General features: G+C 73.5%; 49 protein-coding genes (2 of these 49 only partly in view). 16 read left to right on the top strand and 33 right to left on the bottom strand.

Going from position 1 to position 57269, the window contains the following annotated elements; translation table 11 throughout:
* Together ACQPY0_RS28730 and ACQPY0_RS28725 are read left to right on the top strand one after the other, a co-directional pair.
* Positions 1–2758 carry the 3' portion of a tetratricopeptide repeat protein gene (locus tag ACQPY0_RS28730; RefSeq protein ID WP_432994666.1) on the top strand. It extends 266 nt beyond the left edge of the window, so the window shows 2758 of its 3024 coding nt (coding positions 267–3024); its start codon lies beyond the left edge, outside the window; the stop codon is at positions 2756–2758.
* A 27-nt stretch (positions 2759–2785) separates the two neighbouring features.
* Positions 2786–4039: a macro domain-containing protein gene (locus tag ACQPY0_RS28725; protein ID WP_432994664.1), complete on the top strand. Its 1254-nt coding sequence runs from the start codon at positions 2786–2788 to the stop codon at positions 4037–4039.
* 7 nt (positions 4040–4046) lie between these two features.
* Here the strand turns inward: ACQPY0_RS28725 and ACQPY0_RS28720 are convergent, their stop codons facing one another.
* The 3 genes from ACQPY0_RS28720 to ACQPY0_RS28710 all read right to left on the bottom strand — a co-directional run bounded on the left by ACQPY0_RS28720 (position 4047) and on the right by ACQPY0_RS28710 (position 8123).
* The gene (locus ACQPY0_RS28720) at positions 4047–6584 is read right to left on the bottom strand and encodes an MMPL family transporter (RefSeq protein WP_432994662.1); all 2538 of its coding nucleotides are present in this window, start codon (positions 6582–6584) and stop codon (positions 4047–4049) included.
* Positions 6585–6631: 47 nt separating this feature from the next.
* A complete protein-coding gene (locus ACQPY0_RS28715; protein ID WP_432994660.1) occupies positions 6632–7270 on the bottom strand; it encodes a TetR/AcrR family transcriptional regulator in 639 nt (212 codons plus the stop codon).
* Positions 7271–7349: 79 nt separating this feature from the next.
* Complete coding sequence (locus tag ACQPY0_RS28710) at positions 7350–8123, bottom strand: IclR family transcriptional regulator (protein WP_432994658.1); 774 nt, start codon at positions 8121–8123, stop codon at positions 7350–7352.
* Between the two features lie 54 nt (positions 8124–8177).
* Here ACQPY0_RS28710 and ACQPY0_RS28705 point away from each other — a divergent pair, with 54 nt between their 5' ends.
* Positions 8178–8927, top strand: a complete 750-nt coding sequence (locus tag ACQPY0_RS28705) for an SDR family oxidoreductase (protein WP_432994656.1) — start codon at positions 8178–8180, stop codon at positions 8925–8927.
* Positions 8928–9005: 78 nt separating this feature from the next.
* Positions 9006–9563 carry a hypothetical protein gene (locus ACQPY0_RS28700; RefSeq protein WP_432994654.1) on the top strand — a complete coding sequence of 186 codons (558 nt, stop codon included), beginning with the start codon at positions 9006–9008 and terminating at the stop codon, positions 9561–9563.
* Between the two features lie 31 nt (positions 9564–9594).
* On the opposite strand, the gene ACQPY0_RS28695 is transcribed toward ACQPY0_RS28700, so the two are convergent.
* From ACQPY0_RS28695 to ACQPY0_RS28685, 3 genes are read right to left on the bottom strand one after another with little or no spacing between them, the layout of a single operon-like run.
* Entirely contained in the window at positions 9595–12201 is a 2607-nt protein-coding gene (locus ACQPY0_RS28695; RefSeq protein ID WP_432994652.1) for a multicopper oxidase domain-containing protein, read from the bottom strand.
* On the bottom strand, positions 12198–13307 hold the full coding sequence (locus ACQPY0_RS28690) for a hypothetical protein (RefSeq protein ID WP_432994650.1): 1110 nt from the start codon (positions 13305–13307) through the stop codon (positions 12198–12200). Before ACQPY0_RS28690 ends, ACQPY0_RS28695 begins: the two co-directional genes overlap by 4 nt.
* 1 nt (position 13308) lies before the next feature.
* Positions 13309–13998 (bottom strand): helix-turn-helix transcriptional regulator, encoded by a 690-nt coding sequence (locus ACQPY0_RS28685; RefSeq protein WP_432994648.1) that lies wholly within the window; start codon positions 13996–13998, stop codon positions 13309–13311.
* Positions 13999–14054: 56 nt separating this feature from the next.
* Between ACQPY0_RS28685 and ACQPY0_RS28680 the strand changes: the two genes are divergently transcribed.
* From ACQPY0_RS28680 to ACQPY0_RS28670, 3 genes are all read left to right on the top strand, one after another.
* Entirely contained in the window at positions 14055–14618 is a 564-nt protein-coding gene (locus tag ACQPY0_RS28680) for a hemerythrin domain-containing protein (protein ID WP_432994646.1), read from the top strand.
* A 63-nt stretch (positions 14619–14681) separates the two neighbouring features.
* On the top strand, positions 14682–15149 hold the full coding sequence (locus tag ACQPY0_RS28675; protein ID WP_432994644.1) for a hypothetical protein: 468 nt from the start codon (positions 14682–14684) through the stop codon (positions 15147–15149).
* Positions 15150–15380: 231 nt separating this feature from the next.
* Positions 15381–16193, top strand: a complete 813-nt coding sequence (locus tag ACQPY0_RS28670) for a methyltransferase domain-containing protein (RefSeq protein WP_432994642.1) — start codon at positions 15381–15383, stop codon at positions 16191–16193.
* 19 nt (positions 16194–16212) lie between these two features.
* Here ACQPY0_RS28670 and ACQPY0_RS28665 read toward each other — a convergent pair whose 3' ends face one another.
* The gene (locus ACQPY0_RS28665) at positions 16213–17277 is read right to left on the bottom strand and encodes an ABC transporter permease (protein ID WP_432994639.1); all 1065 of its coding nucleotides are present in this window, start codon (positions 17275–17277) and stop codon (positions 16213–16215) included.
* Positions 17274–18200, bottom strand: a complete 927-nt coding sequence (locus ACQPY0_RS28660) for an ABC transporter ATP-binding protein (RefSeq protein ID WP_432994637.1) — start codon at positions 18198–18200, stop codon at positions 17274–17276. Before ACQPY0_RS28660 ends, ACQPY0_RS28665 begins: the two co-directional genes overlap by 4 nt.
* 178 nt (positions 18201–18378) lie before the next feature.
* On the opposite strand from ACQPY0_RS28660, the gene ACQPY0_RS28655 reads away from it, so the two are divergent.
* The 3 genes from ACQPY0_RS28655 to ACQPY0_RS28645 all read left to right on the top strand — a co-directional run bounded on the left by ACQPY0_RS28655 (position 18379) and on the right by ACQPY0_RS28645 (position 21384).
* Positions 18379–19071, top strand: a complete 693-nt coding sequence (locus tag ACQPY0_RS28655; RefSeq protein ID WP_432994635.1) for a hypothetical protein — start codon at positions 18379–18381, stop codon at positions 19069–19071.
* A 10-nt stretch (positions 19072–19081) separates the two neighbouring features.
* On the top strand, positions 19082–20926 hold the full coding sequence (locus ACQPY0_RS28650) for a hypothetical protein (RefSeq protein ID WP_432994633.1): 1845 nt from the start codon (positions 19082–19084) through the stop codon (positions 20924–20926).
* Between the two features lie 248 nt (positions 20927–21174).
* Entirely contained in the window at positions 21175–21384 is a 210-nt protein-coding gene (locus tag ACQPY0_RS28645) for an HAD hydrolase-like protein (protein WP_432994631.1), read from the top strand.
* A 316-nt stretch (positions 21385–21700) separates the two neighbouring features.
* Here ACQPY0_RS28645 and ACQPY0_RS28640 read toward each other — a convergent pair whose 3' ends face one another.
* Entirely contained in the window at positions 21701–22534 is an 834-nt protein-coding gene (locus tag ACQPY0_RS28640) for a hypothetical protein (RefSeq protein WP_432994629.1), read from the bottom strand.
* A 423-nt stretch (positions 22535–22957) separates the two neighbouring features.
* On the opposite strand from ACQPY0_RS28640, the gene ACQPY0_RS28635 reads away from it, so the two are divergent.
* A complete protein-coding gene (locus tag ACQPY0_RS28635; protein ID WP_432994627.1) occupies positions 22958–24217 on the top strand; it encodes a hypothetical protein in 1260 nt (419 codons plus the stop codon).
* 1422 nt (positions 24218–25639) lie between these two features.
* On the opposite strand, the gene ACQPY0_RS28630 is transcribed toward ACQPY0_RS28635, so the two are convergent.
* The 17 genes from ACQPY0_RS28630 to ACQPY0_RS28550 all read right to left on the bottom strand — a co-directional run bounded on the left by ACQPY0_RS28630 (position 25640) and on the right by ACQPY0_RS28550 (position 43848).
* Positions 25640–26734, bottom strand: a complete 1095-nt coding sequence (locus tag ACQPY0_RS28630; protein WP_432995421.1) for an IS630 family transposase — start codon at positions 26732–26734, stop codon at positions 25640–25642.
* Between the two features lie 48 nt (positions 26735–26782).
* Positions 26783–28615, bottom strand: coding sequence for a BTAD domain-containing putative transcriptional regulator (locus ACQPY0_RS28625; RefSeq protein ID WP_432994625.1), 1833 nt, complete (start codon positions 28613–28615; stop codon positions 26783–26785).
* A gap of 218 nt (positions 28616–28833) precedes the next feature.
* Complete coding sequence (locus tag ACQPY0_RS28620; RefSeq protein ID WP_432994623.1) at positions 28834–29439, bottom strand: polysaccharide deacetylase family protein; 606 nt, start codon at positions 29437–29439, stop codon at positions 28834–28836.
* A gap of 14 nt (positions 29440–29453) precedes the next feature.
* Positions 29454–30296 (bottom strand): SAM-dependent methyltransferase, encoded by an 843-nt coding sequence (locus tag ACQPY0_RS28615; RefSeq protein WP_432994621.1) that lies wholly within the window; start codon positions 30294–30296, stop codon positions 29454–29456.
* Positions 30293–31516: a cytochrome P450 gene (locus ACQPY0_RS28610; RefSeq protein ID WP_432994619.1), complete on the bottom strand. Its 1224-nt coding sequence runs from the start codon at positions 31514–31516 to the stop codon at positions 30293–30295. Before ACQPY0_RS28610 ends, ACQPY0_RS28615 begins: the two co-directional genes overlap by 4 nt.
* Entirely contained in the window at positions 31513–32757 is a 1245-nt protein-coding gene (locus ACQPY0_RS28605) for a DUF6365 family protein (protein WP_432994617.1), read from the bottom strand. Before ACQPY0_RS28605 ends, ACQPY0_RS28610 begins: the two co-directional genes overlap by 4 nt.
* On the bottom strand, positions 32754–33452 hold the full coding sequence (locus ACQPY0_RS28600) for a hypothetical protein (RefSeq protein ID WP_432994615.1): 699 nt from the start codon (positions 33450–33452) through the stop codon (positions 32754–32756). The genes ACQPY0_RS28605 and ACQPY0_RS28600 overlap by 4 nt, the downstream gene beginning before the upstream one ends.
* Positions 33449–34381 carry a radical SAM protein gene (locus ACQPY0_RS28595; RefSeq protein WP_432994613.1) on the bottom strand — a complete coding sequence of 311 codons (933 nt, stop codon included), beginning with the start codon at positions 34379–34381 and terminating at the stop codon, positions 33449–33451. The genes ACQPY0_RS28600 and ACQPY0_RS28595 overlap by 4 nt, the downstream gene beginning before the upstream one ends.
* The gene (locus ACQPY0_RS28590) at positions 34378–35715 is read right to left on the bottom strand and encodes a hypothetical protein (protein ID WP_432994611.1); all 1338 of its coding nucleotides are present in this window, start codon (positions 35713–35715) and stop codon (positions 34378–34380) included. Before ACQPY0_RS28590 ends, ACQPY0_RS28595 begins: the two co-directional genes overlap by 4 nt.
* Complete coding sequence (locus tag ACQPY0_RS28585; protein WP_432994609.1) at positions 35712–36902, bottom strand: DUF6365 family protein; 1191 nt, start codon at positions 36900–36902, stop codon at positions 35712–35714. The genes ACQPY0_RS28590 and ACQPY0_RS28585 overlap by 4 nt, the downstream gene beginning before the upstream one ends.
* Positions 36899–38164 (bottom strand): DUF6365 family protein, encoded by a 1266-nt coding sequence (locus tag ACQPY0_RS28580; RefSeq protein ID WP_432994608.1) that lies wholly within the window; start codon positions 38162–38164, stop codon positions 36899–36901. Before ACQPY0_RS28580 ends, ACQPY0_RS28585 begins: the two co-directional genes overlap by 4 nt.
* Positions 38154–38864 carry a hypothetical protein gene (locus tag ACQPY0_RS28575; protein ID WP_432994606.1) on the bottom strand — a complete coding sequence of 237 codons (711 nt, stop codon included), beginning with the start codon at positions 38862–38864 and terminating at the stop codon, positions 38154–38156. Before ACQPY0_RS28575 ends, ACQPY0_RS28580 begins: the two co-directional genes overlap by 11 nt.
* On the bottom strand, positions 38861–39817 hold the full coding sequence (locus tag ACQPY0_RS28570) for a radical SAM protein (protein ID WP_432994604.1): 957 nt from the start codon (positions 39815–39817) through the stop codon (positions 38861–38863). The genes ACQPY0_RS28575 and ACQPY0_RS28570 overlap by 4 nt, the downstream gene beginning before the upstream one ends.
* Before the next feature lie 12 nt (positions 39818–39829).
* Complete coding sequence (locus tag ACQPY0_RS28565) at positions 39830–40177, bottom strand: Os1348 family NHLP clan protein (RefSeq protein ID WP_432994602.1); 348 nt, start codon at positions 40175–40177, stop codon at positions 39830–39832.
* 21 nt (positions 40178–40198) lie between these two features.
* Positions 40199–41944: a B12-binding domain-containing radical SAM protein gene (locus ACQPY0_RS28560; protein WP_432994600.1), complete on the bottom strand. Its 1746-nt coding sequence runs from the start codon at positions 41942–41944 to the stop codon at positions 40199–40201.
* Positions 41945–41947: 3 nt separating this feature from the next.
* Positions 41948–43063, bottom strand: coding sequence for a glycosyltransferase (locus tag ACQPY0_RS28555; protein WP_432994598.1), 1116 nt, complete (start codon positions 43061–43063; stop codon positions 41948–41950).
* Positions 43060–43848 (bottom strand): nucleotidyltransferase family protein, encoded by a 789-nt coding sequence (locus tag ACQPY0_RS28550; RefSeq protein ID WP_432994596.1) that lies wholly within the window; start codon positions 43846–43848, stop codon positions 43060–43062. The genes ACQPY0_RS28555 and ACQPY0_RS28550 overlap by 4 nt, the downstream gene beginning before the upstream one ends.
* 144 nt (positions 43849–43992) lie before the next feature.
* Between ACQPY0_RS28550 and ACQPY0_RS28545 the strand changes: the two genes are divergently transcribed.
* Both ACQPY0_RS28545 and ACQPY0_RS28540 read left to right on the top strand, forming a co-directional pair.
* A complete protein-coding gene (locus ACQPY0_RS28545) occupies positions 43993–44850 on the top strand; it encodes a galactosyltransferase-related protein (protein ID WP_432994594.1) in 858 nt (285 codons plus the stop codon).
* Between the two features lie 94 nt (positions 44851–44944).
* The gene (locus ACQPY0_RS28540) at positions 44945–46486 is read left to right on the top strand and encodes a penicillin-binding transpeptidase domain-containing protein (RefSeq protein WP_432994592.1); all 1542 of its coding nucleotides are present in this window, start codon (positions 44945–44947) and stop codon (positions 46484–46486) included.
* On the opposite strand, the gene ACQPY0_RS28535 is transcribed toward ACQPY0_RS28540, so the two are convergent.
* Positions 46433–47236, bottom strand: coding sequence for a TetR/AcrR family transcriptional regulator (locus tag ACQPY0_RS28535; RefSeq protein WP_432994590.1), 804 nt, complete (start codon positions 47234–47236; stop codon positions 46433–46435). The two genes, ACQPY0_RS28540 and ACQPY0_RS28535, sit on opposite strands and share 54 nt — an antisense overlap.
* An 84-nt stretch (positions 47237–47320) precedes the next feature.
* Between ACQPY0_RS28535 and ACQPY0_RS28530 the strand changes: the two genes are divergently transcribed.
* Together ACQPY0_RS28530 and ACQPY0_RS28525 are read left to right on the top strand one after the other, a co-directional pair.
* Positions 47321–47782, top strand: a complete 462-nt coding sequence (locus ACQPY0_RS28530; RefSeq protein WP_432994588.1) for a VOC family protein — start codon at positions 47321–47323, stop codon at positions 47780–47782.
* Positions 47783–47820: 38 nt separating this feature from the next.
* Positions 47821–48549, top strand: coding sequence for a DUF4240 domain-containing protein (locus tag ACQPY0_RS28525; RefSeq protein WP_432995419.1), 729 nt, complete (start codon positions 47821–47823; stop codon positions 48547–48549).
* Positions 48550–48686: 137 nt separating this feature from the next.
* On the opposite strand, the gene ACQPY0_RS28520 is transcribed toward ACQPY0_RS28525, so the two are convergent.
* Positions 48687–49370, bottom strand: a complete 684-nt coding sequence (locus tag ACQPY0_RS28520; protein ID WP_432994587.1) for a maleylpyruvate isomerase N-terminal domain-containing protein — start codon at positions 49368–49370, stop codon at positions 48687–48689.
* A gap of 48 nt (positions 49371–49418) precedes the next feature.
* A complete protein-coding gene (locus ACQPY0_RS28515) occupies positions 49419–50003 on the bottom strand; it encodes a hypothetical protein (RefSeq protein WP_432994585.1) in 585 nt (194 codons plus the stop codon).
* 62 nt (positions 50004–50065) lie between these two features.
* On the opposite strand from ACQPY0_RS28515, the gene ACQPY0_RS28510 reads away from it, so the two are divergent.
* Positions 50066–50821, top strand: a complete 756-nt coding sequence (locus ACQPY0_RS28510; protein WP_432994583.1) for a sulfite exporter TauE/SafE family protein — start codon at positions 50066–50068, stop codon at positions 50819–50821.
* Between the two features lies 1 nt (position 50822).
* Here ACQPY0_RS28510 and ACQPY0_RS28505 read toward each other — a convergent pair whose 3' ends face one another.
* The 4 genes from ACQPY0_RS28505 to ACQPY0_RS28490 all read right to left on the bottom strand — a co-directional run.
* A complete protein-coding gene (locus ACQPY0_RS28505; protein WP_432994581.1) occupies positions 50823–53645 on the bottom strand; it encodes a hypothetical protein in 2823 nt (940 codons plus the stop codon).
* Positions 53642–56524 (bottom strand): FtsX-like permease family protein, encoded by a 2883-nt coding sequence (locus ACQPY0_RS28500; protein WP_432994579.1) that lies wholly within the window; start codon positions 56522–56524, stop codon positions 53642–53644. Before ACQPY0_RS28500 ends, ACQPY0_RS28505 begins: the two co-directional genes overlap by 4 nt.
* A 120-nt stretch (positions 56525–56644) precedes the next feature.
* Positions 56645–57076: an ATP-binding protein gene (locus ACQPY0_RS28495; RefSeq protein WP_432994577.1), complete on the bottom strand. Its 432-nt coding sequence runs from the start codon at positions 57074–57076 to the stop codon at positions 56645–56647.
* Between the two features lie 187 nt (positions 57077–57263).
* Positions 57264–57269: the 3' portion of a PrsW family intramembrane metalloprotease gene (locus ACQPY0_RS28490; RefSeq protein WP_432994575.1), read on the bottom strand. The gene runs 1164 nt beyond the window's last position; only the last 6 of its 1170 coding nucleotides appear in the window; its start codon lies beyond the right edge, outside the window; its stop codon occupies positions 57264–57266.

The following is a 57269-nucleotide window of genomic DNA, read 5'->3' as shown; positions in this document are numbered from 1 at the left end:
GGACCCGCGCACTGCCGGGGCCGCGAACGCGGAGCACAGCCTCGGCCGGCTGGCCCTCGCCCGCGACGACCTCGACGGCGCGCTCGCCCGCTTCGCCCGCGCCCGCGCGATCCTCGCCGAGCCCGACCACGACCCGGTGTCCCGGGCGACCGTTCTGCTCAGCATCGGCGCCGTGCACGACGCCCGCGACGAGCTCGACGCCGCGGCCGGGCACATCGCCCGGGCCCTGGACATCCTGCGCGAGACCGGCGCGCCGCCGGAGACGCTCGTCGCGGCCCTGAGCAACCTCGCCGTCGTCGACCTGCGCCGTGGCCGGATCGACGAGGCCCGCGAGAACCTGCTCACCGCGCTGGAGGTGACCCGCGCGGCGCGGCGGCCCGCCCCGGGCGCGACGGTGCTGCTCAACCTTGGCCACCTGGAGACGGACGCCGGCGACACCGCCAAGGCCCAGGCGTATCTGCGCGCCGCCCTCGCCGTGCGCGAGGCGATCGCGCCCGGCTCGCCCGCCGTCGGCTCGGTCCACCTGGGCCTGGCCCGGGCCGGACTCGCGGGCGGCGACCTCGACGACGCCGACCGGCACGCCCGCCGGGCCGTGGAGATCTACGCGGCCACCGACCAGACCGCCGCCCACGGCACCTGCCTGGCGACCCTCGCCGAGGTCCGTGGCGCGGCCGGGGACTTCGCCGAGGCGCTCGTGCTGCACCGGCGCGCCCTGGGGCTGCACCGCCGGGTCTCGCCCCGCTCCGAGGCGGTCGCGAACGACCTCAACAACATCGGCCTCGTCTACCACGACACCGGCGACCTGCGCCGCGCCGCCGAGTACTACCGGCAGGCCCTCGCCCTGCAGGAGGACACGGCGCCCGAGTCGACGCCCACGGCCACCATGCGCAACAACCTCGGCGTCGTGCTGCGTGCGCTCGGCGACGACGAGGCGGCGCTCGGGCTGTACCGCCGCGCCGCGGAGTGGGACCGGCGCACCGCCCCGCGCTCGCCCCGCCTGGCCACCGACCTGAACAACATCGCCGCCATCCTCGTCGAGCGCGGCGAGGCGGACCGGGCCCTGCCGATGCTGCGCGAGGCGCTCGACATCGACCTCGCCGGTGCCCCGGACTCCCCCGCCGCGGCGCACTCGATGGCGAACCTCGCCTGGGCGCTGTACCGCACCGGCGACCTCGCCGGGGCGCTGCGCCACGCCCGGCGCGCCGTGGAGATCGACCGGGCCCGCGCGCCGGGGAGCGACCGGCTCGCTGCCGACCTCACCCTGCTCGGCGACCTGCTGGCCGCCGGCGGCGACCAGGACGCGGCGGTGGCGACGCTGACCGAGGCGGTGGCGACCGTCGAGTCAGTGCGCTCCCGCGCCGGCGACCGGGAGACCGCGCTGGTCGACCGGCACGGGACGTACCGCCTGCTGGTCGGCGCCCTCGCCCGGCGCGGCGACGCCGGGGCCGCGTTCGCCTACGACGACCGGGGCAAGGCCCGCACGCTGCGCGAGCGGCTGGGCATCGGTCCGCGGCCGGAAACTGCCCTGCACGCCCGGCAGCGAGAGCTGAGCCGGCGCATCGCGGCCGCCCACCGGGGCCCCGGTGCCGCGCCGTCGCTGCGGGAGGAGTACGACGCGGTCACCGAGGAGCTCGCCGCGCGCGAGGCCGCCGACCCGGCCGCCGCCCCGCCGGTCCCCGGCGAGGTGCTCGCGGCCGTGCAAGCCGTGCTCGCCGACGGTGAGGTCCTCGTCAGCTACGCCCTCGCCGGGGACTCGGTGCTGGCCTGGGCCGTCACCCGCTCCGCGCTGCACGAGCACCGGCTGCCGATCGGCGCCGGGCGCCTGGCCGTCCTCGTCGACGAGGTCACGGCCGGCTACCGGGCCGGCCGCCGCGGGACCCCGCCGCCGGACGCGGTCCGCGAGCTCTCCGCGGCGCTGCTCGTCCCCGTCCCCGACGACGCCCGCCGCCTGACCGTGGTGCCGGACGGCCGGCTCGCGTACCTGCCCTTCGAGCTGCTCACCTGGTGTGGCGGCCCCGTCGCCGCCCGGCTCGTGACCGGCTACGCGCCGTCGGCGACGGTCCTGGCCGAGCTGCGCCGCCGCCCGCCGTCGGCCGCGCCCCGCGCCTTCGCCGGCTTCGGCGATCCGCTGCTCACCGCCGCCGACGGCACCGCGGCGCTGCTGCCGTCCGGCCGCCGCCTGCGCCCCCTGCCCGGCGCGGGCGCGGAGCTCGACACGCTCGCCGTCCTCTTCGGCGCGGACGGCGAGCGGCACGCCGGGGCGGCGGCCACGGAGGCGGCCGTACGCCGTCGTGCGCCCGCGCACCGGCTCGTCCACTTCGCCACCCACGGCCTGCTCGACGACGCCGACCCGCTGTACTCCGGCCTGGTACTCACGCCACCCGGACCCGGCGACGACCCGAGCGCGGGCGGCGACGATCTGCTGCAGGTGTACGAGATGGCCGATCTCGGCCTCGACGCCGACCTCGTGGTGTGCTCCGCCTGCCAGACCGGCCTCGGCACCGTGCGGGCCGGCGAGGGCCCGATCGGCATGGCCCGCGGCCTGCTCTCCGCCGGTGCCCGCTCGGTCGTGCTCAGCCTGTGGCCCGTCCCGGACCTGGCCACCCGCCGGCTCATGGTCGCCCTGTACGAGCACCTGCGCGCCGGTATCGCCCCCGCCGAGGCCCTGCACCGCACCCGCGCGGCGCTGCTGCGCGACGGCAGCCCGCTGGTCTGGGCCGCCTTCGTCCTCGTCGGCGCCGGCGGCGATTCCGGGTGAGCGCTCGGCCGCCCTACATTGGGTGGCATGGGCCAGCGCGCGGCAGCGTTCCCGGCGTCCGTCCGGATGGGGTTTGTGCTCGACGTGACCGGCTACGGCGGCCGCTCCGCGCGGGAGAAGGTCGACGTGCAGCACCGGGTCGCGGCGCTCGTCGACGAGGTGCTGCGCGACCTCGGGCTGTGCATCGACGATACTCATCACCACGGCACCGGCGACGGCATGGTGGTCTTCCTGCCCAGCGACGTCGAGGTGCCCCGGGCGCTCGCCCGCCTGCTGCGCTCGGCGGCGGAGATGCTGGCCGAGGACAACCGGCGCTACCGGGATCGGATGCGGCTGCGGATGGCCGCCGTGATCGGGCCGCTGGGCCCGGCCGCGATCGGATTCTCCGGGGCCGCGATCGTGGAGGCCGGGCGGCTCGTCGACAGCGAGGCGCTGCGCCGTGCGCTCGCCGAGCGGCCCCATGCCGACCTGGCCGTGGTCGTCTCCGAGCAGCTCTACGCGCACGCGCTGGCCGAGCGCCGCGCCGGCCTCAGCACCGAGGAGTTCCAGCCGGTCGAGGTGCACGCGAAGGAGTTCCGGGGCAGGGCCTGGCTGTGGAACGGCCCGGCCGCGCCCGGGCCGGCGGCCGAGCCCGTGTTCCGCGCTCTGCGGCCGGACGGCTGCGTCCTCGGCGTGCGCCCCGGGCGGATCATGCGCGTGCGCGACGTGGACATCTGGGTCAACAGCGAGAACACCGAGATGGAGATGCCCCGGTTCAACGAGTTCTCGATTTCGGCGATCATCCGGTACAACGGCGCCCGCCGCGACGCCGGCGGCCACGTCGTCGAGGACGTCATCGCCGACGAGCTGGCCCGGGCCGTCGGCGCTCACCGGCCGGTCGCGCCGGGGACGGCCTTCGTGACCGGCCCCGGCGCGCTCGCCGACAGCAACGCGGTCCGGTGGATCATCCACGTGGCCGCCGTGCACGGCGAGCCCGGCGCCGGGTTCCGCCAGATCCGCCACGTCGGCGCGTGTGTGGCCAGCGCCCTCGCCCACGCGGAGCGCCTCGCCGCCGACGACGAGGCCGTCCGGACGATCATCTTCCCGATGCTGGGCACCGGGCAGGCCGGCGGGTCGGTCGCCGCGACGGCGGTCGAGCTCGTCGCGGCGGCCGTGGACCACCTCGCGGCCACGCCGTCGACGCGGCTGCGGGGCGTGTACTTCCTGGGCTACACCGAGCAGGAGAAGACCGCCCTGACCGACGCCCTCGCCGCGCATCCGGCCCTGCGGCCCGCCCCGTGAGCCGGCGCTACAAGACGGCTTCCACCGGTACCGGTGCCGCGTGGCCGTCGATCGGGTGGGTGCGTTCGAGCTTGGCGCCCTCGACGTCGACGTCGGGCAGGATGCGGTCCAGCCACTTCGGCAGCCACCAGGCCGCCCGGCCCAGCAGGTGCATCGCGGCCGGGATGAGCAGCATCCGCACGACGAACGCGTCGATCAGCACGCCGAAGGCGAGGCCGAAGCCGATCGGCCGGATCGTGGCGGAGTCGGCGAAGATGAAGCCGGCGAACACGGAGATCATGATGATCGCCGCGGCGGTGACGACGGCCCGGCCCGCGTGCAGGCCCCGGCGCACCGCGAGCCGGGCGGGGGCGCCGTGGGCGTACGCCTCGCGCATGCCGGACACCAGGAACAGCTGGTAGTCCATGGCGAGGCCGAACAGGATGCCGATCTCGATGATGGGCAGGAAGCTCAGGATCGGCGCGGGGTCGTGCACTGCGAAGACCGGGCCGAGCCAGCCGAACTGGTAGATGGCGGTCAGCCCGCCGAACGCGGCGAAGAGGGAGAGCACGAACCCGGCGGTCGCGGTCACGGGGACGAGGATCGACCGGAACACGAGGATCAGGATGATCAGCGACAGGCCGACGACGAGCGTGAGGTAGATCGGCAGCGCGTCGGCGAGCTTCTGGGAGACGTCGATGTTGCCGCTGGCGTTGCCGGCCACGCCCAGCTGCACCGGGCCGGCGTCGACCGTCAGCGGTGACAGGCCGCGTAGGTCGCGTACGAGCTGGGCGGTCGACTCGCTCGACGGGCCTTCCTTCGGGACGACCTGGAACGCCACGACGGTGGAGTCCTGTGAGGCGCCGATCGGTGCCACGCCGACCACGTCGTGCTGCGCGGCGAGCCTCGTGCCGATCGCGGCCTGGGCGGCGGTGAGGTCGGCGCCGGCGAGCGCCCGCGGCAGGTCGGCGACGACGAGCAGCGGACCGTTGACGCCCGCGCCGAACTCCCGCTCGACCGTCTTGTAGGCCTGGTACTGCGGCGAGTCGGGAGCCTCCGCGGAGCCGGTGGGCAGCCCGAGACGCATCGACAGCGCCGGAATGGCGAGCACGGCGAGCACGGCCACACCGCCCAGCAGGGTGAACACGGCCCGCAGCGTCGACATGGGCGCCTGCGGCAGCGGTACCGCCCGGGGCCGCCCGGACGCCTCGCCGAGCGCCCGGCGCTCCGGGCGGCTGAGGATGCGCATCCCGACCAGCGACAGCAGCGCCGGGGTGAACGTGATCGCGATGAGCACGGCGACCGCGACGCAGACGGCGCCGACGGTGCCCATGAGCCCGAGGAACGGGATGCCGGTGACGTTGAGCGCGAGCAGCGCGACGAGCACGGTCGAGCCCGCGAAGACGACCGCGTTGCCGGAGGTGCCGTTGGCCAGCCCGATGGACTCCGCCATCGCCACGCCCTGCTTGAGCTGCCGGCGGTGCCGGTTGAGGATGAACAGCGCGTAGTCGATGCCGACGGCGAGCCCGAGCATGAGGCCGAGCACGGGCGTCACCGAGATCATGTCCACGGCGTCGGAGAGCGACAGGGCGGCGAGCACCCCGACGCCGACGCCGAGCAGCGCCCCGATGATGGGCAGGGCGGCACCGGTGATCGTGCCGAGCATCACGAACAGCGCGATCGCGGCGATGATGAGACCGGCGGCCTCACCCGGGCCGGCGACGTTCGGCACGCTCTGGGCGATGTCGTTGGACACGTCGACCCGCACGCCGTCGATGTGCGCGTCGGACGCCTGCTGCACGATCGCCTGCTTGAGCGCCGGGTCGACCGCGTACGTCGAGACGGTGAACTGCACGGCCCCGATCGCGGCGGAGCCGTCCTTCGACACGGTGCGGATCTGCGCGGCCAGGCCGAGCAACTGGGCGCCGAGGTCGAGCTGACGGGTCTCGGCGGCCAGCTTCGCGCGGTTGTCGTCGAGGGTCTTCTGGTTGGTCTGCAGCGCCTGCCGCTGGGCGTCGAGCTGTTGCTGCTGAGCGTTGAGCTGGGCCAGGGTCGACGGCGAGGACGCCGCCTGGGCCTTGGCCGCGTCGAGGCGCTGCTGGGCGGCATCGAGTTGCTGCCGGCCGGCGTCCAGCTGCGCCTGCCCGTCGTCGAGCTGCTGCTTGGCCTGCGCGAGCTGGGTCCGGCCGTCGGTGATCTTCTGCTGCTGCCCGGCGCGCTCGGCGTCCGTCTGGAACGGATCCGTGGTGCCGCGCACACCCTCCCGGCCGCCGATCTCCTTGAGCAGCCCGGCGACCTGGGACTTCTGCTGGTCGGTGAAGGCCCCGCCGCCGGTGGTGGCGAACACGATGGTGCCGGTGCCACCGCTGGCCTGCGGAAACTTCGCGGCGAGCTCGTCGGCCACTTTGCTGGTGGGTGTGCCGGGGATGGTGATCGCCCCGGACAGCGAACCGTGGAACAGTGCGTAGGCGCCCCCGGCGATCCCGATCACCACGACCCAGGTGGCGATCACGAGCCAGTGGCGCCGGGCGCAGAAGTGTCCGAGCCGGTAGAGCAGTTCGGCCATGCCGCGACGTTTCCTTCCAGATGGGTTTTCACTCGGGCGGGTTGCGCTCAGGCGGGCAGGTACCCGTTGCGAATGTTGTCCAGAAGCCGGGTGAGCAGGTCGTCCCACACCGCGCGAGCCGCCTCGTCGAGCACCCCGGAGGTCAGCGCGATCCACCGGCCCACGATCACGACGATGCCGCTCGTCAGGGAGCTCACCATCAGCTCGACGTCGAGCGGATCGGCGGCGTCGTAGCGGCGCGTCACCTCGGCCGCGAGGGCGCCGGCGATGCGCCGGAACGCGGTGTGCGTCAGCACCTGGGAGCGGCCGTCGTCCGGTCCGGGCACGCCGACGATCGCGATGATGGCGACGACCGCGCCGACGAGGTCGGCGGCGCGCAGGGTCCGGGCCAGCTCGTCGAACATCGAGGCCCGGCTGCCGTCGCCGACCGGCGCGGCGGCGACCTGGGCCAGGAAGTCGTCGACGAGGACCGACAGGACCTCGGTGCCGAGCGTGAGCAGCACGTCGTCGAGCGAGGCGAAGTGGTTGAACACGGTCCGCCGGGCGACGTCGGCCCGCTCGGCCAGCTCGTCCACCGAGAAGTGCGCCCCGCCCCGCTCGTCGATCAGGCTCCGCGCGGCGCCCAGGATCGCGGCCCGATGGCGGGCCTTGAGCGCCTCGCGGCGACCGGTCGACTGATCACTCACTGCTATTACACTAAGTGCAACGATGCACGTGGTGCAAATTGATCCGGTTCAGTATTCTCCGGCCCCGGATCGTCCGCTGCTACGCCGTCGCCACCGGTCCCGGGCTCTGATCCGGGCGCAGCCGCGCCTCGATGAGCTGTGTCACGACCCGCAGGGCGTGCGCGGCCCGCGTCGCCTCGAACGAGTCCGCGGGCCCGGCCAGCGTCGCCGCGGCCAGCGACCGGCCGGAGGCGCGGATCGGCACGGCGACGCCGCTCATGCCGGTCTGGAACTCGCCGCGATCGATCGCGTACCCGCGCCGCCGGGTCGCCCGCAGGTCGGCCACCAGACGCGACCGGTCGGTGAGGGTGTCCGGGGTGCGGGCGGTCAGCGGCAGCCGGTCGAGGAGCGCGTCGGTGACCTCCGGCGGGCCGAACGCGAGCAGCGCCTTGCCGGCCCCGGTGCAGTGCGGCGGGAAGCGCCCTGCGACGCGGGTGTCCAGGCGCGGCCGGCGGTGCGAATCGACCTTCAGCAGGTAGGTCACCGCGTCGCCGTCCAGCACCGCGAGCTGCGCCGTCCAGCCCAGGGCCGCGTGCAGGTCGACCAGGTAGGGCCCGGCGGTGTCCAGCAGCGTGACGCCGGCCTGCCCGGCCAGGGTGCCGAGCTCGAAGAGCCGCAGGCCCAGCCGCAGCCCGCCGGGGCCCTCGGCGAGCAGTCGCTGCCCGAGCAGCGTCGCGACGATCCGGTTGACCGTCGCCGGGGGCAGCCCCGTCGCGCCGGCCAGCTCCCGGCGGCTGATCGCGCCCGCCGCGCCGACGGCGTCCAGCAGCGCCAGGACCCGTCCGATCATCGTCGACGGCGACTCGTGACTCACTCAGTGATTCTGCCGCTCGCCAGGCCGGGGCCGCGGCCCGTACGGTCACCCGCCATGCAGATGTCGGCCGTATACGTCATCACCGGTGGCACCCGCGGGATCGGGGCGGGGGTGGCCCGCCGCCTCGCCGCAGTGCCCGGGCGGGCGCTCATCCTGGCGTACCGCGGCAATCACGAACGCGCTCAGCAGCTGGTCGCCGAGCTCGACCGGCCGGACAGCCCGGTCCGCGCGCACCCCTGCGACGTCGGCGACCCGGCCCAGGTCGCCGCGCTGTTCAAGGCCGCCGACGCCCTGGGCCCGCTGGCCGGCCTGGTCAACAGCGCCGGCGTCCTGGAGCGGCAGTGCACCTTCGAGCAGATCGACGCCGATCGCTGGGGCCGAATCCTGGGCGTCAACGTCATCGGCCTGGCCATGTGCTGCCGCGAGGCGGTGACCCGGATGCGCGACAGCCACCTGCCGGACCGGGCGATCGTGAACGTCTCCTCGAAGGCCGCGGACCTCGGCGCGCCCGGCGAATACGTCGACTACGCCGCCAGCAAGGCCGCCGTGGACACGCTGACCCGGGGGCTGGCGCTGGAGGTGGCGCGCTACGGCATCCGGGTCACCAGCGTGCGCCCGGGGATCATCGACACCGAGATCCACGCCGCCGGCGGCGAGCCGGGCCGTGCCCAGCGACTCGGCCCCGACCAGCCCCTGGGCCGGGCCGGCACCGTGGCCGACGTCGCGGGCGCGGTGGCGTGGCTGCTCTCGCCGGACGCCGCCTTCGTCACCGGCACCACCCTCGACGTCACCGGCGGCCGCTGACGCGCTGCGGCAGGTTGTGGGCTTGCCGGGCGGCAAACCCGGTGTCGTGGCATCCGCTGATGGACCATGCTTGGCGACATGGCTGACACCGTGCGGGTATGGCGCAGCACGGCGCTGTCCCAGGCCATCGACAAGATCGAGGCAGAACTCGACCTGGCCTGGGCGCGCCTGCTCGGCGAGTTGGACGTCGCCGGCGGTTCGCCGGACGAGACGGCGCTGAGCTGGCTCGTGGTCGACCAGCCCGACGAGCACGACTGGCACGTCGTCGATGCCGCCCTCGACCGCCTGCCGTGTGCGGAGTGCGGGTCCACCCTGACCCGGGGACCGGTCACCTGTCAGCGGTGCACCTACTACCACGCGGTGCGCTTCGCGGCCCGGGAAGCGGACCGGCCGAACGTGCCGGCCGGCAACGAGCACGCCATCCGCGTCTCCTTCGCCGTTGCCCGCTGCCGCGAGCGGTACAGCGCGCGGGCGAGGGTCGGCTACGAGCTGGCCCTGCCCACCCTCGTCGCCGGTGACCTGCCCACCACGAGACAAGCCCAGGCAGCCAAAGCGTTGATCAACAAACTGACGCCCGAGGAGTGCGACCAGGTCGCAACCCTCGCAGAGGTCGAAGCACTCGCACGTACTCGCTGACGAGCCGGCGCAGCGGCGGCGTTCGCGTCGCTCATCGGCCGGCGACCGCGATGATGCCGCGCGCGCCGCGGTCGGCGTCGGCCATGAGGTGCGTGACGAACGGGTACCGGCCGGGCTCCGGGAACACGGTCTCGACGAAGCCGCCCGCCGCCGGGCCGAGCGTCAGGACCTGGGCGCCGCCCGGCTCGGCCGGGCGCAGCTGGTAGCGGCCCTCGGCGTAGACCGTGTCGAACTGGGCGCCGACGACGTGGAACGAGCTGTCGCGGTTCGGCCCGGCGTCGAGGACCCAGATCCGGACCCGGTCGCCGGCGCGCGCGGTCAGCGGGCGATGGACGTACTGGGCGGCATAGCCGTTGAACATCACGGCGTCCGGGTGCTCGGCCTGCATCCTGCCGAGGTCGCCGCCGAGGTAGAGCTCGGACTGGACGAGCACGTACTCGTGGTCCACCGGGGCCAGGTCCGGCGGGTCGATGATGACGGCGCCGTACATGCCGTTGCCGATGTGCAGCAGCATCGGCATGGTCGAGCAGTGGTACATCCAGATCCCGGCCTTGGTGGCGGTGAACCGGTAGGTCAGGCTCTGCCCCGGCTCGATCGGGCGCATCGGCACGTCCGGGGCCAGCGCCCCGGCGTGGAAGTCGATGCCGTGATCGACGATGCCGTCGTTGACCAGGGTGATCTCGAAGGTGTCCCCGATCCGCCCGCGCAGCACCGGCCCGGGCACGGTCCCGTTGTACGTCCACATCGTCTGCGACACGCCCGGAGCGACCTCGAGCCGTACCTCCTGAACGTGCAGGGCGAGCGTGTGCACCCGGCCAGTCCCGGTGATCGGGGCCGCCGCGTCGCGGGCGTGGAAGCCGGGTCCCGGATCGGCCATGGTGTCGACGGTCTGCGATGGCGCGGCCGGCGCCGGCGGCGCCCCCGCGGTGTGGCCGTCGTGCCCGGTCGTGGTCGAGATGACGAGGGTCATGCCGGCCTGCCGGTGGCCGGGCAGCGAACACCACCCCTCGACCGGCCCGCCGATGACGCCGGCGTCGAGACGGACGGTGCGGCCCGGGCCGACCGCGCCGGTCTTGGGGCCGGTGGCGAGGATCAGGTCGTGGCGCCGGTCGTCCGCGTTCGTCAGTTCGATGACGAGCCGGTCGCCGGCCGGGACGGTGATCGTCGCGGGCCGGAACCGCATGTCGTCGACGGTCACCGCGACCGTCGTCGTGTGCCCGGTCGGGGTGACCGGGGTGCTCGTGGCCGCGGGTCGGCCGCCGGTCACGTGCTGTGCCGCGGCTCCGGTCAGCACCGCGAGGACGACGAGGGCGATGCCGGTGGCGATGGCGCCCAGCGGACGGTCGCTGCGTTCGGGCACGGTGGCCAACCTCCGATCGGACAGGGCAACCTCGGACCGGGCGACATCGGGGCGGGCGACATCGGACCGGGCGATGCGGTCGGACAGGAGCATGCGGGCGGCCGGAAGCAGGAACTGCACCAGCGCGGCGAGCAGCAGCAGGGACGTGGTGATCCGGACGTACGGGCCGACCGGCAGCAGGAACACCACGAGCGCGGCGTTGGTCATGGCCAGCCGCTGCGGCCAGTGCCGCTCCAGCGCGGCGGTGCGCCGGCGCACCGGGGCCGGGCCGCCGCCCAGCGCCATCGGCAGCAGGTAGGCGAGGGCGCCGAGAAGGATCTGCGCGACCGAGCCGATGAGCAGCGGCGTCAGTACGGCGCCGAACCGGTCGGCGGCCGCGTCCGGGCTGCCGGCCGTCAGGAGGGTCGCCGCGTCGACGGCGAGCGAAACGAGCAGCCATCCGGCCCCGGCCGCGATCGACCAGCCGGCGAAGGACTCCGGCGGCTTGCGCCACGCGGCCCGGGCGGCGGGGCCGGCGGTCATGAGCAGGGCCAGGGCGAATCCGGCCAGCCCGGCGCCGCAGACCAGCGGCCACCAGGCCAGCACCCCGGCCGCGAGCAATGCCGTCGCGGTGAGCGCGACGGGCAGCGCGGCGCGGACGGCAGCGACCGCCGCCGGGTCCATCCGGGTGCGCAGGATCGTCGGCCACAGCGTGAGCACCGTGCCGAGGACGGTGAGCATGACCCAGCCGAGCAGGTTGACATGGGCGTGCAGGAGCAGCACCCGCGGCCGGGCGTCGTCGTCGGCCACCAGCATCCAGGCGCCGGCCGGGATGCCGGTGAGCAACGCGACGGCGGCGCCCAGGTAGTAGCGGACGGTCACCGCGAAGCGGGCCGGCAGCGCCGTGCGCAGCCGGGCGGCCAGCCAGCCGAGGTGTGCGGCGACAGCGGCGAACACCGCGACGGCACCGCCGACGCCCAGCCGCGGCCGGTCGGCTCCGCCGCCGGCGAGGACCGCGACCACTCCGGCGTTGAGCAGCAGCAGCCGGAGGGACTCGGCCCGGCGGTGCGCCGGCGCGGGCAGCCGCAGCACGGCGGCGGTGAAGTGGGCACTCCAGATCACGATCGCGTTGGTCGCGGCGCCGAGCAGCAGCAGGTGGATGGCGAGCCAGCGCCAGGTGGGCACCAGGGGATGTACGAGGGCCAGGACGACCAGCGCGGCGAGGTAGGCGGCGGGCAGCAGGCCGGCGCGCCGGTGCCAGCGGGCCCGCCCGGTGGGCGCCGGCGCGAGGGCGCTCATGAGCGCGCCCGGCCGCGGCGATGCGACAGGGCGACCGCGCAGCCGAGGAACGTCAGCACCGACCCGACGTTGGCCAGGCCGGCCCATCGCCACACCGGTTCGCTCCCGGCGGCGTCGCCCACCGCGATGCGCAGCAGCACGGAGGTGTGCAGCAGCACGAGCGGCAGGTACAGCACCGGCCGGTACGGCAGGGGGCGGCGCAGCACCGCGGGCAGGATCACCGGGGCGTGCACGAAGATCATGGAGAGCGTGAAGCCGAGGAAGACGGCGTGCAGGACGGCGTCGTAGCGGGCGCCGGCCCCGGCCGGGCCCGCGCCGGCCCAGAGCAGCCCGGCCAGGGCCAGCCAGGCGTAGCCCGCGAGCAGTCCGGCGGCCGCGTACCGGGGCAGGCCCGTGCCGCGAACAGTGCGCCGGGCGACGTCGAAGGTCGCCAGCCACGCGGTGACCGCCAGCAGCGCCAGCCCGAAGACCTGGGTGCCCGCCTCCGGCCACAGGGTGGCGCCGGTGGCCCCGGCGATGAGGGCGGCCAGCGCGGCCAGGAACCACCGCTCGGCGACGGGCGAGGCGAGCCCGACGCGGGCGAGTTCCAGGCGCTCCCCGGCGATGGTGGCGACCACGAAGGCGACCATCCAGGGCACGATGCCGGCGATCGGATCGCCCGCGAGCCAGAGCAGCGTCGCGGCGTACCAGCTGAAGGCGCCGGCGGCCTGGGCGAGCAGCGCCACCGAAGGCTGGCGGGCCCAGAGCCGGCGGTAGATGCCCAGCAGCCCCACCGCCGCGGCCATCAGCAGCAGCTTGCCGGGCAGTCCCGGCCCGGCGACGAGCAGGATGAGCCCGCCCGCGGCGCAGCAGCCGGGAGCCAGCAGGGCGACGCGACGGCCGGCCGCCACCGCCCGCTCCAGGGCGACGAGGGTGCCCACGAACCCGAAGACCATGACGGGGCCGTGCACCTGCTCGACCGGCACCGGCGGTGCCGGGACCGCCAGGCCGATGAGCAGCAGCGCGCCGTAGAGGCCGCCGCCGAGGGCGAGCCCGGCGCCGGCGAGCACCGGCAGCCGCCGGCGCAGCGAGTGCGCCGCGAGGCGTTCGGAGCCGGCGGTGACCACCTCATGCCTGCCGCGGCGGCAGGCGCACGACGCAGGCGTGCGGCGCGCCGAAGGGCTCCAGCGACGCCCGGTCCCCCGCGACGCCGCGGCTTTCGAGCACACCCTGGACCACGCCGGCGTGCAGGCCGCACATGGCGTCCGGGTGCTGCCCGACCAGTTCCAGGAACGGGCACGTGTGCAGGTGCACCTCGAGGGTGGCCGCATCGGGTCCGCCCGGCCGCGGCTCGGGGCTGAAGCCGAGCGCGCCGAGGACGGCGGTCACCGCCTCGGCCGGGTCGCCGCCCGGGGGGAGGTTCGCCGCCAGCTGGCGCCCCCAGTCCCGGCCGACCCGGCCCGCGGTGCTGCGGCCGCGGCCGTCGGGCGGCAGGTGTTCCAGCAGCGCCGCCGCGAGCCCCCGGTACGGCGCCGGCGCCGGATCGGCCGCGCTCGCCCGGTAACGCCAGGCCGGCCGCCCGGGCAGGCCGTCGCTCGCCCGCGCCTTGACCAGCAGCCCGGCCTCCACCAGGCGCTCCAGGTGCGCGCGCGTGGTGGACAGGTGCTGGCCGGTGTGGGCGGCCACGTCGGCGGCGGTGAGCCCGGTCGCCGCGTCGCGGACCAGCCGCAGGATCGACACCCGGCTCGCCGACCCGAGCGCCCGGTGCTGTGGCGTGTCGATCGTCTCGCCGCGCGGGCCTTCCCCGAGGGTTTCCACGGTGTTAGACGTTATAACGTCAGATAGCAGCAAAACCAGGAGAACGGGAGCGCGCCATGTCACATTCCGACCGAGCCGCCGCGGGGGCCATCGTCCGCCACCACGACGAGCTGGCCGCCGCCCTGAACGGGCACGTCGCCGAGCTGATCGTGGCCGCGGAGATCGGCGGCCTCCGGCAGGCGTTCACCGCGCGCGACACCCTCGCCGGCTGGGTGCGCACCGAGCTGCTGCCGCACGCCTCCGCCGAGGAGCAGGCCCTCTACCCCGCCGCGGCCCGGCAGCCGGGCGCCGGGCTGCTCGTCGACGGCATGGTGGCCGAGCACCGGGCGATCGTCGCGCTGGTCACGGAGCTTGAGGCCACCTCGTCGCCGGTGGCGGCGGCCGCCGCCGGTCGCGGGCTGCGCGCGGTGTTCGAGACCCATCTGGCCAAGGAGAACGACCTGATCCTGCCGCTGCTGGTGGACGCCGACGGCGTCGACCTCGCCGCCCTCCTCGTGGGCCTGCACGAGCTGATCGGCGCCGATGCCGACACGCCCGCCGAGGGGTGCGGCTGCCACGGCTGCGGCTGCGGCACCGACGCGCCCGGCGCGGTCACGGTGGAGCTGCGACGGGACCTGTGACCCGGCCGGGCCCGGGACGTCGGGCCCTGCCGCGCGGCCGCCCGCACCGCGACCCTGAAACGTATGATCTCGGTTCTTTTCGCCTTCACCGCGGCCGTGCTGCTGATCGCCGGCCCCACCATGATCGTGCAAGGGCTGGCCGGCCGGCGGACCGTCGCGCGGGAGCTGGCCCAGCAGCGGATCAGCTTCCCCGGCGCCGACGGCCTGCCGGACGGCCTGCACCGCTACGCCGGCACGGCGGTGCACACCGGCGCGCAGGCCCGGGCGTTCTCGGACCTCATCGCCGGCAACCTGGCCCAGGCGACGGGCGGGCGCACCTACGCCGAGATCGTCGAGGAGTGGATGGCCGGCGGCCGGACCGACGACCGGCTCGCCGGCCTGCGGCAGACCGCGTTCATGGGCCAGAGCCTGCGCGGCGCGCTGCTCGGGGCCTACCAGGCCTGGCAGATCACGCTGCTGGTGATCGGCGTGGGCGCCGTGTTCACCGCCCTCGGCGCGGCCTTCCTGGCCCTCGCCGTGCGCGGCGCGTGAGGTTCCGGCGTGTCCGATCCGGTAGACGCGCGTCACACCCGGGCGCGTCGAGGCACTCCCCGGCGTCTATGCAAAGCCCCTGGTGACGGGCGGACACCGCTCCGGCGCTGCGATCGCGGCGGACGCGCCGGACCCTGCGCGGCAAGGGCGCCGCGGCCCGCGCGCCGGGCCGGTCGCTACGCTTCGCGGCGGATCGGGACAACCCGACAAACCGCGCAATTGGGAGGCGTCATGAGCACGACCACGGCCGGGCACGACACATCGCAGTACTCGTTCAGCAACGCGGCCCACGAAGGCGACGAGCAGCTGGGGCTGCTGGCCGCGATCCTCGACGAGAACTCGACCGGCGTGCTCGGCCGCACCGGCATCACCGCCGGCTGGCGCTGCCTGGACATCGGCTCCGGCGCCGGCACGCTCACCCACTGGATGGCCGGACGGGTCGGCCCCGGCGGCCACGTCACCAGCCTCGACCTCGACCCGCGGCACGTCCCCGCGGCCGCGAACGTCACCGTCCGGCAGGGCGACGTGCGCACCGCCGAGCTGCCCGCCGACCACTACGACCTCATCCACGCCCGCCTGCTCCTGCTGCACCTGAGCGACCGGGACGCCGTGATCCGCCGGCTGGTCGCCGCGCTGCGCCCGGGCGGCCTGCTGGTGACCTCCGACTGGGACACCACCCGGCGCGACGTCGTGCTCCACGCCCCCGGCGAGGCCGCGGCCGCGTTCGAGGCCTTCCAGGACGCCCTGCTCGGCATCCTGGAAGACAACGGCGCCGACCTCGGCTGGGCGCGCCGGGCCGCGCTGTCGCTGCGCGCCGCCGGCCTGGCCGACGTGCGGACCGAGGTGCACAACCGGCTGTGGCCCGGCGGCACGGCCGCCAACCTGCTGCACGCCAGCAACTCCCACCAGCTGCGCGACGCGCTGCTCGCCCGCGGGGTCAGCGCGCAGCAGCTGGACCTGGTCCGCACGGCGATGCGCGACCCGCAGACGCTGGTCTACTGCTACCCGACCTACACCAGCATCGGCCGCCGGCCCGGCGGTTGACCGCCCCGGGCGCGGCGGGTCAGACGTCGTCCCAGCGGAACAGGCGCACAGCCACCACCGTGACCACCGCGGCGAAGCCGAGCAGCAGGCCGAACTGGGGCACGACGCTCCAGGCCGGCTCGCCGTGGCTGAGCACCGCGGTCATGCTGTCGTTGAGGTAGCGCAGCGGCAGCGCGCGGGACACGGTCTGCAGCCAGTTCGGGGCCAGGGTGAGCGAGAAGAACGAGCCGGACAGGAACGCCATCGGGATGACCAGGAGGTTGGCGACCGCCCCGGCCGCGTCGACCGAGCGCAGGCGAGCCCCGGCAAGCAGCCCGATGGCCAGGAACGCCAGCGTGCCGGCCAGGACCAGCGGGATGGTGGCCCACCAGTCGTGCTGCAGCGGCAGGCCGAAGAACAGCGCCGCGACCGCGATGAACAGGGCCGTCTGGACCAGCGCGATGCCGACGCTGACCAGCAGGCGGGCGCCGACCACCGAGCCCATGCTGATCGGGCAGAGGGTGAGCCGGCGCAGGAACCGGCGCTGGCGCCAGCCGACCAGGGTGGAGGCGGCGGTGAAGGTGGCGCCGGTGGCGATGGCCCAGCCGAGCAGGCCGGGCGTGATGGTCTGGATGGGCTTGACCGAGGTGGTGTCGACCGAGACGTTCTCGTAGCCGAACGCCGGCGGCGTGTTCGAGCCGGCGAGGTTGGCCGACTGCACCAGGGACTGCATCACGCCGCGGACCGTGCCGGCGGCGGCCTGGTCGCTGGTCGAGTAGTGCACGACGACGGTGTTGCCGCGCTGCTCGACGGCGGCGGCCGCCTCACCCTTGCGGACCTTGGCCAGGGCCGTGTCGAGGTCGGTGCCGCGCTTGACGTCGAGGACCTTGTCGATCTGGGCGTGGGCGTCGGCGGTCATCGAGTCCAGCACGGCGACCTCGCCGATCTGGATGACCGAGGCGCGGGCGGTGCCGCCGTCGCCGCCGAAGAGGCCGCCCATGATGAACAGGAACACGAGCGGGAACGCGACGGTGAAGAAGAGGCCGGCCTTGTCGCGGCTGAAGCCCAGCGCGATGGCCTTGGATATGGTGAGCACGTCCTTCACGCGCGGTACTCCCGTCCGGTCAGCGACAGGAACACGTCCTCCAGGGTCGTGCCGCGCACGCTCAGCCCGCGCAGGGCGTCCCGCGCGGCCAGCTCGGCCAGCACGGCGGCGGGCTCGGTGGTCCGGATGGTCAGCGTCCCCGTCGTCGGCGTCTCCTCCTCGGCGTCGACTACAGCCTCGGGGAACAGCTTGCGGGCCTGCTCGGCGGCGAGCGCCGCGGCGGGCATGCTGATGCGGGTCACGCCGCCGAGGTCGCGGATGAGCGTGGCCGGCGGGTCGGCGCGCAGCACCCGGCCGGTGTCCATGATGGCGACCCGGTGGCACAGCTCCTCGGCCTCGTCCATGTAGTGCGTGGTGAGCACGACGGTGCAGCCGTCGCGCTCGTTGAGCCCGCGCAGGACGTCCCAGAGGTTGCGGCGCGCCTGCGGGTCGAGCCCCGCGGTCGGCTCGTCGAGGAACAGCAGCTCCGGCGCGTGCACGATGGCGCAGCCGATGGACAGCCGCTGCGCCTGGCCGCCGGAGAGCCGCTCGGTGAGCGTGTCGGCCTTGTCGGTCAGGCCCAGCATCTCCAGCACCTCGTCGGCGCGGGAGGCGGGCAGCTTGTACAGCGCGGCGAAGGTGCGGATCTGCTCACGGGCGGTGAGCCGCTCGAAGAACGTCAGGCCCTGGATCTGCACCCCGATGCGGCGCAGCATGCCGCGCGTGCGCGGGGTGGGCGGCTGCCCGAGGACCTCGACGCGGCCCGAGTCCGGCCGGCGCAGGCCTTCGACGATCTCCAGGGTGGTGGTCTTCCCGGCGCCGTTGGGCCCCAGGATGCCGAAGAACTCGCCCCGGGCCACCGTCAGCGAGACGCCGTCGACGGCCTGGGTCGGCCCGTAGGCCTTTCGGATGTCCTCGGCGACGATCGCTGCCTGCATCGGCATTCCACGCTCCCAGCGGTTGTCGGGGACAACTGCGCCGGCGGCAGAGGTTCGCCGGTGGGTGTACCGTACCTGCCCGCGCGGCCCGCCGATACGCACCGCAGACGGGCCGCAGACCGGCCGCAGCAGTGCCGCAACCGTCCGCCCTTACGGTTGCCGCAGGCTACGTCGAGGAGGGCACATGCGCCTGTTCAACGACGGCGACGAGCGGTTGTTCCACGCGGTGACGGTGGCCGTGCGCCTCGGCCGGTCGGCGAAGCTCGTCAAGGCGCTGGCGGCCGACTACGACGAGTACTGGGACGACCCGGAGGCCGGCTTCAAGTACGCGCTGGCCCTGGTCGCGGCGATGCAGGCCGGCGGCACCGAGCAGCGCAACCACGACCGTTACGCCAAGAGCCTGGAAGCCCTCGACGACGTCCTCGACGGCATGCCGGAGCACTGGCCGGCCCGCTACTGCCGAGTCCGCCACCGCGTCCTCGTGCGCACCGGATACGGCCGCTATCAGGAGTACGCCGGCGACGACCGCGACAAGGTCGCCGAGGACCTCGCGTCGCTGCTGCACGGCCAGCAGCAGGATCAGCCCTGGCAGCCGTACTTCACCGCCGCCGCCATGCTCGCCGCCCAGTTCCACGCCGGCCAGGGCGACCAGGCGCAGGCCGCGGCGCTCATCGACGACGCCGCCGGGCGCCCCCGCGCGCCGATCCCCTATCCGGCGCTCGGCGCGATCCTCGTCGACCCGTTCCTGACCCTGTTCCACGGCTCGGCCCCGCCGCCGCAGCGCGCCACGGTCGGCGCCGTGATGGCCGCCCTGTTCCCGGCCAACCCGGCGGTCCAGGCCACGATCCGGGGCACCGGCACGGCCGTCCCGGCGTGAGCCCGACGCCGTGACGACGCTCGATCACTCGCCCGCCCCCGTCCTGGCGCCACGGCCGGATTCCCTGGAGCAGAAGCGGTTTCGCCGGTACCTGCTGGGCCTGTCCGGCACCACGGCGGCGCTGCTGGCCGCGGGTGGGCTGGCGCTGGCCGCCGCCGGGCTGCTGCGCTGGGCGCCCCTGGTGCTGCTGGTGGCGTTCCCGCTCGCCGTGCGGATCGCCGACGGCCTGAGCCGCATGTGCCTGATGACGCTGCTGCGGGCGGTGCCCGAGCCGCCGCACCTGGCCGGGCCGAAGCTCGCCCCGGCGATGGCCGCCACCGCCGTGGTGTATCCGGCCATTGTGGACGGTCAGGCCGACGTCGACGCGCTCGTGGAGTGTGTCCGCGCCAACCGGGACGTCACCGGCCGCGGCCCGGCGATGCACCTGGCCCTGGTCGACCTGGCCGACAGCCCGCACGAGCACGACCCCGGCGACGCGGCGCTGGCCGCGGCGATCCGGGCCGGGCTCGCCGGGCTCGGGCCGGGCCCCGCGCCGGTCGCGGTGCTGTTCCGGCGCCGGCTGTGGAACCCGCGCGAGGGGCACTGGATGGCCTGGGAACGCAAGCGGGGCAAGCTGGAGGAGTTCGTCGCGCTCATCGACGGGCGGACGGACACCACGTTCGCCGTGGACACCGCCGAGGACCGGGCGGTGGTGGAGCGGCTGGGCGCGGTGCGGTACGTGCTGACGATCGACCTCGGCGACCGGCTGCAGCCACGGGCGGCGCGGCGGCTGGTGGCCACGGTGGCCCACCCGGACAACGCGGCGGTGGTCGACCCGGCCCGCGGGATCGTCGTGTCCGGCTTCGGCATCGCGCGCCCGATCAACGTCCCGGCCCGCCCGAGCACCTGGTTCGAGTGGGCGACGTACCCGTACCGTATCCCCGAGGGCATCCCGTCGGCGCGCCAGGCGGCGTTCGGCTCCGACGAGTTCTACGGCCAGGGGGTGCTGGACACGCACGCGTACCGCGCCGTGCTGGCCGGCCGCATCCCGCCCGACTCGGTGCTCAGTCACGACCGGCTGGAGGGCCTGCACCTGCGCGCGGCCGCGGTCACCGACGCCCGGCTCGTCGAGGCGCACGTCGGCGACTACCTGTTCTTCCGCGCGCGGGAGCACCGGTGGGTGCGCGGCGACACCCACGTGCTGCCGTGGATTCTCGGCCGCCGGGGCCTGACCCGGCTGCCGGGCGCCGAGCGGCTGTGCATGGCCCGCGATCTGCTCAGCCACCTGTATTCGGCCGCGCTCACCGCCCTGTTCGCGCTGGCCTGGCTGGCCGCGCCGGCCGGGCAGTCCGGCTGGTGGACGCTCGCACTGCTGGCGCTGAGCGCGCACCCGATCGTGTTCACGTCGCTGATGCCGCAGCTGCTCGCGGTGCGCGGGGTGCTGACCGGGCCGGGTGAGCACAGCGTGCGACGGATCGCCGGGGCGTGGCGGCGCGGCCTGCGCCCGTCCGGTCGCCTCGCCGTCGCCGAGACCGCCCGGTGGCTCATCGCGCTGGCGGTGCTGGCCGACATGGCGCTGGTGGCGCTCGACGCGGTGATCCGGGCGTCGTACCGCACGACGGTCAGCCACCGCCGCGTGCTGCAGTGGACCAGCGCGACCCGGGCCGGCCGGGTGGCGCCGGGCCTGGGCACGCGGCTGCGGCGGCTGTGGCCGGCCAGCACGCTGGCGCTCGGGCTGGGCCTGGTCGCGGGATGGCTGGATCCGGTGCGGCTGCGGTGGGCCGGGCCGCTGCTGGTGCTGTGGCTGGCGATCCCGGTGCTGGCGTACCGGCTCAGCCAACCGGCGCCGCGGCTGCCCGATGTATCGATGACGTGAGAGCCGACTCGACGCAGACCCGCTACTACGCGACGACACTGCGGTTGTGATCAAGGGATTGTTGCTCGACTTCTACGGCACTGTCGTTGAAGAGGACGACGAGGTAGTGGCGTCGATCTGCGCCCGCGCCGCTGCCAGTGCGTCCGGGGTGGTGACCCCTGACCAGATCGGCGGCGCGTGGTGGCAGGCGTTCCAAGCCGCGATGGTGGCCTCCCCGTTCCGGGTACGCGTACAAGCCGTCGCCGCGGATGTTCCGGCGCGGCCTGGCGCTGCTGGGGATGCGGGCCGAGGAGGTCCTGCATGTCGGAGACTCACTGACAGCAGACGTTGCCGGTGCTCAGGCCGCCGGTATAGCCGCGATCTGGGTAAACCGGCGCGGGCGACCGGCGCCGGATGGTCTGGACGCCACCGATGTGATCGGCAATCTCGCCGACCTCACAGCACGGCTACCACGCTGACGCTGAGACGCTTGACCGGGAGACTGTGGTTGATCGGCCGACGCATCTACCTACCCGCCTCCCGGACGGAGGACCGCCCTCGCTGCACCGCGGCCGGGGTGCGACAACAGGTGACGTTCGCGACCAAGCCTCACCAGGCTCTAGATCTAGACCTGATCACCGGTGCCGTGACCACGGCCCGATCGCTCTGACTATCGCCGAGACCCGTCGCGAAGTGTCACACCAAGCACCGTCGCGCGCTCCCGCATCTGCCGTTCATCGGCAAGGGCACGCGCATCGCGGCTCCGGACGTCGTCGAACCCCGCTAGGTTGCTGTTCAGACCTTGCAATGCAGCCGGACGATGATGACGTCGTCGGGCAGCTGCTCCAAGTAGGCGACCATCTCCGCGCGGGTCCATGGTTCGCTCCGGTCGGCGCGGTGCGGACACGTGTCGAGGCTTGCACAGGCTCCATGCACCGGTGGATAGTTCCGCTCGGTCCACCAGCCGTCGAGCGTGAGCAGCTCGGACCTCCGCAGTGCATCCTCGCCCTGCTGGGCAACATACTCCTCGCGGGTCAGTGCGAACCACGGCAGCATGTCCGGCAGCTCGCGGACCACGCCTGCGGCGAAGAACGGCGCGGCGCGGAGTCGTTGGATCAGCGGCTGCGCATGGTACTGCTGCATCGCTTGCGTCAAGTTATGGTTCGGCACCAAAGGGTAGTCCTCGGGGTTTCCGCCGACGGGCATGTACCGAACATGGTTCTCCGGCAGCGTCCTGAAATGTTCCAGCGGCAGGACGGCCGGCATTTCGCCGCGGAGCTGGTGGAACAGGTCCCAGAGCCGCCCGGCTGCGATCTCCGCTTCGGCGACAGGGCCCGCCAGGTCGAGCAGTCCTCTCGGGCCGCCCGCACACATACCGGCCAGGCTGGGCTGGGGACCATGCTCCCAATGGGGCTGATCGTGGATGAGGCGCGGATCGTGCTCCATACCCGGCAGAACCCGGAACCCGGAGCCGTCGGAGCCACCCCGGATGGACCACCGTTCCCACTGGTCCCGCTCCGGGGCGAAGCCCCGGTACGCCTCGAACGGCGCCATCACACGGTCGAGCGCGGCGACGACGTCCGCCGCCGAGTCTGGCGGTAGGCACACGACGATGCTCAGACCGGCCAACCCTCATCCCTCCGTTTCGACCCACGAGCGCAAGCACCGGCGTGCCGGCGAACAACGATCCGGCGCCTGCGGTTGCGCCGGCCCCGGCGGCAAGGACGACGAGGTCCAGCACACGGCGAGCAGCGTGCATCGCCATGAACTGGTATGTCGAGTGGTTAATCGTTGGTCGACATTACGAGCGCGGCCAACGGCAAGGGCGGGCGCTGCCACGAACAGCAGCGGTTCAGCGATCCCCGCGGCCGCTCATCAGGCGGAGACGCGGACCGGGCGCCCCCGCCAGACGGGGGGACCGGCTCGACGACAGCGTCGCCGTCAAAGACGTGCGATGATGAGGCGGGTCCGACTGTCCCATGCGAGTAACGGTGCGGACATCCGAATCGACACACGCTGCGCCGGGCCTTGGCGTCGGCCGGTGGAACCGCGATGATCACCGGCGTGAGAGCACCGGAACACCGCGACCTGCCGGGCAGCGGCGAGACCGTCCCTACCATGCAGGACCTGGTGACGTTCGCCATGAACCGGTCCTCCAGCGCCGACCGGGCGACGGCACTGGCCGGCCTTGTGCCGTTCCTGACCGAAGATCAGCTGACCTTGGTGCTGGACGCCGGGCTCCAGTTCGAAGACGAGCTCGACCGGTGCAGGGTCATGGATGCCGTCGTGCCACGGGCGACACCGGCGCAACTGCCCCGGATCCTGGCCGGCGCACTGCGCCTCCGAGAGCCCGGCACCCGGACGGTCAGGCTGGCCTCGCTGATCCCACACCTGCCGGAGGCCGACCGCGACGTGGCGGTCGAGGCCGCCACCGCAGCCGCCGAACGCGCGCACCCGATGTCGCTCATCATGTCCAACGCAGTGGTGACCCTCGCACCCTGGTGCACCCCGACGCAGCTGGAGCGGATCGTCGCCGCAGCTGTCGCCGTCGGCGACGAGGCGCTCCGGCCGCACCTGCTCACGCGGGTCGCGGAATTCCTGTCGGGGCGGCTGCTGGACGAGACCGTCAGGACGATCTGCGCCATCGCGGACGGCAACCTCCGAGCCGTCACGTTGACGGGCCTTGCCCCGGCGGTGACCGGCGAGCACCTCGCCGCGGTGGAGGACGCAGCCCACGCGATCGAGCACGGCAGCGCCCACGCGCGGGCCCTGGCCGGCGTCGCCCCGCACCTGCCCGGACCACGACGTCAGGCGGCGATCACCGCCGCACTCGCCGCTGCCGCTGGACAAGGATCAACTCGGGGACCTGGTCGACTTTGTCGACGCCTACGTTCAAGCGCAGGGCTGCGACCACACCAGGCGCTTCGCCGAGCGGTGGGCGACCGAGCATCAGGTGTCCGTGGACCGGCTCGCCCAAGGACTGGAAGAGTTCGGTGGATTCTGCGACTGCGAGGTCGTCATGAACTGCGACCCCGACCAGGTGCTCGACCCGTAGCCGACTCGCCGGCGGCTGACGCTCCTCGTGCGGCACCGGTTGTTGATCATCGCTCATCACGACGGACCGTGGCAGGTGATCGAGGTTCGAAGTTTCGCTCATCGGCACGACAGGAAGTCCTGGCATCACCGTGCCGATTACTCGCTGTGATGTGCGCCGGCTGGCCGCCGCTCACCAACGGCGGCATGTGCGTGCACCATTTGACATTATGGCCAGCCGTGCGGGGCAGCGGGTCCGGCTGGATTCTGGGAAAATGAATACATGGGGCAGCTGCAATTGTTTAGCAAGTCTGAATTGGCTGCCATGCGTGACCGGACCAGGTCGCGTCGTTATTCCGCGGCGAATGAGGAGTTCCGTCAGGAGCATGCCCGGCATCGCGCGTGGGGCCTCGCCCAGCGACACGCCGAGAAGCTCCGCCGAATACGCGCGAGCACCCCGCCAGGAAGTGTGGCCGCCGACGGCCGGGAAGGCTCAGTGAACGAACCGGCCCTGGCCACGCCACCGGCCAAGGCCACCGCCACCGCCACGGCTTCGGCGCCACGCACGGCCACGGCCTCGGCACCGCGCACGACCCGGCATAGCCAAGCCACAACCCCGGCACCGCGCACGGCCACGGCACGGCCGCCAGCCACGACAACGACCTCGGCGCGGCGGCCGGACACGGCCGCGACGCGGCCGCCCGTGGCCCCAGCCACGACCTCGGCACCGCCACCGGCCACGACCACGGCCACAGCGCGGCCGACTGAAGCCCCAGCCAGGGCCTCCACACCACCACCGGCCACGACCACGGCCACAGCGCGGCCGACTGAAGCCCCAGCCAGGGCCTCCACACCACCACCGGCCACGGCCACGGCCACGGCGCGGCCGACTGAAGCCCCAGCCAGGGCCTCCACACCACCACCGGCCACGGCCACGGCCACGGCGCGGCCGACTGAAGCCCCAGCCAGGGCCTCCACACCACCACCGGCCACGGCCACGGCCACGGCGCGGCCGACTGAAGCCCCAGCCAGGGCCTCCACACCACCACCGGCCACGGCCACGGCCACGGCGCGGCCGACTGAAGCCCCAGCCAGGGCCTCCGCACTGCCGGCCAAAGACAGGGCCTCGGCGCCGCCACCGGGCGAAGCGCCGCCACCGGGCGAAGCGCCCGCGCGGTCCGGGCAACCCCGCGACCGAGACCGGCCCGGACGACCACGCCACAGTGCCGCACCCGACGCATGGCACCGACCAACCCAGCGCCGCCACGGAGCGTCGGCCCGCACCCACCGCGTCAGCGCCATCCCACCGGCCCGTCGGCACAGCGCCGACACACCAGCGAGAATCCGCGCCGGCCCGCCGACACGGCACCACGAAGAAATACCGGCAAGCACTCCAGAGCTGTTCCCGGGAAATGCCACGCACCCAATCCGTCAAACCCTATCCCAACGGACCACCGACCAGAAATTCCGAGCGCCATAATAATGACGACGACGCACGAAACGGCACGAGCGCGCACCGGCCAGACGTAAGTCCCGACTGCGGGCACGGGCTGATGTGACCCATCATTTGAGGGGGTCGAGCGTTGAAGTCTGTCTGATGGTCGATGCCGCCTTCCGTCGCTGGCCCCTTGACCAATTCGGCAACCGCCTAACGCAATGGCGTTGTCACTGCCGTACTAGTGTCGCGTGATCCTGGTGTCGTTACCTCGTGTTGTTGTTGACGAGTTGTTTGGCGCTGGTCTGGACCCAGCGGACCTTGGCGAGGATCTCGTCGGCGGTGGCGGTCCAGATGAAAGGTTTGGCGTCGGTGTTCCAGTGCTGCACGTAGTCGCGGATGCGCACGATGAGGGCGTTGACCGAGGTGAACGTGCCGCGGCGGATGGACTGGCGGGTGATCAACCCGAACCAGATTTCGATCATGTTCAACCAGCTGCTGCCGGTCGGGGTGAAGTGGAACGTGACGTTCGGGTTCGCGGCCAGCCAGGCCTGGACGTCGGGGGTGTTGTGGGTGGACAGGTTGTCCAGGACCACGTGGATCTCTTTGCCGGCGTGGGGTTTCACGGCTTTACGCAAGAACGCCAGGAACCGGGCGCCGTCGCGGACCGGCTGGCAGTCGGCGACAACCTGGCCGGTGGCAACGTCCAGGGCAGCGAAGAGCCTGGCGATGCCGTGGCGTTTGTAGTCGTGGGTGCGTTGCTCGGTGACCCCGAAGTCCATAGGCAGCAACGGTTGGGTGCGATCGAGGGCCTGGACTTGGGTCTTTTCGTCGATCGAGAGCACGACCGCACCGCCGGGCGGGTCGAGGTACAAGCCGACGATGTCGGCGACCTTCTCGGCGAACCGCGGGTCTTTGGACAGTTTGAAGGTGCCCTGCCGGTGTGGCTTGAGATCGTTGTCCCGCCACAGTTTCGCCACGTAGTGCCAGGACACCGACACGCCCTCGGTGCGTTTCAGGTATGCGGCCAGCTGCCGGCTCGACCAGTGCGACAGACCCGTCTCCACCGGCGGCGTGGCCCTGGTCAACGCCAGGATCCGAGCTCGGACGGCGGCCGGGACCTGCTCGCGAGGCGCGGCGTGGGATCCGTCTTCCAGGCCGGCCAGTCCGTTGCCTGCGTACCTGTCGACCCAACGGTCCACAGTGGGCAGTGACACCCCGGCCAGTGCCGCAACATCCTTGCGGCGCTTGCCCTCCGCCATCCACAGCACGATCCGCGCCCTGGTCGCCACCACCGCCGGCACGTCCCGGCTGTTGATCACCGTCCGCAGCTCTGCGATCTGGGTCTCGGTCAGCATCACACCAGGATCAACGATCGACCGACATAACGCAACCAGAATCACGCGACACTAGGCGGCGGAGCCCGACGAGGGTTCGTCCTGATTGGACACCAGGCTGCGGGCGTAGCGGCGCAGCAGGTCGGGCATGGAGTACTTCTCGGGGCCGTGCTCGCGGGCCAGGTTCGCGTTGACCAGGTGGTGCAGGGCGCGCCGGGCCGCGTCCAGGGTGGTGCCGGCGAGCCGGGCGGCGGTGTCGGCCGGTAAGGAGGCCTGACCGGCCGAGCCGAGTAACCGGAACATTCGCGCCGCGTCCGGGGGTAACGCCGCGTAGGAGCGTCCGAACGCAGCCGGCACTCCGGCGTCCTCGTCGCCGAGGACCTGCAGCATGTCCATCAGCCCGGCCCCGGCCATGGCGTCGACCTGGGCGGCCACGTCGTTGCCGCGGTCGGCGACGAGCGTCGCGGCGATCCGGATGGCCAGCGGCAGCCGGCCGCACAGGCGCACCAGCGTGTGGACCGCGGCCGCGTCCTGCGGTGTGGCGCCCAGGGTGCGCATGGCCAGCTCCACCGCCTCGGGCGGCTCCATCGGCTCCAGCTCGATGCGGGTGGCGCCGTTGCGGGCGACCAGGCCGACCAGGCGGTCCCGGCTGGTCACCACGATCCCGCAGGTCGCACTGCCCGGCAGCAGCTCGCGGACCAGGTCGGGGCCGGGGGCGTCGTCGAGCAGCACGAGCATGCGCCGCCCGGCGAGCAGGGAGCGGTACAACGCCGCCGCGTCCTGTGCCCGGGGCGGCACCTGCTCGGCGGGGATGCCCAGCCCGGACAGCAGCGCGGCGAGCGCCTCCTCCTGCGACAGCGGCCCGTCCTTGCCGTGCCCGCGCAGGTCGACGTAGAGCTGGCCGTCCGGGTACACCGCGGCGCAGGTGTGCGCCCAGTGCGTGACCAGCGCCGTCTTGCCGACGCCGGCCATGCCGGTCACCAGCACCGGGGGCGGGGCGGACGCCGGGACGCGGCCGGGGGCCAGGGCGTTGCCGAGCCGGGTGAGGTACGACTCCCGGCCCAGGAACCGCGGCACGTCCGCGGGGAGCTGGCGGGGCCGGGCGGGTGCCGCGACGGCCGGGGCCGGCGGAGCGGGGCGGGCGGGCGTGGCCGGCGCGGTGGCCGGGTCGGCGCGCAGGATGCTCACGTGCAGCCGCTGCAGGCCCGGCGACGGCTCCAGCCCGAGCTCCTCGGCGAGCCGGACGCGGTAGCCGGCGTAGAGGCGCAGCGCGTCGGCGGTGCGCCCGGCCTGGTGCAGGGCGAGCATGAGCTGGCCGACGAGGCGCTGGCGGTGCGGGTAGCGCGTGGAGAGCTCGGTCAGGTCGTCGATGAGCCGGTCCTGGTGGCCGAGGCGCAGTTCCGCGTCGAGGCGCTCCTCCAGCGCGGCGAGCCGCGACTCGTCGAGGCCGCCGCACAGCTCCTCGCGGATCTCGTCGTCGGCCACGTCGGCCAGCGCCGGTCCGCGCCACAGGGCGAGCGCGTCGCGCAGGATCCCCACGCGCTCGGCGTCTTCGCCGCTGTGCCGGGCCCGCTCGACCTCGGCGCGGAAGCGGTGCACGTCGACGCGCTGCGGGTCGCAGGTCAGCAGGTAGCCCTCGCCGCAGCGGGTCAGCCGCAGGTCTCCGGCCGTGCTGTGCCGCTCGTGCAGGATGCTGCGTAACCGGCTGATGTGGGTCTGCACGATCCGCCGCGCGGTGGCGGGCGGGCGGTCCTGCCACAGGAGGTGCATCAGCCGCCCGACCGGGACGAGCTGGTTGGCCTCCAGTAACAGCACCGCGAGAATCAATCGTTGTTTGCGGTCGCCGAGGTCCACCGGATCGCCGGCGGCGAACGCCTGAACTGGCCCCAGCACACGGAATTCCATCGGCCCTCCGGTGGCCCGGCGCACGACGGCCCCCGCCCGTCCCGGCGCGTGACGATCTCTGATGGATTCGAACAACCTGAATGTATCGCGAGAGATCGCGCCGACCCAAGAGAGATCAGTGAAGAATTTTCATTCTCGCAACATCGGCCACATCCGATTGATTGCAACTTCGCGGGGAGGCTGTGAGAATCGGCGAATATAGACGTCAGATTATATTATCAACCACCGAGCCGGACCGGCCGTAGCCCGCGGATGGCCGCCGCCTGAACGATGAGCGGCGTCGCCGCGACCGTCTGGGACCGGTCGCCGCCGCCGTCGTGCAGCAGCACCACAGCGCCCCGGCGCAGCCCCGCCCCCACGCCCCGCACGATCGCGTCGGTGCCCGGGGACGTCCAGTCCGCCGCGTGCACGCTCCAGAACGCCGGGATCAGCCCGCAGTCGCGGATCCGGGCCAGCACCTCGGCGTTCACCGCGCCGAACGGCGGCCGCACGAACCGCGGCTGCGCGCCGGTCACACCGGCGATCAGCCCCGCGGTCCGCTCGATCTCGGCGCTGACCCGGGGCGGGTCCTGCTCGGTCATCGCGGTGTGCCCCCACGCGTGCACCTCGACGCCGCAGCCGAGCGCGACCGCCCGCCGCAGCAGCGCCTCCCGGCCCTCGATCTTGTCGCCGATCACGAAGAACGTCGCCGCCGCGCCCAGCGCCTCCAGGTGGTCGAGGATCGCGCCGGTCCACGGCTCCTCCGGCCCGTCGTCGTAGGTCAGCGCGAACGCGCCCGAGCGTGGCCCGCCGAGGTCACCGAGGCGGGTGATGGGCGTGTCCACGGCGGACTCCGGGCTCAGGCCCGGGTCGCGGTGACAAAACCGCCCGCGACGCCCCCACGCCCGTAGCGGGCCTGAACCCGCTCCGCCGGGTGAGCCTCGATCCGCCAGCCCTTCCCGGCCAGGAACGCCCCGGCGTCGGGCTGGCCGTCCCGCCACAAGGCCGCGTACTGCGCGACCCCCGGTAAGCGCGCCGCCGAGGCCCGTAAGGCGGTGGCGCCCACGGACTCGTACTCGAACGCGGCCACGCTCCCGGGCGCCGACAGGGCGTCCACGGTGGCGAGCACGTGCTCGGTCTCGGCCGGCGTCAGGTAGATGAGCAGGCCCTCGAGCAGCCACGCGGTGGGGCGGGCCGAATCCAGGCCGGCCGCGCTCAGCGCCTCGCCCCACGGGCCGCGCAGGTCGGCGGCGACGGGGCGGTGCGCGCAGCGGGGCACGGCGCGGTACCGCCGCAGCACCTTGCGCTTGAACGCGAGCACCTCCGGCAGGTCCAGCTCGAACAGGTTCGTGCCCGCCGGCCAGTCCAGCCGGTGGGCGCGGGTGTCCAGCCCGGCGGCGAGCAGCACCACCTGGCCGACGCCCCCGGCGGCCACGGCGAGCAGGTGATCGTCGAAGAACCGGGTCCGCAGCACGACCCGGGACCAGAACTCGGCGCCGGTGGCCGAGACGCCGCCGACGAGGGCGGCGGTGCCGCGCTGGGACGGGATGAACGGGCCCTGGGCGGCGGCCAGGAACGCCCCGGCGTACGGGTCGTCGAAGAGCCGGTCACGGCGGCGGCTCTCCATCGCCCGGACCACGGCCACTCCCAGTGCCGTGCGGCCCACGCCGGTCGGCGCGTTGCCCTGGGTGCCGGCGCTCACCAGGTCACCGGAAGAGCCTCGAGGCCGCCGGTGATCTGCTCGCCGTGCGAGCGCAGCTGCGCGGGCTCGACGGCCAGGCGCAGGTCCGGGAAGCGCGGCAGCAGCTGGGTGAACAGGGCGAGCATCTCCAGGCGGGCCAGCGGCGCGCCCGGGCAGTAGTGGCGGCCGTGGCCGAAGGTGAGGTGCGGGTTGGCCGGGCGGTCGATGTCGAAGTCGTACGCGCCGGCGAACACGCCGCCGTCGTGGTTGGCGGCGCCGGTGTCGAGCAGGACCAGCTCGCCGGCGCGCACCCGGGTGCCGGCCACGTCCAGGTCGGCGCGGGCGTAGGTGGGGATGCCGTTGCCGCCGCCGGTGTTGACGCCCACGTTGCCGATACGCAGGCACTCCTCGACCGCGGCCGGCAGCCGGGACGGGTCCTCCAGCAGCGCTTGGCGCTGCTTGGGGTGGGTGAGCAGCAGCAGGGCACCGTACCCGATCGCGACGACCGTGGTGTGGTGGCCGGTGAACATCAGCGAGGCCCCGATGTGGGCGATGATCGAGGGGTTCAGCCGGTACGGCGCCGCCCGCAGCCGGGCCAGCAACCCGTCCGGGTCCGCGCGGCGCTCGGCGACCAGCGCCCGCAGGTGCTCGGTCAGCTCGGCCAGGCCGGTGGCGGAGCGCTGCTCGTCGCCGGCCGAGGCGATCGCCTCGGACAGTTCCATGCACCGGGGCAGGTCCGGCAGCGGCACGCCGAGCAGGCGGCAGATCACCATCGTCGGCAGCGGCACCGCCACCCGGCTCACCAGGTCGGCCGGGCGCGGCGCGGCCTCGAGCTCGTCGAGCAGGCCGGTCACCATCTCGTCGACCCACGGCCGCACCTCGCGCAGCTGCGGCGGGGAGATGACGGTGCGCAGCACCTCCTTGAACCAGGCCCGGTCGGCGTCCTCGCGGGCGAAGTTCTCCCGCGGGCGGCCGCCGAACAGCGCCGAGGCGGTCAGCCGGGCGGCCCGGTCCGGGCGCGGGTGCGTGCGGGCCAGCCCCTCGCCGCCGTAGAGCTCCCGCACCTGCTCGTAGCCGGTCACCAGCCACGCCTCGTCGCCGGTGCGGGTGCGCACCCGGTGGATCGGGCCGCTGTCCTGCAGCGCGCACAGCTGCGGGGCGGGCTGCAGCGGATACGGCTGCGCGAACGGCATCTCCGGCAGCGAGACCGGGCAGCGCGGGCCCTCGGCGTCCTCGGTCACGATCCCCCTCCAGGAAGGTCCAGCTTGGCCGCGTCCAGGGCGTCCCCGGGCGGGGTCAGCCCGGCGAGGCTGCGCAGCAGCACCGCCTGACGATCGGCGAGCCGGGTGCGTACGGTCGCGTCGTCGAGCAGCTCGTGCATCGCGCGCAGCACCTTGCCGCGCTCGAACACCCCGGCGGTCAGGAAGCAGTCCACGTACGGGTTGTCGGCCAGTACCGGGGACAGGAAGGTGTGCCAGCCCCACGGGAAGACGCGGTACGGGTACGCGATGCCCAGCCCCGGCGCGCTGTGCTCCAGCCAGGCGAGCCCCGCCGGCAGCGATCCGGTGCCGCGCAGCCGGGCGAGGTCCAGGATCTTGCGGTTGTTCAGCAGGAGCGAGGGCACCCCGGCCAGCACGGCCTGGGTCAGCGTCACCGACACCGCGTTGCCGGTGACGAACAGGTCGGCGGCGGTGAGGCGGGCGTGGAACTGCGGCGGCGAGAGCTTCGGCACGTACTCGTACTCGATGCGCTCGGCGACCGGGAAGTCCCAGCGGGCCGGGCCGACGTGCACGACCCGCAGCGGGCGTCCGAGCGCGGCGAGGTGGTCGTGGAGGATCCGCGGCATGGCCCGCATCAGCTGCGCCATGCCGGGCGAGCGGACCACGTTGACGTACTCCCACCGGGAATTGGTGATGAACACCGTCGGCGGGCCGGTGCGCCGCGGTGTCACGAGCATCGGTGCCTCGCCGCCGCACACCATCCGGGTCACGATGACCCCCGGCTCCGAGGGCGCCGGCCGGTTCAGCGGGCTGTTGCGGATGAGCAGGTCGCAGGCCTCCAGCAGGCGCGGGAAGCGGGTGTGGTGGCCGCCGTAGAAGTCCACCACGTAGTCGGCGGCCGGGTAGTCGTACTGGTCGAAGCTGGCCAGGGCGATGTCGTAGCGCTGCCGCAGCAGGCTCATGCTCAGCCCGGACCAGGCCGTGGAGTAGTCCAGCGTGAACGCGTCGGCCGCCACGAGCAGGTCCGGCCGCAACGCCGCGACGAGCTCGTCGAACACCTTGAGGTTGCGCTGCGGGTCCTGGCTCGGCAGCGGGTACACCGTCAGCCCCATCCCCCGCACGTAGGACGCGACGGAGGCGGCGGTGACGAACCCGATCTCGAAGCGGTCGGCGGGCAGCTGCCGGGCGAAGTCGGCGGCGATGCTCACGTCACCGTTGGACAGGTGGCCCAGGCCCAGGAAGAGCAGGCGGCGCCGGCTCATCGCGGCACCGCCTCGCGGCGCAGCACCGCGGCGACGGCAGGCTGGTCGCCGTAGACGGCGCCGAGCACCTCGCCCAGCGCCGTACGCAGCTGCGCGCCGGTGCCCGCCTGCGCGTGGAGCGTGGCGAGGGGCTCGCACAGCACCGCGCCGAGCGCGACCAGCCGCACCGGCTCGCGCGGGGCGGCGGCGAGCGCGCCGAGCAGGCCGGGCCGGCCGGGAGTCGGTGGCGCGGCGGCCAGCTCGTCGAGGACCGCGGCGAGGGCGTGGGCGCTGATGAAGTACGGCTGCGGCGGCAGTGTCGCCTGGTGGGCGATGAGCCGGTCGACGTCCTCGCGGGCCGAGTCCAGGTCGCCGGCGATCTGCACCGCGTAGGCGCCGTAGCTGCTCGGGATCAGCGTGCGCAGCCGGGCCCGGCTGTAGCGGGCCAGCCAGTGCTCCGGCTCCAGGTCGAGGACGTCGGTGAGCGCCTCGACGGTGGCCGTGAACCGGGCGTGCGCGGCGAACTCGATGCCGATGCTAGGCAGCACCGCCATCAGCGCGAGGGCGTGCCGGCCGGCCGCCTGCGGGTCCGCGGGCGCGGCCCGGACCGCGTCGGCCAGCCGGTCCAGCAGCTTGGCGGCGCGCCCGAGCTTGCCGGCGGCGCTGGCCAGCCCGTACAGCTCGTCGTCGGCCGGGGTGATCAGGCGCACGGTCACACCGTCGCGATCGGACTGTTCCGCGCGGCGGCCTCGGGGGTGACGGGGTGGAACTCGTCCCAGCCGATGAACTCCGCGTACTCCTTGTAGACGCCGCCGCAGGAGTCGTTGTGCGCGCAGCCGCCGCACCGCTCGTCCTTGACCCGCGAGTTGGCGTCCATGTAGTGCTCGTAGTCGTCGAAGACGAACGTGCGGTACAGCATCTTGAACTGGTTCTGCGTCCAGTCGATCATGTGCTGCTCGTAGCCGGGGATCGAGCAGTACGGGAAGCCCTCCAGGGTGACCACCCGGTCCCGGGCCACCGCGCGGTCCACCGCCTCGAACACGTAGGGCTGGATCTCGTCGTAGCGCGGGGTCACGTCCCAGAAGTTGCGCAGCGCGGTGCCGGCCGTGTGCAGCGCGGAGAGGTTGACGTGGTCGGCGCCGAGGTCGAGGCACAGGTCCACGATCTCGGGCAGCTCGGTGTAGTTGTCCTTGCACACCACCGAGTTGGTGCGGATCTTCGCGCCGAGCTCCTTGACGTTGCGCATGCCCTTGACCGCCTGCTCGAACGAGCCCAGCGACTTGCTGATCCGGTCCTGGGTGAGGCCGGTGGCGCCGTGCATCGACACGATGAACAGGCTCACGCCCTTGTCCACCACGGTCTGCGCGTACTTCAGGTGCGCGAGCTTGCGCCCGTTGGTCTGCAGCAGCACGGTCGGGTAGCCCAGTTCCCGGATCTCGTCGAGGATCTCCAGGAAGTCGCGGCGGATGGTCGCCTCGCCGCCGTGGATGTTGACCGCCTCGAAGCCCTTGTCGGCGTTGTCCTTGAGGAACCGCGACACCCGCTTGCGCGAGATCGAGTCGTCCTTGACGAACGGCGAGTCCACGATGCAGAAGGAGCACTTGCTGTTGCAGATGTCGGTGAGGTGCACGCTCAGGGCCTTCATGGCATTGCCTCGCAATCGCTTCCGGGCCGGTCGGGCCGCTCCAGCTGTTCCAGCCGCGCCAGCAGCGCGGTGAGGTCGTCGCCCACCGAGCCGAGGCGGTCGCGGGTCGCGACCCGGCTCGCCTCGTCGGGGACCAGCAGCCGGGTCTGCCCGTCGACGGCGATCTGGCCGAAGGCGAGCAGCCCCTCCAAGAGGCGGCGGTACTCCGGCAGCGCCGCCGCGCCGGGTTCGCCGGCCGCGCCCGCGCGCAGCGCCGCGAGCAGGTTGCCGACCTGTTCACCGGCACCGGCCAGGTCGGTGCCCACGACGCTGCGGAAGCCCATCAGCGCGAGGTCGGCCATCCCGGCCGGCAGGTGGCCCAGCGAGCGGATCTGCCAGGTGAGGTAGTCGGCGACCCGCTCCGTGAGGGTGACCGCCTCGGCCAGCAGCGCCGGATCCGCGCTCACGGCCGCGGCGGCGATGGAGACGGGGGCGGGCTCGTCGCCCTCGTCGGCCCACATCCGCACGGTGCGGCGCTTCTGGACCGGCACCTTGCCGCCGTCCGGCCCGATGAGCGTGGCGACGATCATCTCGGTCATCTCGGCGCACAGCAGGTCCCCGGTCAGCGTGTCGACCTGCAGCGTGACCCAGTACGAGGAGCGCCCGCGCTGGCGCACCGGACCGGACTTCACGTCCAGCACGCAGTCCAGGCACCGGGTCTGATAGACGCTCGACTCGCGGCCGGCGAAGCGGCCGGTGCCCAGGTGCTCGGCGCTGATGTGCGCGTTGCGGAAGACCGCGGTCGCGCCGGGGTCGGAGAACTGCAGCTCGGCCCAGCTGCCGGAGATGCGCTCCAGCTCGGCCCGGCCGCCGACCTCGCGCAACCCGGCGGTGGTGATGAGGTGCGTGCACATCATCTCGAAGGTGACGACGTCCCAGCTGAGCATGAGCAGCAGGTCGACCGCCGGGGACTTGGGCAGCGCCGGGTAGCTCACGTCGAGGGTGACCGGGCTGTCGCCGCCGGGGCCGACGGCGTGCTCCGGGCCGGCGTCGGCGTGCAGGAGCATCGAGGTGAAGCCCTGGCCGCGGGCGAACGTCCACTCGCGCGGTTCGGTGGCGGTCTTCGGGTCGCCGGTGCGCGCCGAGACGCGCTCCCACTCGTACCGCACCGGGACCACGGTCGGCACCCCGCCACCGAGGATCGTGCGGTGCAGGGTGGCGGTCATCTCGTGCCACTTGTAGGGGGTGCCGCGCGGGGTCAGGAAGTCGTTGCGCATGCTCGCGTGGAAGCGCCGCCGCACCGCCGGGTCGATGACGCGGCGGCCCTGCAGGCGGGGCTCGAGCGTGGCGGTCATCGGGTCACCACCGTGCGCAGCGTGTCGCCGAGCGCGGGCAGGGTCGAAAGCTGCTCGCGGTACCGCTGCTGCCGTTGTTTGAGCTCTTCGGTGGCGGGCGGATCGTCCAGCAGGCTCATGAGCGCCGACAGCACGGCCGGGCGGTCGAAGAGGCCGGCGGTGACGAAGCAGGCGGCATAGGGGTTGCCGGACAAGAGCGGCTCCAGGAGGGCGTGCCAGCCGAGCGGGGCGACCCGGAACGGGTGGGCGGTCCGCAGTAACGGGGCGCAGGCCGCGAGCCAGCCGGGCATCCCGTCGGCGCGCAGGGTCTCGCCGTTGTCGAGCAGCAGCGCCGGTACCCCGCCGAGCACCGCCTGCGCGAGCGTCTGCGACAGCGCGTTGGTGGTCAGGAACAGGTCGGCGGCGGCCAGCCGGGCCTGGAACATCTGGTACGGCATCTTGCCGAAGTGCTGGTACTCGACGTGCTCCGCGGCCGGGAACCGCCACGGTCGGGGGCCGACGTGGATGACCCGCAGCGGCCGGCCCAGCGCGGCGAGGTGGCTGTGCAGGACCCGCGGCAGCGCGTCGATGAGCTGCGCCACCGGCAGCGAGCGCAGGCGGTTGCGGTACTCCCACGGCGAGTTGACGAGGAACACCAGCGGGCGGCCGTCGGCGTCGGCCGGTCCTGCCGAGCGCGGGCCGCCGTCGCGCAGCCCGCCCGGGTGCAGCGCGACCGGCGCGGCGCCGGCGATGCGGTGCGGGGGGCCGGGCTGAATGACGAGGTCGCAGTCGTCGAGCAGGCTCGGCAGCGTGACCCGGGCGCCGCCGTAGAGGTCCGCGGTGTATCCGGCCGCCTGCCAGCCGATCCGGTCGATGCCGGCGACCGGGCGGCCGTAGCGCTCCCGCAGGCCGGCGACGCTCAGCCCGGACCAGGTGCGCGACTGCTGCAGGGCGAACGGGTCGGCGACGACCAGGCAGTCGGGGGCGAAGCCGGCCACGATCCGGTCGACGATCGCCAGGTTGGCCGCAGGCGTGCCGCCGGACAGCGGCAGGGTCGGCATGCCCAGGTCGTGCAGCTGCGACACGGCCTCGGCGGCGGCGACGAAGCCGACCTGGAACTTCGAGCGCGGCAGCGCGCGGGCCAGGTCCGCGGCGATCGTCGCGTCGCCCCGGGAGAGCCGGCTGGGCGCCAGGAACAGGACCTTCATGAGCCGGTCACCCGGCGCAGGACGGTGTCGACCTCGGGCAGCTTGCGCAGCGCGGTCAGGTACGTCTCGCGGGCCTCGGCCAGCCGGTCGCGCTGCGGGCCGTCCGTGAGCATCGGCACGATCGTGGCCAACGCCGCCTCCTCGTCGAACATCTCGGCCTGCGCGACCATGTCGCTGAACGGGTTGCCGTCCAACAGCGAACGCAGGAACTGGAACCAGCCGACCGGGAACATCCGGCACGGGTAGAGGTAGTCGACGCGCTCGACCACGCGCTGCGCGGACTCGCTGAGCACCGGCGGGTCGGGCAGCTCCCAGCGCAGCTTCCCGCTGCGCTTGTGCAGCGAGTTCATCAGCGCCACCGACGGGATTCCGCCCAGCGCCAGCCGGTGCAGGCTGACCGAGACGATGTTGTTGGAGATGTGCAGGTCGACGGCCTGGATCAGGCGGCGGAACCGCTCCGGCGGCAGCGGCCCGAGCGGGTGGAAGCCGTCCGGGACGCGGTCGTGGAAGACCAGCTGCGGGCCTACGGCGAGCACGTCGGCGTGGTCGAGCAGCCGCAGCAGCAGCTCCTCCAGCATCCGGTGGCTCGCCTCGACGAACGCGGTCACCCGCGGGTAGGCGGCGTGCATGCGCTGCCAGGTCGCGCCGGTCACCAGCACCACCGGCCGGTCGCGGTGCAGGCCGAGATCGCGGCGTACGGCGGCCCGCTCGGTGGTGGGCACGTCGGCCATGTCGGCCAGCAGCGGGTACGGGTGCACGTCCGGGTCGACCTCGTCGAGCGGGTTGTTCAGCGGGCAGGGCCGCAGCCGGAACGACAGCCCGTCGAGCGTGATGTCGCCCTCGTACTTGGCCTTGAACCCGTACGTGTCCAGCCAGGCGCCCTCGCGGCCCCACGAGAAGTCGTCGAAGGTGCCGATCGGGCACTCGAAGACCTGCAGGTCGCTCCGGCTCAGGCCGTAGTGGCGGTCGCAGAAGTCGAAGTTCATGAAGTCGGCCAGCACCACCAGGGCCGGGCGGTGCACGTGCTGGATGTCGGCCAGCTGGATCCGGTTGATCTTCCCGGCGCCGGGGACCATCACCTGGTGCTCCAGGCCCGCCTCGGCGATGAGGCGGCGGTGGGTGGGCGGGATGAGGAACAGCGGCTTGAACCCGGTGCCGTCCATCCGCCGGGCGAACTCGGTGGCGATCGCGAGCTCGCCGTAGGCCCAGAAGCTGGTGACGATGAACAGGACGGTCCGGTCGGTCGTGGCTCTAGTGCTCACGGGCGAACTCCTTGACCCGTAACACGGCGGGCTGCGCCGGGAAGAGCGTGTCCATGAGCGCCGCGGCGGTGTCCCGCTCCGGCAGGCCGGGTTTGCTGTGGTACCACACGAAGCCCTCGCACAGCAGCCCACCCAGCGACGGGAAGCCGACCTCCCTGGCGTCCGCCTTGGCCGCCGCCGACCGGATCAGCTCCGGTATCCGGTCCAGCTGCCCGGTCTCGCCGGACTCCCACGCCAGCCGGGCGGCGAGCAGGTACGTGCAGGCGAACCACGGCCGCCACTCGACCGCGTCCTGGCGGCCGACCAGCTCGGCCGCGTCCTCGGCCGCGCGCGTGCGCTCGGCGATGACGTAACCGCGGTGCTCGGTGGCGTCGGCGGGCAGCAGCGCGCGGGTGTGGATGCGCAGGTACCGCCCCAGCCAGTGGCCCGGCTCGTGGTACAGCAGGTCGCTGAGCGTCTCCACGATCTCGGTGTAGCTGAGCTGCCCGCGCAGGTCCTCCCGGCCGGACTGCAGCAGCGCGAGCAGGGCCAGCGCGTAGGGGAAGCCGGCCCGCGGGTCGTCCCACTCCTGCTCGTACCGCTCGCGCAGCCGGCCGACGATCTTCTCGGCGCGGCCGAGCCGGGCGGCCACCATGACGGTGCCGAACAGCCCCTCGTCGGCGGCGGTGGGCGGGGTCAGCTGCTGGATGCCGGCGGTCATCGCGGCGCCGCCCGCATCGGCCCGGCGGCCGGGTTGGTGCTCGTGTCGCGGTCGGGCCGCTCGGTCACCGGGTGGAACTCGTCCCAGCCGATCATCTCCGCGTACTCCTTGTAGACGCCGCCGCAGACGGAGTCGAAGACACAGCCGCCGCACCGCGCGTCCTTGACGCGGGTGAAGTCGTCCATGTGCTCCTCGTAGTCGTCCATGACGAAGCTGCGGTACAGCACCTTGTAGCGGTTGTGCTCCCAGTCCACGAGGTGCTGTTCGTAGCCGGGAACCGTGCAGTACGGGAAGCCCTCCATGAACAGCGGCGCCCCGCGGCGCACGGCCCGCGCGCACGCCTCCAGCACGTACGGCCGGATGTCGGCGTAGCGCGGGGTCACCTCCCAGAAGTTGCGCAGCGCGGTGCCGTCGGTGTGCAGCGCCGAGATCGTGATCTGGTCGGCCCCGAGGTCCAGGCACAGGTCGATGATCTCGGGCAGCTCGGTGTAGTTGTCCTGGCACACCACCGAGTTGGTGCGCACGGTGGCGCCGAGCGCCTTGACGTTGCGGATGCCCGCGACGGCCTGCTCGAACGAGCCGATCGACCGCGCGATGCGGTCCTGGGTCACCGCGGTGGCGCCGTGCATGGACACGATGAAGAGACTCACGCCCTTGTCCACCACGCTGCGGGCGAACTCCATCCGGGCGAGCTTGCGCGCGTTGGTCATCAGATGGACGGTCGGGTAGCCCTTGTCCCGGATCTCGTCGAGGATCTCCAGGAAGTCCCGGCGGATCGTCGCCTCGCCGCCGTGCAGGCTCACGCCCTCGTACCCCTGCCCGGCGTGCTCGCTGAGGAAGCGCGACACCCGCCGCCGCATGACCGTGTCCCGCTCCATGTGGGGCGAGTCGACGATGCAGAATGAGCACTTGCTGTTGCAGATGTCGGTGAGGTGGATGCTGAGTGCCTTCATCGCGACCGGCCCCTAGTCGTCGAGGTCTTCCTCGTCGTAGATCTCGTAGCCCTGCTGGACCATCGCCGCGTCCTCGGGCGTGTACACGGCCGAGTCGACGGCGAAGAACTCCTCGAGGTTCTCCGGGGTGAGCTTGGCCAGGTCCTCCTCGTCGAGGCTGCGCAGCAGCAACAGCTGCACCTCGGTCAGGTCGTAACCCTCCAGCGCGGTGTCCGGGTCGTCCAGCAGCTGCCGGGCGAACCCGGGGTCGGCGACGGCGCGCTCCAGGACCTCCTTGACCTGGCTCTGGGCCGCGGCCGCGGGGTCGGCGGCGGCGGGCTCGCCGGCCTCGGCCGCGCTCGGGATCTCTGCGGTGGTCATTGCTGCTCCTCTTCCCCGCGGTCAGGCCACGGCCATGGTCTCGTTGCTGAGCCGGGCGGGGGCCCGGCCGGGTCGGTCCTGGCGCAGGCTCAGCAGGCGCCAGGCGTCGCTGAAGTCGGTGCTCTGGATCTCGTTGAGCTTGGCGATCTTCGGCACGATCACGCCGGCGAGCTCCTCGGCACTGCGCCCGTCGATCTCGTCGAACTCGTACACCCGGAAGTTCTGCGGCTTGTAGGAGAACTCGAGGTCGTCGGCGAGCCAGCGGTAGTTGGCGTCCAGCAGCCGCTGGAACGCGTCGGGGAACTTGCGCAGCCGCATGCCGTAGGCCTCGGGCCGGGCGCCCATCTGCGACTTGGGCGCCACGAAGTAGCGGTTGACGTTGAAGTAGTTGATGTACTCGGCGTTGCGCTCCAGGAAGTCGGTCGTCTCGGCGAAGGTCTCCTCGTCCTCGTGCGGCAGCCCGGTGATGATCTCCAGGTCGGCCCAGATCCCGATCTCCTTGCACCAGCGCAGCACGCGCTCGGCCTCGGCCAGCTTCACCCGCTTGTCGATGATCTTGAGCATCTTGGTGCTCGCGGTCTCCAGGCCGAAGGTGAGCTTGCGGCAGCCGGAGTCGGCCAGCAGCGCCAGCCGCTCGTAGGTCAGGCCGTTGAACCGGGCGCAGTCCGACCAGTTCAGCTCCACCCCGTGCAGCACCACCCGGCTCGCGAACTCCTCGACGAACCCGTTGACGAGGTTGAAGTAGTTGTTGAACAGGAAGAAGTAGGGGGTGTCGTACTTCTTCGACAGCCCCTCCATGTCGGCGATGATGTCGTCGACGGTGGCGTGGACGAGCTTGACCCGCTCCAGGCTCTCGGTGCAGAACGCGCACGAGTACGGGCAGTTGTAGTTGAACACGTACGGCATCACCAGCCGGCCGCGCACCCCGTTGCCGTCCTGGGCCGCGTTGGCGTCGTTGGCCAGCCAGGACAGGTACGCCGGGAACTGGTACAGCTGCATCCGGTTCCACATCTCGTCGGCCTGCTGCTTGCGCGGGCTCGCCTCGGGCCGGTGCCGCACGTAGTTGTTGTAGTCCGCCAGGCGCAGCCCGTCGAAGTCCGGCGCCAGGATCCGGTGGGCCGCGTCCGGCGCCCGCACCACCGTGTCGCCGAACATCCGGGCCACCCCGGGCCGCGCCATCGGCAGCAGCTGCCGCCCGGAGCCGCCGCCGAGCGCGGCGATGAGATCGAGGAAGACGTCCTCGCCGGGCCCGGTGACCGCGGCGTGGAAGTGCGTGATGCACGCGTCCCACCAGCTGGCGAACGCGTCGTGGAACTGCATGAGGTAGTCGAGGTTGTTGCCGCCGAGCACGACCGGCTTACCGTAGCGGTGCTTGATGTGCCCGCCCACCACCGCCGCCGACATGATCTCCAGGAACGAGAAGTCGCCGCCGGCCGAGATGCCGACCACGTCGGCGGACTCGATGTCCTTGCCGGAAAGCAGCCGGCTCACGAACCCGTCGAGGAACTCGTTCGGCCCGCCGTTGACATAGTCGACGACCGTGCGCTCCTCGAAGAACGGGCGCAGGTCGGCCTTGGTGAACTCGCCGGCCTGGTACATCCGCCACAGGTCGGAGTTCAGGTCGTGCAGGTCCACGTCGTAGCCGTGCGCGCGCAGGCTCGCCGTGACGATGCCGGTGCCGAACGGCGGCAGGTTCATCCGGGTGAACATGGGCTGCTCGCCGGGGGCGACCAGGAAAAGTACGCGGGTGGGGCGGGCAGCGAGCATGGCTCAACCTTCCGAGGCCGGCATCGAGGTGACGAGTGCGCTTGCGGTGGCCGCCGGTGCTGCGGCCCGCAGCTCGGCGGCGAGTTCGGCGGCGGCCTTGCGGAACCGGGGCTCCTCGACGACCGCGCGCACGGCGTCGCGCAGCCCGGCCGCGGTCACCGTCTCCGCGTCGAGGGCCAGGCCGAGCCCGAGGTCGGCGCAGCGCCCGGCGATGTAGGGCTGGTCGCCGGAGAGGGGCACCAGCACCATCGGCAGGCCGCGCACGAGCGCCTTGGACACGGTGCCCCAGCCCCCGTGGGTGACCACCGCGGCGGCGGCGTCGAACAGGGCGTCGTGCGGTGCCGCCCCCAGGAACCGCACGTTGGCCGGCGGCGTGCCCTGCGGTTGCCGGGTCACCAGCCCGGTGACGTCGAGCCCGCCGAGCGCCGCGACGGCCGCGGCCAGGTAGCGCTCCTGCACGAAGCTGCGGGCGCCCAGCGACTCCAGCGTGTGCGTGCTCGCCGCGACCACCACCACCGGCGGCCCGTCCGGCTCCCGCCGCGGCCCGGGCTCGGCGACGAGCGGTCCGACGAGCGCGACCTCCGCCGGCAGCTCGGGGTGGCCGGCCACGGCGTCCGTCGTGGGGATCAGATGCAGCGTCGCCGAGGTGAGCCCCAGCAGGTTGCGCCCGCCGGCCGGCAGCCCCAGCGCCGTGCGGGTGCTCGCCGGGTCGAAGGCGGCGACGGTATGAGCGGCGATGAAGGTGCGGTAGGCCGAAAGCGTCGGCACCGGGCAGCAGGACAGCGACACGAACGGAAGGTTCCTGAGCTCGGCGGCCAGCGCCCCGCCCGGCATCATCACGTCGGCGACGATCAGCTCGGCCCCGCAGGCCGCGGCCAGGTCGGCCACGTCGCGGGCCATCCCGGCCACGTCGCCGAGGAACAGATGACGGTACAGCGTGTTGCTGTCACCGCTCGCGTAGAGCTGCGGCGGCACCGGCCGGCCCAGCCCCCAGCGCGTCTGCGGTGACTCGGCGAACACGGTGACCTCGTGGCCGTCGACGCGCAGCCGGTCGCCGAGCACCGCCATCGGCTCGGCGTGCCCGGCCGGCGGGAACGGCACGAGCAGGACGCGGCTCATGTCGGCTGCGGGGTCAGCTCGGCGCCGGTCTCCAGCCGGGCGCGGGTGCGCATGACGCCCTCCGGGGTGCCGATGTCGTGGTACTCCCCCTCGTCGAACGACAGCGCCCGCACCCGCAGCCCCGCGGTCATCGCGGCCACGAACACGTCGCTGAGCAGCAGCTCGCCGCGGCCGGCACGCAGTCTGTCGGCCACGTACGCGCGCATCAGCTCGGTGAAGACCGGCGACCACACCGCGATGCCCCAGGTGTTGGCGACCGGCGGCTTGGCCGGCTTGTCCACCACCGCGAGCACCCGGTGCGAGCCCGGCTCGATGACGACCGGCGCCAGCGCCTGCGCGGTGGCCGTGGGAAACACCCCGAGGCTCAGCTCGGCGCCGGTGGCCTCGTGGAAGTCGAACAGCCGGGCGAAGCAGTCCTCGGGCGCCAGGATCGTGTCCGGCATGCCCATGCACACGGTACGGTCGGTCATGAACGGCGCCGCCAGATCCAGCGCGTGCGGCATGCCCAGCATGGTCTCCTGGCACAGGTAGGCCAGCTCCATGTCGAGCTGCGAGCCGGAGCCGAGGTAGCGGAAGACCTCCCACTTGGCCGGCGACAGCACGAGGAACGCGCTGCGCACGCCGCCGCCGCGCATCGCGGTCAGCACGTGCTCGACGGCCGCCTTGGGCAGCATCCGCCCGTCGACGGCGCGATACCCGACCTGGATGAGCTCCTTGGGCGCCCGGTAGGGCGACAACCGCGACCCGAGTCCGGCCGCGGGCACGATTCCAAGCCGTCCGGCCATTGGGCACCCCATCACGGTGGTTCGCAACCTGAACCGCAATATAGAAATGCGTTGCTGCGCTCAGGCTGCGGCCTTGTTGTGGTCACGCTTCGCCGCTGCTGCGCCACCTTCCACGAGCGTCGATGGCTGCCTAGGATCGCGGGCATGCCCGAGCCAGCGGTGTCGGTGATCCTGCCCCTGTTCGGCGACCACGGCGCGGTCGCCGACCTCCCGGCGGTCTGCCGCGCCTGGTTCGGCCAGGACCTCCCGTGCGAGATCGTGGTCGGCATCGCCCCCGGCACCGTGGTGCCGCCGCTGCCGCCGGGCCCGGTCCGGCTGGTGGCGGCCCCGCCCGGCACGACGTCTCCCGGCATCCTGCGCAACGTGGCCGTCGCCGCGTCGCGGGCCCCGCTGCTGTACCTGGGCGACGCGGACATCGCGCCGCTGGGGCCCGACTACCTCTCGCGGGCCGTGGCCGTCAGCGCCGGCCGGGTGCTGATCCAGCCGTGGATGTACCGCCTCGTCAACCCCGCGGCGCTGCTGGATTCCGCCGCCGGCCCGCTGCCCCCGCCGCCCCGGGGCCGCTTCTGCCACGTCACCCTCGGCCCCAACGGCCTCACCCGGACGGGCCCGGAGCAGTTCCGCTGGCTCAATCCGGAGATCGCGGTCGTCACCCCGCCGCCGGGCCACGGATGGCGCAACGCGGACGGCTCGGCGTGGCAGGCGTTCCCGTTCCACTGGGGCGGCTTCCTGCTGCCCCGCGGGGTGTTCGACGCGGCGGGCGGTTACTGCGCGCGGTACCTCGGCTGGGGCTGCGAGGACGACGACCTGATCGCCAAGCTCGAGTCGCGGGGCGAGGTGCTACGCGCCTGGCGCGTCGCCAAGACCCTGACCTGCCTGCACCTGGAGCACCCCCGCACGTCGGAGAACAACGGCCTCAAGGCCAACCAGGCCATCCTGCACGAACGCCTCGCCGCCGGCGGAGCCGCCATGATCGCCGAGGACCTCCGCCTGGCGTCCTGACCCTCGTTCGGGAGGTCCCCCATTCGGGTCAGCGGCCGGCGGGATTGATCGGTATGCTCGAACTCCTCACGGTGACCGAGCGGCGGGGGCGGCAATGGTCGGCGAATCAGGGAGCGAATCGAGCATCGGGTCGGCGCGTGGACCCCGGCTGGGTGGCCGGCGTTCGGCGCTGGCGGCGGCGGTCGTCCTGGTGGTCGCCGCCGTGGCGGGTGTCGTGCTCTGGCGCTCCCGGGACGCGGCCCTGCCCGAAGCGTCGGCGTCGCCGCAGCCGCGCGCCTCGGAGTTGTATGCGGCCGACGACACGACGCTGATCGCGCGGTTCGACTCCGATGACCCCCGCGAGAGCTGCCTGCGGGTGCCGGTCAACGACTGGGGATACTTCTGCGACCACGTGGTCACCTGGTGGCAGGCGCAGGCCGCCTTCGGCGCCGACGAGGCGCAGCGGCTCGATCGTCTGCGGCATGGTGGATACCGCATCGGCGGTTCGCTCGACCCACGGCTGCAGGCCGGCGCGAAGCAGCGGGTCGACCAGGTCCGCCCGGTCAGCGCCCCGGAGGTGTTCACGCTGGCCGCGATCGAACCCGGCACCGGCCTGATCAGGACGATGGCCGTGAACCGCAACTTCCGCCGCCCGCCGTCGCCGAGCCCGGCCGCCTCCGACCGGCCGGTCTGGCCATACGCCGGTCCGGACCTGGTGGACCCGCTCGTCGCCGGCGACGCGAACACGCCCGGCGACGCGGCCGGTGCGCCCTTCATGATGTTCACGCTGGCCGCGGCGTTGGAGGGCGGCCTGACGCTGGACCACACGATCGACACCACGCGGGTGTACGAGTCGAATTACATGATCGACCCGCAGAGCCCGGTGGCCTGCCACGGCGGGCACTGGTGCCCCGCCAACGCCGGCGACTCGGCGTACCTGTCGGGGCGCCGCACCATGTGGGACGCGTTCGGCCATGCGGTGGTGACGTACTTCGTGGCGCTCGAGGAGCGGATCGGCGCGGACAAGGCGGTCGCCATGGCTCAGCGCCTGGGCATCACCTTCCGCAGCCCGGTGGACCGGCAGCTGAGCGAGCCGCCGAACAGCAGGTCGTGGGGCGCGTTCACCCTCGGCGTCTCGTCGACCACCGCCCTGGACCTGGCCAACGCGTACGCCACCCTGGCCGCCGACGGCACCCGCTGCGACCCGCTCCCCGTCGCCCGGGTCCTCGACGCCGCCGGCCGGCCGGCTCCCGGCGTCGGGCCGCGCTGCGAGCCGGTGCTCCGCCCTGAGGTGGCCCGCGCCGCCATCGACGCGGGCCGCTGCCCGCTGGGCGACCGCTCCGCGTTCGGCGACCGCTGCGGCGCCGGCACGGTTCCGGCCACGACCGTGCGCGACACCGTGGGCCGCCCGGTGTCCGGCCAGTCCGGCCAGACCGGCGACCGCCGCACCTTCTCCGTGGTGGTCGCCGGGCCACAACTGGTCACCGGGGGCATGATCGCGACCGCGCCGGGGGTGAACGGCGGCGGGGTCCAGATCGACTCCGGCGTGCCGGAGGGCGCGATCCAGGTGGTCGCCGGGGTCGAGCACGACGGCCTGGCCCCGCTACCGACCCGCGACTTCACCGCCCCGCCGAGGGAACTCGCCTTCGCCGCCTGACAGCACGAATGATTCGATGCCGTCGAGCACGCGTTGGAGGCCGAACTCGAACGCGTGCTCTGGGTCGTGGACGCCCTTGTAGTGTTCGGTCGCGGAGGTTCCGACCCGCACGGCGACGTGGTAGCGCTCCCGATCGAGCACCCGGTCCAGCAGGGGCGCGAGGGTGGCCCACCATTCGTCGTCGCTCTGCCCGGTCCGCTCGGGCATCGTTGTCCATGCCAGGAGGTTCGCGGTCGCGTCTCGGACATAGCCCAGGACGAGGGCGAGGATGGAGTCCATCTCGACGTCGGTCAGCCCGATCCCCTCGATGGTTCGCAGTTCGGCGTCGTATTTCCCGATCACGCCCGGCCCTTGAGGTGGCCGCCCGGGAAAGATCCTCAGGAGCCAGGGGTGCCGCTCGAACATCGCGCGGTTGAACCGGGCGACCTGCTCCAGACGCGAACGCCAGTCGCCGTGGCACTCCTCGCCGTAGCGAACCTCGGCACTGACTCGGTCGATCATCAGGTCGAGCAGCTCCTCCTTGCCGGACACGTGCCGATACAGCGACATGGTTCCGACACCGAGCCGGTCCGCGACGCTTCGCATCGATAGTCCGTCCATGCCGTCGGCGTCGGCGACCTCGATCGCGGCTGCCGTGATCTGCTCGACGCTGAGGCCGGCCCGGCGGCCCAGACCGGAGTGTTCGCGGAGGTTCCACAGCAGCTCGAAGGTCCGCACGGGGTTCCTCCGGTTCGAGGGGGCATCGGCCATGGACATCTCCCTTGTTTGCGTATAGCGTACCCAAAGTAGTTTGCGTACGACATACCCAAACTGATGACACGAGGGGAGCGCGACATGGTCGCCGCAGCATTCCGGGTAGGTCTGCGGGTTGCCGACGTCGAGGCGGCCGCGAGCTTCTATCGGGGGTTCGGCTTCGACGAGGTGGGATCCGTTCCCGACGCCGAAGGCCGGCCGGTGATGACGATCCTCGACCGCGGGGGCGTGCACCTCATCGTCGACGCCCTGGTGGGCATGCCGTTTCCCGACAGCGAACGGGAGCGCCGGACCCAGGCGGGGCCACGGGGTCTCGGTGTGGCCATCGGCTTGGGGGTGGATGACCTTGACGCCAGCTACGCGTACTGCCGCACGTCTGGATGCACCATCACCACCGAACCGATGGACGAGGCGTGGGGTGACCGCGTGTTCGAATGCGTTGATCCCTTCGGGTACGTCTGGGAGTTCTCCCAGCCGATCGCGGATGGCCAACCCGCCGACGGCTTCGCGGCCGTACAGGAAAACTGGTTCGGCGCGAAGTGACCCACCACGTGTCGGACGGATCCGACGAAGCGGTGCGGATGAGCCCCGTCAGATGGGTGGCCAAGCAGGCGAAAACCTACGAGGAGTCCGGCGGCACCAAGGGAACATCACGGAGCATCCCCGTCGTCCGGCTACGCCGTGTGACGGACGATTCAACAGCTCGTCCGCCTCGTTCATTTTCAGGCAGGTCATCGGAAGGGGCCTTCCCCCGGCCAACGCCTCGCTATCGTGCCGAAATGGACGAGAGATGGTTCTGGCGGATCGTGGATGGGACGGTTGCCGGCTCAGAGCGTCAGATCGAGCTGCTCCGAGGGGCACTCGTGGCGCTGCCCGCCGACGAGGTGTTGAGCTTCCGCCGCCAGTTCGTCGCCGCTCATCGCCGTGCGTACACCCGGCAGATGTGGCTCGCCGCCGCCCTGCTGTATAGCCACCCCGGCAGCGAACCCGACCTCGGGGACGACGGTTTCACAGACTTCCGCAGCTGGCTGATCAGCCGCGGACACGCGGTCTTCACCCAGGCGATCGACAATCCGGACACCATCGCCGACATCCCCGACGAGGACGACCACGATCCGTTCTGTCACGGCGAGACCTTTGCCGAGATTCCCGACGACGTCTACGAGGAACTCAGCGGCAAGGACGTACCGGACGGGGAGGATATCGTGGAGCTGCTCGGCGATCCGACCGGACCGTCCATGAACCTCACAACCGCCGCGATGTCCACGCAGTTCCCCCGCCTCACGGCCCGACGACAGCACTACACGTGATCAGCAGCGCGCATGGCGCGGCCGAGCGCTACAACGTGCGGCGCTGACGATGGTTCGCCGAATTTGGTTCCAGGTGGGGCCGGCTGTTGGGGGTCGGCGGCGGGAGTGATCCACGCTCGCCGGCTGCGGGCTCACGCTCAGCCCAGCGTGAGCCACCGGATGCCGAGCCGTTCAAGCCGCGCGACGTCTGCGGATTCGAGCGGCTGCCGGCCGGTGACCCTACGCAGCAATCCCGGCCGGTCCCAGCCCAGCTCGTGGGCCGCGTTCATCCAGCCCGGGCCGAGCAGCAACTCCAGCACGACATCTCCGGCCGGCCGGGTCAGCCAGGGCACACGACCCAGCGCGTCCGTCACGTCGAGGCCGTGGACGGCGATCTCGACCACCCGGGTGACCAGGAACTGCGACAAGAGCATCGCGTCCCCGTGACGAGTTCGCACAACCCGGTCCTCGCGCTCGGCGCGGCACAGCCGATCCACCAGCTGCCACGTCGCGGTGAAATCCTCAGCGAGCGCGGCCCCGCTGACCTGCCCGGCCGCGTATTCCTGCGCCAAGCCGATCCGGGCCGCGTTGGTCCGCGGGGCGAAACGGTCGTCCGGCTGGTAGTACTGGGTCGCGGACACCTCGGCCCGGCCCGGCTCGGCGGCGGCCAGCATGCCCGGCAGCCAGGCAATCACCACCCGCACATGCCCCAGCAACTCCCGGACCGACCAGGGCTCGCACCTCGTCGGAAGCTCCCACTCGTCCTCGGACAGACCCGCTATCGTCCGAGAGAGCTCCTGGGCTTCGAGGCGAAACGCGTCCAGCGCACGGGGCAACGTCACGCCGATCAAGTGCTCGCCGCCTCGATGTTTGGCGCGCCCACCATATAGTCAGCTCGGTCGCAGGGCGGCGAAGACCTCGGGCCAGTTCGCCGGCAGATTGTCGAAGATGAATCGCTGGTACCGCGTCATGAGGTGCGTGGCGGCCGTGCTCACCTCGGCGTTGGCCGAGCGGGTGGCCGCGATGCACTGATCGAGGCAGTCCCAGTCGTCGCGGTCGCGCTCCCGCACGCCGATCGTGGCGAGCGTGGCCTGGACGGCCTCGTCCTCGAGGAACGAGTCGTCCCACGCCGTCGCCGCGCCCATCAGGTACATGAGTTGCGTGCTGGGCGTCAGCCGTTGCGCCGCCAGGGTTTCGCTGTCGTAGGTGCGATCCTCGTCCTCAGCCACGATGCCGGACGTCCCGACCGCCGAGTCGACCAGGTCCCGCCAATAGGCGACGTCGTGTGGCCCGTCGGTCTGCAGCATGTACCGGCTCGCGAACTCCGCCATCCGCGCCCGGTCGTCGATCAGCGGCGAGACCGCCGTGTCCATGCTGTAGTCGAACCCGAAGAACCACCTGCGCCCGTCGACCATCATGGATTCGATGCCGCCCACGTGACCCTCACGGTCCGCGATCGGTTTGATGTCGTTCATGACGGGCGAGCGTAGTACGGACCCGGGTTGCTTCCGGGCGGGGCGTCGGGGACAGTCGGGCGATGCACATCGGCGAGGCCCTGGTTCTGCTCGGCGGCGGCCTGGTCGCCGGGGGCGTCAACGCGATCGCCGGCGGCGGGTCGCTGATCACGTTTCCGTTGCTCGTCGGGCTCGGGCTGCCGGGCGTGGCCGCCAACGTCAGCAACGCCCTCTCCGTCGCGCCGGGTTACGCCGCCGGCGCCGTCGGCAGCCGGCCCGACCTCGCCGGGCAGGGGCGCCGGATCCGTACGATCCTGCCGACGATCGTCGCGGGCACACTGTGCGGCAGCGCGCTGCTGCTGTTCACGCCGCGCTCGGTGTTCGACGTGGTGGTGCCGTTCCTGCTGCTGGGCGCGGCCGCGATGATGGCGTTCCAGAACAGGCTGCGGGACCTGGCCGGCCATCCCCGGGACAACTCCCCGCGCAAGGCCGCGGTGCTGCTGCAGCTGTCGGTCTTCTTCTGCGGGCTGTACGGCGGCTACTTCAACGCCGCGATGGGCGTGCTGCTGATCGCCTTCCTGGCCCTGGTGCTCGACGAGCCGCTGCGGCGCGTCAGCGCCCTGAAGAACGTCTTCTCCGCCGTCGTCGGTGTGACCACCGTGCTGCTGTACAGCGTCTTCGGCCCGGTCAATTGGGCGGTCGTGGCCGTCCTCGCCCCGGCCACGATCGCCGGCGGCTACGCCGGCGCCCGCATCGCGCGCCGCCTGCCCTCGGAGGCCCTGCGCCGGGTGATCGTGGTCTTCGCCGCCGCCGTCGCCATCGTCCTGTTCGCCACCTGAGCTACGACCGCGGTCGCACCAACGCGCTCGCGCCGAGCACGGCCGCCGCTGCGCCCAGGGCGAGCAGCACGGGTGCGAGCGGCGGCACGGCTTCGGGATCGACGGCCGGCAGGTACCGGCCGATCGCGAACCACGCCACCGCCGCCGCGACCGTACCGGTAGCGAGGGCCGCGGCCACGAGCGCCAGCGCCGCGACCGGCTCCACACGCCGGGTCACCCGCGCCGCAACGCCCTGGCGGCGCAGGGCGACCAGGTCGGCCCGGCTCGCGCCGAGCGAGGTCACCAGCAGGCCGGTCGCTCCCAGCACGACCGCGGCGATGCCCGCCAGCAGCGAGAACCGCATCCCCAGGGCGCCGCCGGACCGGCCCAGCCGCGCGCGTTCGCCGGCCAGGGTGCGCTCGCCGATGACGGTCAGGCCCGCGGCGGTCAGCTCGTCCGCGATGGACTGCGGCGCATCGGGCGCCAGCCACACCTCGGCGGTTTCGACGAGGCCCGAGTCGCCGGCGAGACGGTCGGCGTACTCGAGGTCGATCAGGGTGCCGTGGGCGCCCAGGCGGGGCAGGGTGTGTGCGGTGGCCACCGCCGTGACCGGCACCGGGGCGGCGTCGAAGGTGTCCAGGAGGCCGTCGGGCGGCGGCGGGGCGGTCGACACCACCGGGACACGGTCGGGGACGCCGGCCGGGCGCAGCAGGCCCGCGTCGCGCCGGGCGGCGGCCCGCAGGGTGAACGTGACGCCGTCGGGGGCCGCGATGACGGTCGCGTCCGGGGGTGTGCGCCAGTCGCGGGTCGGCGGAGCGTGCAGGGTCAGGGTGACCGTCGGGCCGGCGGTGCCGGGCAGGGCGACCTGCAGGCCGGCTAGGCGGCAGCCCGCGGTGCAGGCGGCGGCCGCGGAGTAGGTGTGGCGGCCGGGCTGGAGCTCGCCGAGGCGCACCTCGAAGCCCGGCGCGCCGTCCAGCGGGGCCAGGCGCGCGACGAGGTCCGGGGTCAGGCCGTCGAGGCGGGAGCCGGTGATGTCGAACGCGACGGTGTCGCCGCGCACGGCGGCGGGCGGCGCGGCCGGGATCGGGTGGAGGGCGCGGGCCAGGTCGGGCAGCGTCTCGGCGGCGTACGACGGATGCCACACCGCCACCGTGGACAACCGGGTCGCGTCCACGGCCAGGAGGTCCTTGAACGGCACGACCGCCATCGCGTAGCGGGCGTCCGGATCCGCGCTCCGGGTGATCGTGAGCAGGCGCTGGCGCGTCACCGGCGCGAGGCTGAGCACCCGGCTCGCGCCGACGGCGGTGTCCGCCCGCGCGTCCTGGGTCGCGGCGGCGACGGCGACGCCGGTGGTCGCGAAGCCCAGCAGCGCCACCGCGACCACGAGCACCGTCAGCAGGCGGCGGCCGGACGGCTGGCGGGCCAGGCGCAGGGCGGCGAGCGCGGTCATCGGGCGGCCCCGATACAGGGCGGCCGCGCCGGCGCGGGCCGCGACGACGGGCATGGCCCGCGCGGCGAGCAGGGCCACGGCCAGGATCAGCAGCGCCGGGGCGAGGGGCGCCACGCCGTACACGCTGTCGCCCGAGGTGTGGAAGTGCACCACGGCCACGACCGCGAGCAGCACCACCAGGACGTCGAAGGTCGCCGAGCGCCACCGGGCGGCCCGCCGGTCCACGCGCCGCAGCAGGTCGCCCAGCGGTGCCGAGATCGACCGGACGGCCGCGACCGTGCCGGCGAGCACCACGGCGGCGGCGAGCGCGGTCCCGTACTCCAGCGCCGCCGGCGCCCCGGCGGCGGCGACCAGGCTGCCGGTCAGGCCGCCGGCGAGGACGGGAAGGGCGGGCTCGGCGGCCGCCAGCCACCAGCGGGCGCCTCGCCGGGTGCCCCGCAGTGCCACGATGCCGTGCTCGAACCGGCTCGCGCGGGCGCCGGTCGCGACGGCGAAGACCAGCACCGCGCAGGCGAGCACTGCCACGGGTACTGCCGCGAACGGCACCGGCTCGCGGGCCGCCGCGCGCGCCGCGTCGATGCGGTCGAGCAGCGGGCCAAGGCCGATCGAGGCCTGCCCGTCGCCGCCGGTGGTGTCGGCCTGGGCCAGCCAGGCCCGCAGCCGGGGCAGGGTGGCGACGCGGATGGCGCCGGGCTGCGGGTACGCGTCGAAGATCTGCAGCTCCGAGCGGCGCGAGAACCCGTCGAGGGTGCGCCGGTCCACATAGATCAGGTCGTTGGACGACTCGTCGGAGGCCGCGGCGCCGCGGCCCCAGTACGGCGAGGCGACCGGCCGGACGATGCCGACGACCGTCAGGAAGCCGGGCGGCCCGGCCGGGATGAACTGGTTCGTGGCCGACGTGTAGGACGACGCGGTCAGCGACAGCGGATCGCCGAGCCGGACGCCGATGCGGCGCGCGGTCTCCTCGGTGAGCACGGCGTCGCCCAGGCTCATCAGGCACCGCCCGGCCAGGACGGTCACGTGCTCGCAGACGTCGTGGCGGTACGTCACCTGCCGGGTCCCGTCCAGGAACACCGCGGGCTGATCGGCCGGCTGGGCCACGAACGACGCCGAGAAGACCCTCGTGTAGCCGGGCGCGTCGAGCAGCCGGGCACCGTCGCGCTCGAATCGGCCGTCCATCGCCCCGGCGTTGTTCGACTCCACCGTGGCGGCGACGAGCATCGTGCGCTCCTCGGGGCGGGCGCCGGCCACCTCGTCGGCGACGACGCCCTCGTCGGCCCGGGCCAGGTACACCGGCGCGAGGGCGACCCCGGCCGAGGCCAGGGCGGCGAGCAGGAACAGCGCGACGGCCTGCCGCCACCGGGCCCGCAGCATCGCGAGTGTGAGCGCGATCATCGCCGTCCCCCGATCCGGCCGGAGGCCAGCGCCGTCAGGCCGAAGCAGAGGGCGGCGACGGCGACGGCGGCCAGCAGTGCGGATACGGACACCGGCGGCTCGTCCACGACCCACCGGTCCGCGAACGGGCGGACCGGCGAGCGCAGCAGCCACCGGGCCGCCGTCGCGGCGGCGAGCCCGATCGCGAGGGCGAGGAGCACGGGCGCGAGGGCGGACCACCGGCCCGCGGCCCGCACCACCCGCGCCGGCACGCCCTGCCGGCGCAGCGCCTCGACCTCGGCCCGCCGCTCGCGCCCCTGCACCGCCGCCACGACGCTCAGCGCGGCGCTCGCCAGCAGCAGTGCCAGCACCGCGGCGAGCAGGTTCAAGCGCAGCGCGGCGGCGGGACCGAGGTGGGCCTGGCGGTCCCGGGCGGCCGCGACGGAGTCGCCGCCGATGACCGTGAGCCCGGCCGCGGTGAGGCGTTCGACGAGGCCGGGCGGCGCACCCCGGGCGAGCCACACCTGGTCGACGTCGCCGGGGCGGGCCGGCTCGGCGAGGCCCGCGGTGAGCCGTTCGGCGTACTCGAGGTCGGCCAGGATCACCCCGCCGGAGCGGGCCGGCAGCCCCTCCGCGGTCGCCGGCCGGATCGGCACCGGCACGCCCGCCAGCTGCAGCTCGGCGGTGCCGTACTGGTCCGGCTCGCGCACGGCGCCGCCGGTGGCGAGCACCGGCAGGGGCAGCGGGGCGTCGACGGCGTAGACCCGGCGGTCGGCAGCCTTGCCGCCGGCGGGTGCGATGGTGGCCAGCCGCATCCGGCCCTCGCCGCGCAGCCGCTGCACGCCCGTGGCCGTGTCACCGGCGGCGGTACGCCACCGGGCCGGATCGGCGAACGCGGGCCCGTCGACCGCGACCCGGCCGTCGGCGCGCAGATCCATGAGGTCGAGGGCCGCGCCCGGGTCGCCGCGCAGGTCGAGCGCGACGAGCCGGCAGCCGTCCTCGCAGGCCGGTGCCTCCGCGCGGTACACCCCGTCGCCGCCGATCGCCCCGAACTGCGCGTGCACCGTCTCGCCGGTGCCGGACACGGCCAGCGTCATGCCCAGCGCTACCGTCCCGTCGCCAGCGGCCCGCAGCGTCAGCGCCGTCCCGTGCACCGCGATCGGAGCCGGTGCGGGCGGGTGCAGCCGGGCGATCACCGCACCCGGGTCGACGGCGGCGACCGCGCGCAGCCGGGGCGAGTCGACGGTGAGCAGTCGCGGGCCGGGGCCGGACGCGCCCGAGACGACGACGGCCATGGCGTGGCGGCCCTGCGGGTCGGCGGCGCGGACGGCGGACAGCAGGCGTCCCCGTGGTACCGGCGCAACGGTCAGCACCCGGTCGGCGCCGATCTCGGCCTGGGCCCGGTGCAGGCGGGCGGCGTCGGCCCGCGCCCAGTCCTGCGCGGCGACCCCGCACACGCAGGCGGCCGCCGCGAGCACCGGCACGATTCGATACGCCGACGTGCGCCGGGCCAGCGACAGCGCGGCGAGCCCGCCGGTGAGCCGGCCCCGGGCCAGGGCAGCCCGCCCCGCGGCGACGGCCGGCGGGAGCAGCAGCCGGGTCAGCAGCACGGCGCCGGCCGTCGCGAACAGGACCGGGGTGAGCAGCTCCAGGCCGTACCCGTCCACGGGCGCCTCGCCGGTGACCGCGGACTGGTAGCCGGCCGCGACCGCGAGGGCGATGACGGTCAGGTCGAGCGCGGCGGCGGCGAGCGCGGCCCGGCGCGGCGGCGCGGAGCGCAGCAGCCGCTGGACCGGTGCGCGGGTCAGCCGCCAGTCGGCGGCGACGATGAGTGCGAGGGCGACGAGGCTCACGATGGCCGCGGAGGGCACCGGACCGGGTCCGCTGTCGGCGCCGCGCAGCACGAGCGCGAGCCCGCCGCCCGCGGCGACGGTGCCGACGAGGGCGGGCAGCGCGCTCTGGCCGGAGGTGACGACGATCACCCACCGGCGCCGGGCCCCGCGCAGCGCGATCCGGGCGGCGTCGGCGCGCCGGTCCTCGGCCGCGTACCAGGCGGCGACTCCGATCGCGATCCAGCCGATCGCGACGAGCTGGACGGCGGCGACCGTGATGCCGTGCGTCACCGCGTACCGCTCGTTCGCCACGGCCCGGCTCAGCGCGTCGGCGTCGGAGGTCACCTCGAGCGAGCCGCGCTTGAGCCGATCGACGGCGGCGGCCACGGCCCCGTCGTCGCCGTGGCCGAACCAGGCCGCCGGCAGCAGCAGGTCGCAGGTCGCGGAGGCCGGCACCCCGGCCGCCGCGACGGTCTCCAGCGTGGTGAAGGCGGCGTCGCCCTGCTGCCCGCTCCACCACCAGCCGAGCGGTTCCCGCGGCTCGAACGTGGCGACGACGGTCAGCGCGAGGGGCTCCTGGCCGAGACCGTTGTGGTGCAGCAGGTGTGTGCCCACGCCCGCTGCGAGCCGCCGCGCCAGGGCCGCCGGAAGCGCGACCTCGCCGACCCCGGCCGGGCAGGCGCCGGTGAGGACGAGGTTCGCGCACGCGTCGTCGCGATAGCGCAGTTCGGCCACGGTCCGGGGGCCGTCGCCGATGGCCATGGCGCCCGGGAGTCGTACCCCGGCCACGGCCGACTCCACCGCAAGCCCGGCGGCCGACTCGGTCGTCGCGCGGAAGCGGTTCAGGGCCTCGGCCGGGTCCGCGCCGAGGACGATGCCGCCGCGCACGCCGACGGTCCGCTGAGCCGGCGCAGCGGCGGCGATGAGCGCGGCGGTCGCGCTCGCCGCCTCCCGGGTGGCGACCCAGCCGGCCGCGCCGAGCCCGCCGGCGGTGACCGCGACCAGGATCGCCATCACAACGGCGGGACCCCGGCGCGTGCGGATAGCACTCCAGACGACGGCCAGCACGCCGCGACCTTAGCCGGGCGGCTGACCTTGCGTGGGATCGCTCCCAAAGGGTGGGCCCGCGGGCCGTTGCCGAGATGGCGGTGGCCACGCCCGACGCGTTGCGCGGCATCACGCGATTCCTCAGCGGTCGATCGGTAGTTCGAGCCAGACGTCCTTGCCGGCGCCGGGGTGCTCCTCGACGCCCCAGCGCGCGGCGAGGGCGTCGACGAGCAGCAGGCCCCGGCCGTGCTCGGCCTCGTCCGGCGGCGCGTGCCGCGCGACGGCGGGGGTGGAGACCTGGTCGTGGACGCAGATGCGCAGGACGCTGCCGGTGCAGTACAGATCGATGTACTCGACCCCGCCGGCGTGCAGCAGCGCGTTGGCGGTCAGCTCCGAGACCAGCAGTTCGACGTTGTCGCGCAGCCGGCCCTCGGCCGGCCGGGCGAGCAGGTGCGGCAGCGCCGCGAGCACCCAGGCCCGGGCGGCCGCGCAGACCGAGACGTCGGTGCCGCGCCGCGGCCACCACCGCGCCACCCCGGGCGCCTCGGACATCGCGTCGCCTGCATCATGCATCGCTTTCCCCGGGCGTACCGCCGCACCGGGCCGCCTGGACCGGCGCCGGCGGACGGACGCGTGTCGACATGCTGGAAAGGTTCTCCACCGTCGGCGGATGCAAACAGCGATTCGCGTGGGCGCGGCCGGCGACCGTGCACCCGTCTCCCGCGAGCGCGATCAATCGAGGTGTCGACGGACCCTCGCGTCAGGC

Source organism: Dactylosporangium sp. CA-233914 (assembly GCF_050942935.1).
GTDB lineage: Bacteria > Actinomycetota > Actinomycetes > Mycobacteriales > Micromonosporaceae > Dactylosporangium.
The sequence above is the reverse complement of the archived record's forward strand: the minus strand, read 5'-3'. Positions and strand labels throughout refer to the sequence as shown.

Bases quoted from the DNA above. Each gene is read 5' to 3' on its own strand.
- ACQPY0_RS28680 (WP_432994646.1), top strand. From the start codon at position 14,055: ATGTCACATTCCGACCGAGCCGCCGCGGGGGCCATCGTCCGCCACCAC.
- ACQPY0_RS28575 (WP_432994606.1), bottom strand. From the start codon at position 38,864: ATGACCGCCGGCATCCAGCAGCTGACCCCGCCCACCGCCGCCGACGAG.
- ACQPY0_RS28550 (WP_432994596.1), bottom strand. From the start codon at position 43,848: ATGGCCGGACGGCTTGGAATCGTGCCCGCGGCCGGACTCGGGTCGCGG.
- ACQPY0_RS28545 (WP_432994594.1), top strand. From the start codon at position 43,993: ATGCCCGAGCCAGCGGTGTCGGTGATCCTGCCCCTGTTCGGCGACCAC.
- ACQPY0_RS28635 (WP_432994627.1), top strand. From the start codon at position 22,958: ATGATCACCGGCGTGAGAGCACCGGAACACCGCGACCTGCCGGGCAGC.
- ACQPY0_RS28540 (WP_432994592.1), top strand. From the start codon at position 44,945: ATGGTCGGCGAATCAGGGAGCGAATCGAGCATCGGGTCGGCGCGTGGA.
- ACQPY0_RS28535 (WP_432994590.1), bottom strand. From the start codon at position 47,236: ATGGCCGATGCCCCCTCGAACCGGAGGAACCCCGTGCGGACCTTCGAG.
- ACQPY0_RS28585 (WP_432994609.1), bottom strand. From the start codon at position 36,902: ATGAAGGTCCTGTTCCTGGCGCCCAGCCGGCTCTCCCGGGGCGACGCG.
- ACQPY0_RS28655 (WP_432994635.1), top strand. From the start codon at position 18,379: ATGCGCCTGTTCAACGACGGCGACGAGCGGTTGTTCCACGCGGTGACG.
- ACQPY0_RS28530 (WP_432994588.1), top strand. From the start codon at position 47,321: ATGGTCGCCGCAGCATTCCGGGTAGGTCTGCGGGTTGCCGACGTCGAG.
- ACQPY0_RS28605 (WP_432994617.1), bottom strand. From the start codon at position 32,757: ATGAGCCGGCGCCGCCTGCTCTTCCTGGGCCTGGGCCACCTGTCCAAC.
- ACQPY0_RS28510 (WP_432994583.1), top strand. From the start codon at position 50,066: ATGCACATCGGCGAGGCCCTGGTTCTGCTCGGCGGCGGCCTGGTCGCC.
- ACQPY0_RS28720 (WP_432994662.1), bottom strand. From the start codon at position 6,584: ATGGCCGAACTGCTCTACCGGCTCGGACACTTCTGCGCCCGGCGCCAC.
- ACQPY0_RS28700 (WP_432994654.1), top strand. From the start codon at position 9,006: ATGGCTGACACCGTGCGGGTATGGCGCAGCACGGCGCTGTCCCAGGCC.
- ACQPY0_RS28495 (WP_432994577.1), bottom strand. From the start codon at position 57,076: ATGCATGATGCAGGCGACGCGATGTCCGAGGCGCCCGGGGTGGCGCGG.
- ACQPY0_RS28645 (WP_432994631.1), top strand. From the start codon at position 21,175: ATGTTCCGGCGCGGCCTGGCGCTGCTGGGGATGCGGGCCGAGGAGGTC.
- ACQPY0_RS28590 (WP_432994611.1), bottom strand. From the start codon at position 35,715: ATGACCGCCACGCTCGAGCCCCGCCTGCAGGGCCGCCGCGTCATCGAC.
- ACQPY0_RS28595 (WP_432994613.1), bottom strand. From the start codon at position 34,381: ATGAAGGCCCTGAGCGTGCACCTCACCGACATCTGCAACAGCAAGTGC.
- ACQPY0_RS28555 (WP_432994598.1), bottom strand. From the start codon at position 43,063: ATGAGCCGCGTCCTGCTCGTGCCGTTCCCGCCGGCCGGGCACGCCGAG.
- ACQPY0_RS28675 (WP_432994644.1), top strand. From the start codon at position 14,682: ATGATCTCGGTTCTTTTCGCCTTCACCGCGGCCGTGCTGCTGATCGCC.
- ACQPY0_RS28660 (WP_432994637.1), bottom strand. From the start codon at position 18,200: ATGCCGATGCAGGCAGCGATCGTCGCCGAGGACATCCGAAAGGCCTAC.
- ACQPY0_RS28505 (WP_432994581.1), bottom strand. From the start codon at position 53,645: ATGATCGCGCTCACACTCGCGATGCTGCGGGCCCGGTGGCGGCAGGCC.
- ACQPY0_RS28525 (WP_432995419.1), top strand. From the start codon at position 47,821: ATGAGCCCCGTCAGATGGGTGGCCAAGCAGGCGAAAACCTACGAGGAG.
- ACQPY0_RS28570 (WP_432994604.1), bottom strand. From the start codon at position 39,817: ATGAAGGCACTCAGCATCCACCTCACCGACATCTGCAACAGCAAGTGC.
- ACQPY0_RS28565 (WP_432994602.1), bottom strand. From the start codon at position 40,177: ATGACCACCGCAGAGATCCCGAGCGCGGCCGAGGCCGGCGAGCCCGCC.
- ACQPY0_RS28670 (WP_432994642.1), top strand. From the start codon at position 15,381: ATGAGCACGACCACGGCCGGGCACGACACATCGCAGTACTCGTTCAGC.
- ACQPY0_RS28560 (WP_432994600.1), bottom strand. From the start codon at position 41,944: ATGCTCGCTGCCCGCCCCACCCGCGTACTTTTCCTGGTCGCCCCCGGC.
- ACQPY0_RS28705 (WP_432994656.1), top strand. From the start codon at position 8,178: ATGCAGATGTCGGCCGTATACGTCATCACCGGTGGCACCCGCGGGATC.
- ACQPY0_RS28725 (WP_432994664.1), top strand. From the start codon at position 2,786: ATGGGCCAGCGCGCGGCAGCGTTCCCGGCGTCCGTCCGGATGGGGTTT.
- ACQPY0_RS28515 (WP_432994585.1), bottom strand. From the start codon at position 50,003: ATGAACGACATCAAACCGATCGCGGACCGTGAGGGTCACGTGGGCGGC.
- ACQPY0_RS28625 (WP_432994625.1), bottom strand. From the start codon at position 28,615: ATGGAATTCCGTGTGCTGGGGCCAGTTCAGGCGTTCGCCGCCGGCGAT.
- ACQPY0_RS28695 (WP_432994652.1), bottom strand. From the start codon at position 12,201: ATGAGCGCCCTCGCGCCGGCGCCCACCGGGCGGGCCCGCTGGCACCGG.